This is a genomic window from Bradyrhizobium sp. UFLA05-89, from assembly GCF_059803475.1.
The window spans coordinates 1-43,466 of the sequence record NZ_JBANBA010000082.1; the positions used below are offsets into that span (position 1 = coordinate 1).

The 43,466-nt window shown below is 60.7% G+C and carries 39 protein-coding genes; 31 read left to right on the forward strand and 8 right to left on the reverse strand.

Translation table 11 applies throughout. The annotated features are described in order from the left end of the window. Window positions 1-253 precede the first annotated feature (253 nt). Both SO139_RS31965 and SO139_RS31970 read left to right on the forward strand, forming a co-directional pair. Entirely contained in the window at window positions 254-1,819 is a 1,566-nt protein-coding gene (locus SO139_RS31965) for an amidase (RefSeq protein WP_498541202.1), read from the forward strand. Between the two features lie 114 nt (window positions 1,820-1,933). After that, window positions 1,934-2,665, forward strand: coding sequence for a helix-turn-helix transcriptional regulator (locus SO139_RS31970; protein ID WP_474802285.1), 732 nt, complete (start codon window positions 1,934-1,936; stop codon window positions 2,663-2,665). 437 nt (window positions 2,666-3,102) lie between these two features. On the opposite strand, the gene SO139_RS31975 is transcribed toward SO139_RS31970, so the two are convergent. After that, window positions 3,103-3,369 carry a helix-turn-helix domain-containing protein gene (locus SO139_RS31975; protein ID WP_498541203.1) on the reverse strand — a complete coding sequence of 89 codons (267 nt, stop codon included), beginning with the start codon at window positions 3,367-3,369 and terminating at the stop codon, window positions 3,103-3,105. A 1,199-nt stretch (window positions 3,370-4,568) separates the two neighbouring features. Here SO139_RS31975 and SO139_RS31980 point away from each other — a divergent pair. From SO139_RS31980 to SO139_RS32030, 11 genes are read left to right on the forward strand one after another with little or no spacing between them, the layout of a single operon-like run. Next, on the forward strand, window positions 4,569-5,252 hold the full coding sequence (locus SO139_RS31980; RefSeq protein WP_498541204.1) for an amino acid ABC transporter permease: 684 nt from the start codon (window positions 4,569-4,571) through the stop codon (window positions 5,250-5,252). Window positions 5,253-5,264: 12 nt separating this feature from the next. Beyond that, window positions 5,265-5,912, forward strand: coding sequence for an amino acid ABC transporter permease (locus SO139_RS31985; protein WP_498541205.1), 648 nt, complete (start codon window positions 5,265-5,267; stop codon window positions 5,910-5,912). Then, complete coding sequence (locus SO139_RS31990; RefSeq protein ID WP_498541206.1) at window positions 5,896-6,624, forward strand: amino acid ABC transporter ATP-binding protein; 729 nt, start codon at window positions 5,896-5,898, stop codon at window positions 6,622-6,624. Before SO139_RS31985 ends, SO139_RS31990 begins: the two co-directional genes overlap by 17 nt. A gap of 36 nt (window positions 6,625-6,660) precedes the next feature. Continuing rightward, a complete protein-coding gene (locus tag SO139_RS31995) occupies window positions 6,661-7,467 on the forward strand; it encodes a transporter substrate-binding domain-containing protein (protein ID WP_498541207.1) in 807 nt (268 codons plus the stop codon). A gap of 25 nt (window positions 7,468-7,492) precedes the next feature. After that, window positions 7,493-8,344 (forward strand): NAD-dependent epimerase/dehydratase family protein, encoded by an 852-nt coding sequence (locus SO139_RS32000; RefSeq protein WP_498541208.1) that lies wholly within the window; start codon window positions 7,493-7,495, stop codon window positions 8,342-8,344. A 7-nt stretch (window positions 8,345-8,351) separates the two neighbouring features. Further along, the gene (locus SO139_RS32005) at window positions 8,352-9,440 is read left to right on the forward strand and encodes a mandelate racemase/muconate lactonizing enzyme family protein (RefSeq protein ID WP_498541209.1); all 1,089 of its coding nucleotides are present in this window, start codon (window positions 8,352-8,354) and stop codon (window positions 9,438-9,440) included. After that, on the forward strand, window positions 9,437-10,216 hold the full coding sequence (yjfP, locus tag SO139_RS32010) for an esterase (protein ID WP_498541210.1): 780 nt from the start codon (window positions 9,437-9,439) through the stop codon (window positions 10,214-10,216). Before SO139_RS32005 ends, yjfP begins: the two co-directional genes overlap by 4 nt. Beyond that, window positions 10,213-11,877: an IclR family transcriptional regulator domain-containing protein gene (locus tag SO139_RS32015; protein WP_498541211.1), complete on the forward strand. Its 1,665-nt coding sequence runs from the start codon at window positions 10,213-10,215 to the stop codon at window positions 11,875-11,877. The genes yjfP and SO139_RS32015 overlap by 4 nt, the downstream gene beginning before the upstream one ends. Before the next feature lie 28 nt (window positions 11,878-11,905). Continuing rightward, window positions 11,906-12,643: a ribonuclease activity regulator RraA gene (locus SO139_RS32020; protein WP_498541212.1), complete on the forward strand. Its 738-nt coding sequence runs from the start codon at window positions 11,906-11,908 to the stop codon at window positions 12,641-12,643. Between the two features lie 4 nt (window positions 12,644-12,647). Continuing rightward, window positions 12,648-13,115, forward strand: coding sequence for a nuclear transport factor 2 family protein (locus tag SO139_RS32025; RefSeq protein WP_498541213.1), 468 nt, complete (start codon window positions 12,648-12,650; stop codon window positions 13,113-13,115). A 46-nt stretch (window positions 13,116-13,161) separates the two neighbouring features. After that, window positions 13,162-14,073: a cupin domain-containing protein gene (locus tag SO139_RS32030; protein ID WP_498541214.1), complete on the forward strand. Its 912-nt coding sequence runs from the start codon at window positions 13,162-13,164 to the stop codon at window positions 14,071-14,073. Between the two features lie 89 nt (window positions 14,074-14,162). Here SO139_RS32030 and SO139_RS32035 read toward each other — a convergent pair whose 3' ends face one another. Further along, complete coding sequence (locus SO139_RS32035) at window positions 14,163-15,095, reverse strand: LysR family transcriptional regulator (protein ID WP_498541215.1); 933 nt, start codon at window positions 15,093-15,095, stop codon at window positions 14,163-14,165. Between the two features lie 105 nt (window positions 15,096-15,200). Between SO139_RS32035 and SO139_RS32040 the strand changes: the two genes are divergently transcribed. The 5 genes from SO139_RS32040 (at window position 15,201) to SO139_RS32060 (ending at window position 22,252) form a co-directional block, all read left to right on the forward strand. Next, window positions 15,201-16,712 (forward strand): UxaA family hydrolase, encoded by a 1,512-nt coding sequence (locus SO139_RS32040; RefSeq protein ID WP_498541216.1) that lies wholly within the window; start codon window positions 15,201-15,203, stop codon window positions 16,710-16,712. A gap of 45 nt (window positions 16,713-16,757) precedes the next feature. Further along, the gene (locus tag SO139_RS32045; protein WP_498541217.1) at window positions 16,758-18,290 is read left to right on the forward strand and encodes a UxaA family hydrolase; all 1,533 of its coding nucleotides are present in this window, start codon (window positions 16,758-16,760) and stop codon (window positions 18,288-18,290) included. A gap of 135 nt (window positions 18,291-18,425) precedes the next feature. Next, on the forward strand, window positions 18,426-19,733 hold the full coding sequence (locus SO139_RS32050; protein ID WP_498541218.1) for an MFS transporter: 1,308 nt from the start codon (window positions 18,426-18,428) through the stop codon (window positions 19,731-19,733). Window positions 19,734-19,758: 25 nt separating this feature from the next. Next, entirely contained in the window at window positions 19,759-20,838 is a 1,080-nt protein-coding gene (locus tag SO139_RS32055; protein ID WP_498541219.1) for an Ldh family oxidoreductase, read from the forward strand. 100 nt (window positions 20,839-20,938) lie between these two features. After that, the gene (locus SO139_RS32060) at window positions 20,939-22,252 is read left to right on the forward strand and encodes an FAD-binding oxidoreductase (protein WP_498541220.1); all 1,314 of its coding nucleotides are present in this window, start codon (window positions 20,939-20,941) and stop codon (window positions 22,250-22,252) included. A gap of 66 nt (window positions 22,253-22,318) precedes the next feature. Here SO139_RS32060 and SO139_RS32065 read toward each other — a convergent pair whose 3' ends face one another. The 3 genes from SO139_RS32065 to SO139_RS32075 all read right to left on the reverse strand — a co-directional run bounded on the left by SO139_RS32065 (window position 22,319) and on the right by SO139_RS32075 (window position 25,579). Next, window positions 22,319-23,641 (reverse strand): MFS transporter, encoded by a 1,323-nt coding sequence (locus tag SO139_RS32065; RefSeq protein ID WP_498541221.1) that lies wholly within the window; start codon window positions 23,639-23,641, stop codon window positions 22,319-22,321. Window positions 23,642-23,708: 67 nt separating this feature from the next. Next, window positions 23,709-24,767 (reverse strand): Ldh family oxidoreductase, encoded by a 1,059-nt coding sequence (locus SO139_RS32070; protein WP_498541222.1) that lies wholly within the window; start codon window positions 24,765-24,767, stop codon window positions 23,709-23,711. Next, a complete protein-coding gene (locus SO139_RS32075) occupies window positions 24,767-25,579 on the reverse strand; it encodes a GntR family transcriptional regulator (RefSeq protein ID WP_498541223.1) in 813 nt (270 codons plus the stop codon). Before SO139_RS32075 ends, SO139_RS32070 begins: the two co-directional genes overlap by 1 nt. On the opposite strand from SO139_RS32075, the gene SO139_RS32080 reads away from it, so the two are divergent. Both SO139_RS32080 and SO139_RS32085 read left to right on the forward strand, forming a co-directional pair. After that, entirely contained in the window at window positions 25,566-26,669 is a 1,104-nt protein-coding gene (locus SO139_RS32080; protein ID WP_498541224.1) for a mandelate racemase/muconate lactonizing enzyme family protein, read from the forward strand. The genes SO139_RS32075 and SO139_RS32080 overlap by 14 nt on opposite strands. Before the next feature lie 388 nt (window positions 26,670-27,057). After that, window positions 27,058-29,151 carry a methyl-accepting chemotaxis protein gene (locus SO139_RS32085; RefSeq protein WP_498541225.1) on the forward strand — a complete coding sequence of 698 codons (2,094 nt, stop codon included), beginning with the start codon at window positions 27,058-27,060 and terminating at the stop codon, window positions 29,149-29,151. A 147-nt stretch (window positions 29,152-29,298) separates the two neighbouring features. On the opposite strand, the gene SO139_RS32090 is transcribed toward SO139_RS32085, so the two are convergent. Together SO139_RS32090 and SO139_RS32095 are read right to left on the reverse strand one after the other, a co-directional pair. Further along, entirely contained in the window at window positions 29,299-30,624 is a 1,326-nt protein-coding gene (locus SO139_RS32090; protein ID WP_498541226.1) for an MFS transporter, read from the reverse strand. Window positions 30,625-30,718: 94 nt separating this feature from the next. Then, the gene (locus tag SO139_RS32095; RefSeq protein WP_498541227.1) at window positions 30,719-31,831 is read right to left on the reverse strand and encodes an L-talarate/galactarate dehydratase; all 1,113 of its coding nucleotides are present in this window, start codon (window positions 31,829-31,831) and stop codon (window positions 30,719-30,721) included. Window positions 31,832-31,868: 37 nt separating this feature from the next. Between SO139_RS32095 and SO139_RS32100 the strand changes: the two genes are divergently transcribed. Together SO139_RS32100 and SO139_RS32105 are read left to right on the forward strand one after the other, a co-directional pair. Continuing rightward, a complete protein-coding gene (locus SO139_RS32100; protein WP_498541228.1) occupies window positions 31,869-32,102 on the forward strand; it encodes a hypothetical protein in 234 nt (77 codons plus the stop codon). 86 nt (window positions 32,103-32,188) lie between these two features. After that, on the forward strand, window positions 32,189-32,893 hold the full coding sequence (locus tag SO139_RS32105) for a GntR family transcriptional regulator (RefSeq protein WP_498541229.1): 705 nt from the start codon (window positions 32,189-32,191) through the stop codon (window positions 32,891-32,893). Window positions 32,894-32,974: 81 nt separating this feature from the next. On the opposite strand, the gene SO139_RS32110 is transcribed toward SO139_RS32105, so the two are convergent. Next, window positions 32,975-34,009, reverse strand: a complete 1,035-nt coding sequence (locus tag SO139_RS32110) for a LacI family DNA-binding transcriptional regulator (protein ID WP_498541230.1) — start codon at window positions 34,007-34,009, stop codon at window positions 32,975-32,977. A 160-nt stretch (window positions 34,010-34,169) separates the two neighbouring features. Here SO139_RS32110 and SO139_RS32115 point away from each other — a divergent pair, with 160 nt between their 5' ends. The 9 genes from SO139_RS32115 (at window position 34,170) to SO139_RS32155 (ending at window position 43,336) form a co-directional block, all read left to right on the forward strand. Further along, window positions 34,170-35,144 (forward strand): sugar ABC transporter substrate-binding protein, encoded by a 975-nt coding sequence (locus tag SO139_RS32115; RefSeq protein WP_498541231.1) that lies wholly within the window; start codon window positions 34,170-34,172, stop codon window positions 35,142-35,144. A 129-nt stretch (window positions 35,145-35,273) separates the two neighbouring features. After that, window positions 35,274-36,323: an ABC transporter permease gene (locus SO139_RS32120; protein ID WP_498541232.1), complete on the forward strand. Its 1,050-nt coding sequence runs from the start codon at window positions 35,274-35,276 to the stop codon at window positions 36,321-36,323. Window positions 36,324-36,333: 10 nt separating this feature from the next. Next, on the forward strand, window positions 36,334-37,353 hold the full coding sequence (locus SO139_RS32125; protein ID WP_498541233.1) for an ABC transporter permease: 1,020 nt from the start codon (window positions 36,334-36,336) through the stop codon (window positions 37,351-37,353). Beyond that, complete coding sequence (locus tag SO139_RS32130) at window positions 37,350-38,165, forward strand: ATP-binding cassette domain-containing protein (RefSeq protein ID WP_498541234.1); 816 nt, start codon at window positions 37,350-37,352, stop codon at window positions 38,163-38,165. The genes SO139_RS32125 and SO139_RS32130 overlap by 4 nt, the downstream gene beginning before the upstream one ends. 72 nt (window positions 38,166-38,237) lie before the next feature. Next, window positions 38,238-39,143, forward strand: coding sequence for a sugar phosphate isomerase/epimerase family protein (locus tag SO139_RS32135; RefSeq protein ID WP_498541235.1), 906 nt, complete (start codon window positions 38,238-38,240; stop codon window positions 39,141-39,143). Then, window positions 39,140-40,165 (forward strand): Gfo/Idh/MocA family oxidoreductase, encoded by a 1,026-nt coding sequence (locus SO139_RS32140; protein WP_498541236.1) that lies wholly within the window; start codon window positions 39,140-39,142, stop codon window positions 40,163-40,165. The genes SO139_RS32135 and SO139_RS32140 overlap by 4 nt, the downstream gene beginning before the upstream one ends. A 23-nt stretch (window positions 40,166-40,188) precedes the next feature. Beyond that, complete coding sequence (locus tag SO139_RS32145) at window positions 40,189-41,361, forward strand: Gfo/Idh/MocA family protein (RefSeq protein WP_498541237.1); 1,173 nt, start codon at window positions 40,189-40,191, stop codon at window positions 41,359-41,361. 63 nt (window positions 41,362-41,424) lie between these two features. Beyond that, complete coding sequence (locus tag SO139_RS32150) at window positions 41,425-42,366, forward strand: sugar phosphate isomerase/epimerase family protein (protein WP_498541238.1); 942 nt, start codon at window positions 41,425-41,427, stop codon at window positions 42,364-42,366. 40 nt (window positions 42,367-42,406) lie between these two features. After that, window positions 42,407-43,336, forward strand: coding sequence for a TIM barrel protein (locus SO139_RS32155; RefSeq protein WP_498541239.1), 930 nt, complete (start codon window positions 42,407-42,409; stop codon window positions 43,334-43,336). Window positions 43,337-43,466 lie beyond the last annotated feature (130 nt).

Sequence of the window (43,466 nt, forward strand, 5' to 3'; positions counted from 1 at the left end):
CGAGGGCATTTGGCTCGTCAGCTTCATGCACTATGATCTCGGATATTTCGACCTGGAGCAGAGAACCTTGCAACCCCAAATCCCCGCCCGCGTAACGCAGCTTCGATGCTTTCTGTGACGGCGCAGCACTATTTCCGTCTCGTTCTCATCTGGATTCACCCTTTCGGGGAATTGCGACTTGGAATCGCGCGGCGTCGAATTGGCGCAAGCTGTCCGATCGCTCACCAGCTCCACCAACGGGAGACGAGACATCATGAGCCAAGCCCCCTACGAGAGTTTTGAAGGCCAGCCGAACCTGGAGCGCCGCCGTCTCCTGGGCATCGCCCTCGCAGGCGTCGCCGGGGCGGTCCTGCCGGCAGCGTCGAGCGCGGCCGTCGCTGGGCCGTCCGAAAAGGTCGATGTCGACGACATTGCCTACCTGACGGCCGGTGAGGTGCTCGCGAGATTCAAGGCCAAGACGCTATCGCCGGTCGAACTGTTGCGGGCGCAGATCAAACAGGTCGAAGCGTGGGAGCCGACGCTCAAGGCAACGACGTACACCTATTTCGACGAGGCGCTGGAGCAGGCACGGATTGCGGAGCGCAAGTACGGGCGCGGTGAACCGGTCCGCCCGCTGGAAGGCATCACGCTTGCCATCAAGGACTATCACTCTGTCAAGGGCAAGATCACCACCTACGGCTCGCGGCTCTACAAGGATTTCGTTCCGGACCAATCCGCGCCGACTGTGGAGCGCCTTCTCGACGCCGGGGCGATCTTGCACTGCCGCACGACGACACCGGAGTTCGCGCATTCAGGTGTGACGGCATCCTTGCTTTGGGGCGTCACGCACAACCCGTGGAATCCTGCCTATACCCCTGGCGGCTCGACGGGCGGAGGCGGCGCGGCCCTGGCCGCCGGCTACACGACCTTGTCGGACGGCACGGATGGTGGCGGGTCTATTCGCATCCCGGCTGCGATGAACGGCGTGTTCGGCTACAAGCCGCCATGGGGACGCAACCCCGACGACCGCGAGCACCCGAATGAATGGCTGATCCACTATGGCGAACTGGCCCGCAGCGTCGGCGATTGCGCTCTGATGCAGAACGTCACGTCCGGCCAGCATCCGGCCGACATGTCGTCCCTGCGGGACAAGGTGGTCATTCCGCCGACCTTCGACGGCATCGCCGGCATGAAGATCGCGCTGTCGATGGACCTGGGCTATTTCGCGGTCGATCCCGAGGTCGAGAAGAACACACGCAATGCCGTGTCGGTTTTGCGTTCGCTCGGCGCCGTGGTCGATGAAGTCGACATCGGCTGGACCAAGGAAATCGAAGAGACATGGAACACCCGGTGGCAAGGCGTGTTCTACGCGCTGGCGGGCAGTCTTCTGACCAAGTCCAGCAACGACGTGGACCCGTACGTCATCAGGATTCTCGAAGAGGGCAAGAAGCTCGACGTCACGAAGTTCTACAACCTGAATACCGTGCGGCAGAAGATGTACGCATCGATGACGAAGATCTTCGAGACCCACGACGCGCTGATCTGCCCGACGACGGCAACGACGAAGATCGTCGCAGGGCGAAGCAGCGAAGAGCCGCTCACTATCAACGGGAAGTCGGTGAACCCCTTTATCGGCTGGTTCATGACGTATCCCTTCAATCTGGTCGGGACCCTTCCCGTGATGTCGGTGCCCACCGGTTTCGATGCTGAAACACGTGTGCCCACCGGGATGCAGATTGTCGGTCCAGCCTATGACGACCTGAGGGTGTTCCGCATCGCGTCCGCGTTCGAAGGCGCGACGCACCCCTGGCAGCGTCGGCGACCGAAACTGGCCGCCTAGCGTGGCTTGACACCTGCGGGCCGCAGGAGGACCATTATGGGCCATGATGAGAGATGGACCTTGATGTCTCTCCCAGCAGCTCACACATTTCCCACCGCCGACCGCGAAGCTCTGATGGGACGCTTCGCGGCCGACCTCGAACAAGCGGGTGACCTCGAGTCCGCCTTGGATGCGTTGCACCAAACTCTGTCGGGCCTTGGTTTTTCCTCCTTCGCCTATGGCATGGCCAGCACGCCCAGAGCGAAAGACGGCACCTTCGCGTCACCCGTCGTGAAGACGCGAGCCTTTCCAAATCGATGGGACCGGCACTGGAGCCACCTTTGCGACCCCTACTACCGGTTTTGCTTCACGACGACCTTGCCCCTGAGGTGGGTCGACGTTCAAGCCCACGAGCGCCTGAGCGCTGGCGAGCGGGCGTGCGTGGACCACCTGAACGACAAGAGCCTGCACTACGGCATCACGGTGCCGATGCACATGCCGAACGGATCATTTGCGTTCGTCAGCGCGATTTCGGAAAGCGCGACCAAATACGAGACCGGTACTTCACCGACGGTCGTCAATGCGCTGTTCGCTTTGTGTCATCAATTCCAGAACACCGCTCTTCGGCGATGGTTGTGGAACCAAGCCGCCGATCCCAAGACTTGGCTCAGCGCGCGCGAGAAGGAGTGCCTGTCCCTCGCCGCGCAAGGGAAGACCTCGGACGACATCGCCCTGATCCTCGGCTTGTCCTGCGAGACGGTACGTTCGCACATGAAGCGTGCGATCCTGCACCTCAACGCATCGAACAGGCCGCACGCGATAGCGAAGGCGATCCAGCTTCGGCTCATCGACATGCCGTTCGCCTAGAACGACTTGTTCAACCTACGGCGCACTCCACGCGCAAGAGTGCAGTCGCCGCTCGCGCGCGCTGCTTTGCAATGTCTTGCCATGGAGCAAGGCGAAGGCTGGACGCGAACCAGGCTGGTGACGCTGCTCGGCACAATGAGGCGGGGCGCTTCTGGTGCGATGGCCAACTGCCTGTGAAATGAAAATCCGCTAAGTGTTTGATTTGCTAGTGGGCCCGGCAGCCGCCATACGAAGCTCCTTTTCTTGAGAAATTTCATGGTTTATCAAGATTTAGATTTAGCGAGTACCAACAAAAATACCAACAAAGTTGTCAAGGGGAATAAGATCAGTCCGGCGCCCCTACGCGCAGTTGCCAGTCGCGCTCTGGTCGTCCATCGCGTCCTATCGAACTATGAAGGTAGGTCGATCGCTACGGTTCAAAGTGATCGGAATTTGCTCTAGCGAGGGCCGTGATCAACCGGGCCCGGATCCGATCCGCTCAGGTGCCTGAGCCGTGCCAGAAACGCGGCGAGGTCGGTAGCGTAAAACAATGTCTTCTTGCCGAACTTGACTCGTTTGAGGTCACCTCGTTTGACCGCGGCGTACAGCGCAGTGCGGCCGATACTGAGCAACTCAAGTGTCTCGTCGACCGCGTACGCCACTTTCGTAAAACCGAGGGCCGAGGGATCGATCGGATCAACTCCAGCGCTCTTATCGTCGTCCACTCTCGACATCGCCTTTTTCGTCGAAACGTAGTCATGGGATTTGCGAGGGTGATGGGCGGCATGGGACGCTCCTCCCGAACCGGTCATGGACTCCCATGACCGGAGCCCGCACTTCGCAAGCGCGAGCTTTGTTTGGGCTGACGCTTTGGGCGCGGCTGCGTCGGCGGCATAAGTCAATTTCCCGATATCTGGGCGTGGTGCTATCGAATTGGCAATTCGCCTGTCGCTTTCCCGATATGTGGAATGAGGCCTTCTGGATCGTTGTACCCGCCATCGGCGTCACGGGGTTAATGGCCTCAATAGTGCTGCTGCTTGGAAGATAAGGAGAACCGCCGTCCAGGCGCGATGCGGCGCCAGCTCGTGGCGCTCCGCTTGCAGAAATTATATAGGTATTTCAATCATATATGAGTTCGTGGTTTTGTTCTGAATGGCGCGCCAGCAATCTCAGGCACTTAGGTTGCCATCAACCGCGTTCGTTGAATAATCGTTGAATAAGACGCTGGTGAACAGCGGCGAACGTTTCCGGAATTTGTTCCCGATATTGACAGACCAGCCTCGGCGCGACGCCTCACTCTAGCTGGCGCATTCGCGAAAAATTTCCGCGTCGCCCTTGGTGTCCGGAAATATTCAAACTGCCGCTAACATGTGGTGGCGTCGGCATACGGCAGTGAGAACGCAATCAGCTTCTTGTGCTCGTCGGAAGCTGCCGTGATCGCGCGTTCGAGTTGAGGCAGGCCTATTGCAAGTGTCGATCTTTTGACGCCGCTTGGACGGACCTCGAAGCACTCACTTGTCAGCACCCAAGCGGCACCGGTAGCCGGCGCTCTATACTGTGACGCCCGATTTAACCAGCTTCCGATCTCAGTCGCGAGACGCGGACGGTTTCGCGGTTCATCCGCTAATGATTCCCACAATATGGGTCACGGGGGGTTGAATCCCATGAGTTTTTGGTCTGGCGAGTCAACGAACGACATGAAATAAAGAACAAAATCAGTATGATGGTGCGCATCAATCCTGAGATGTGGAGCAGAGACCGCTTCCTTCTTTCGGTCTGCGCATTTCGCTCTTGACGCTTTTCCCATATTATGGGAAGAAACCGACAAAAGGGGAGGAGCAACGGTGGCGTATATGCCGCAGGCAGAGATTGCGTATTGCGTGGCCGCAACCCGGCACGCGACGGCCCCTGTGGGGCATTCGCGATGAGCTACACCTTCGATTTTTCGTCGGTCCTGACGTACTGGCCTCTGCTTTTGCGAGGCGCTTGGGCGACGCTTGTTTTGACCTTCTGGGCCACCATCGCCGGGTTCCTGGTCGGCACCCTCTGCGCAGTTGCCAGAACGAGCGGACCGCAGTGGCTGAAGGCAATCGTCGGTGGCTACGTCGAAGTGATCCGCAACACGCCGCTGCTGATTCAGAGCTACTTTCTGATTTTCGGACTTGCGAGTGCAGGCCTGAAACTTCCGATCATGGTGGGAGCAGTGGTCGCGCTCGTCGTTAACGTCGGCGCCTACACGACCGAAGTCATGCGGGCGGGCATTGAATCCATCAAGCCAGGTCAGATCGAAGCTGCCGAGTGTATCGGCTTGTCACGCTCCCAGATATTTTTGCACGTCATTCTCCGTCCGGCGATGGAGCGGGTCTATCCTAGTCTCACGAGCCTCTACGTGCTGCTCATGCTCGGTTCTAGCGTTCTGTCGGCGGTAGGTGTCGAAGAGCTCTTCGGTATCTCCAACCGGGTCCAGAGCGAAACCTACCGAAATTTCGAAGTCTTCGTCGTACTCGGGGCCCTTTATTTGGCGCTCACCGGCCTGCTGCGACTCGGTTTTCACGTGCTCGGTCTGGCGATCTTCACCCGTCGCCGCAAACTGGGCACGCCTTTGTAAGGGGATCGGCAAATGAACACTCAGTTTCTGATCTTTCTGGCGAAAGGCCTTCTCGGGACCGTCATCCTGAGCGCTCTGACGTTTCTGTTCGGCGGAATCGTTGGCTTCATCTTGAGCTTGGCGCGAATTTCACCGGTACGAACGATCTCAACGCTGGCTGGCGTCTACACGCAGTCCGTGCAGGGCATTCCGTTGCTGGTGTTGATGGGCTTCTGCTACTTCGGCCCGAACCTGCTGGGTTTTGACTCAGCGCCCCCCTTGGTCGCTGCGACACTCGCAATGACCATCTTCGCGAGCTCGTATCTCGGCGAGATCTGGTACGGCTGCCTGCTGTCTGTTCCGAAGGCTCAGTGGGAGGCCGCCGAATGCATTGGCCTGACGCGCTGGCAGCGGATGAGCCGCGTCATCCTGCCCCAAGCCGTGAGAATAGCGACGCCGCCGACCGTGGGCTTTCTCGTCATCATCGTCAAGAACACCTCGGTGTCCTCGCTGGTCGTCGGCTACGCGGAACTCTCCTACAACGCCAAGGTCATCAACAATTCGGTGTTCGAGCCGTTCTTGTACTTCGGGCTCGCCGGGCTTCTGTATTTTCTCATCTGCTATCCGCTGTCTCTGAAATCACGTGCCTTGGAGAAGAGACTCAATGTCGCCAATCGTTGAACTCAGGAATGTCGAGAAATCGTTCGGCGGGCTTCAGGTCCTGAAGGGTGTGACCTTCGGGGTGGAGCGGGGCGAAGTCGTCGCCGTCATTGGGCAGTCGGGGTCTGGAAAATCGACCGCGCTGCGTTGTATGAACCGCCTGGAAAAGATCAACGGCGGCGAGTTGATCGTCTGCGGACATGCCTTGCAGGATCCCGCCGTCGATCTCGGTCAGCTCCGGCGCGACGTCGGGATCGTATTCCAGAGCTACAACCTGTTTCCCCACCTGACGGTGGAGGAAAACGTCACCCTGGGACCGCGCCTCGTCAAACGCCTTTCGAAAAGCGAGGCGAAGGAAATTGCGGCCTCGGTCATCGCGAAAGTCGGTCTGTCCGAGAAACTCGGCTCTTATCCGGAGCAGCTCTCCGGTGGCCAGCAACAGCGCGTGGCTATCGCACGCAGCCTCGCCATGCAGCCGAAGCTCATGCTGTTCGACGAAGTGACATCGGCCCTCGATCCGAAGCTCACCGGCGAAGTCCTTCGTGTCATGGAAAGTCTTGCACGTGAAGGCATGACAATGGTTCTCGTCACTCACGAGATGCAATTCGCGCGCAACGTGGCGAACAAGGTGGTCTACATGCGCGACGGGCGTGTCCACGAGATGGGCGGTCCAGACATACTGAAACAGCCGGCCACGTCCGAACTTGCGGAATTCATCGATCACGATCTCTGAGGGAACTTTGTTCGCCATTTAAAAAGGGAGGAAAAATTGAAAATCAGCAGACGTCTTGTTACCGCAGCCTTCTTCGTGCTTCCGCTTTTGGCTAGCGTCGATGTTGCAAAGGCCGACGCGCTCGAGAGAATAAAAGCCGCAGGCAAGATTCGAGTCGCGATCGATCCGGGGCTGCCGCCGTGGTCCTACAAGGACAGCAATCTCCAGCTTACCGGCTCGGAATATGAAACGGCCAAGCTGCTTGCAAAGGATCTCGGGGTCCAGATGGAGGTGGTGGAGACTAACGGTGCGAATCGCATCCCGCTGTTGCTGACGGGCAAGGCGGACATCGTCGTGGCTGCAATGACGATCACCGAGGAGCGCCAGAAGGTCATCGATTTCTCGCTGCCCTATTCGGGGACGTCGACCGCCGTGTCTGCCCCGGCCAGCATGAACATTTCCAAGATCGAAGATCTGATCGGGAAGAAGGTGGCGGTCGCTCGAGGAACGATCATGGACACCGATCTCTCGAAAGTCGCGCCCGCAGGCGTGGAAATCGTCCGCTTCGATGATGAAGCAACGACCGTCACTGCAATTCTGAGCGGACAGCTGGACATTGTCGCACAATCGGTGAGTCTCAACGAGACGATCAGGAAGCGCAATCCGTCCAGGGTCCTCGAGCCAAAGATCTCACTGCGTACGAACCTGGCCGGCATCGGGATGAAGAAGGGCGAGGATGCGCTTCGCAACTGGATCGACGCGTGGATCAAGAAGAGCATGCAGGATGGCGTCCTCACCGAGGTCTACCAGAAATACCAGGGCATCGAATTGCCGGCGGGAGTCAAGGAAGCGGCCCTGAAGTGATCGAAATCGCGAGCCCGAATGACGGGTGTTCGGCCTCGCGATCATTGCATCTCAGCATTGGCAGTCGAGCAAAATGAAGATTTTGATCATTGGTGCGGCGGGTGAAGTCGGCACGGGCATCAGGCGGGAATTGGCGGGCCATTTCGACTTTCGCCTGCTGGACCTGAGGACGGATGGCTTCTCCGAGGCCGACGATGCGGTGCAAGGCAGCATCGGCGATTTCGAGCTCTTGAAAACCGCCATGTCCGGCGTCGACGGCGTCCTGCATCTCGCGGGCTGCACGAGGGACGCAGCGATCGACCAGCAGATCGAAGGCAATATCCGCGGAGCTTTCAACGTTTTCGAGGCGGCGCGGCAGGTCGGCGTGAAGAGGGTCGTCTTCGCAAGTTCGCATCACGTGGTCGGCTACTACCCGCGCAACCGGCGCATCGGTAGCGATGCGATTCTCCGTCCCGACAGTCGTTACGGTCTCACCAAGGCGTTCGGGGAGCAGGTCGGGGCGCTTTACGCCGACAAATATGGCCTCGAAGTCCTGTGCATCCGCATTGGACGTGCTCATGACAAGCCGGAGGACCGCCGGCGGATGTCCATTTGGGTAAGCTGGAGGGATCTCGCGCAGCTGGTACGCATTGGCTTCGAGCATCCCAGCCTTCACTTCTCGGTCGTCTATGGTGTGTCGAACAACGAACGGACGTTCTTCGACAACAGTGCGGCGTTCCGCCTGGGCTATGAACCGCAGGATAATGCCGAAGCTTTTGCCGAGGAGGTTCTCGCGCAACCGTCTGAAAATCCCGAACTCGTCGGCAGCCACGTCATCGGCGGTCATTTCGCCAACAACGAGTTCGTCGGCCCGATCGGCCGCGTCTTCAAATCGTAGGACAAGGATGAAGATCACTTCGATCGAACCGATCATCGCACGTATCCCGTTCCGCGACGGTGGAACAGGCGTCGGGATCACGCCTCAAAGCTGGAATACGCTCGACATCGTCCTGGTGAAGGTCGAGACCGATATCGGCCTCACCGGGTGGGGAGAGGCTTTCAGCTATTTCTGCTACCGCCCGGTCGCCTATGCCGTGCGCGACATGATCGCTCCGATCCTGGTCGGTCGGACGATCGATGATCCTGCCGCACTCAATCTCGAAATACAGCGCAAGCTTGCGCTGTTCGGCCGCTATGGCATCACCATTTTCGCTCTGTCCGGTGTCGATATCGCCTTGTGGGACTTGAAGGCCAAGGCGGAAGGCATTTCGCTTGCCGCGCTTTTGTCTGACCGCCCGAAGCTGACGATCGATGCCTATGCCAGCCTCGTCCGCTACGGCGACAGCGCGTTGGTCTCCCGCTTCTCTGAAAAAGCCTGTAAGGAAGGGTACGGGACACTCAAGCTTCATGAAGTGACCATTTCGGAGATAGGGGCCGCCCGCGCGGCGATCGATCCGGCCATGCGCTTGACGGTCGACGTCAACTGCACGTGGACGACCGATCAGGCCAATGAATACCTGCCCGAGTTGAAATCCCTCGACACGCTCTGGCTGGAGGAGCCGATCTTCCCGCCGGAAGACTATGCGACGATGAAGTCGCTGCAATCGCACGGCGTCGGCCTCTCGGCCGGCGAAAATGCCTGCACGGCCGTCGAGTTTTCGCGCCTGATCGAAGTCGTCGATTACCCGCAACCGAGCGTGACGAAAGTAGGCGGCGTCAGTGAGTTCAGGAAGGTCGCCGATGCGGCGGCGATCCGCCGAAAAACGATCATGCCGCACTCACCCTATTTCGGACCGGGATATCACGCCACAATCCAGCTCACAGCAGCAACGGCCAATGCCGGCCTGTTTGAGTTTCTCTACGTCGAGCCTGAGGCCTGGATCGGCAAGGAGACGCCGTTGCCCGAGCGGGGAAAGATCGTCGTGCCGGAGGTCGTCGGGATAGGCTTCTCGCCCGATCTCGATGTATTGGAGAAGTACCGGGTCGCGCTATGATCGTCATGTTCGAAGACAGGATTGGCGACATTCCGGCGATCCATGCTGCCCCGCAGGCTGCTGTCGATCGCCCTCTGCCGACGGTCTTCTTCTTTCACGGATACCGGAATTCAAAGGAGACGATCGCCTTCTTCGCCTACATGCTGGCAATGAAGGGGATGAGGGCGATTCTGCCGGAAGCGGATCTCCATGGAGCTCGTTTCGATGGTGACGACACGTTCCGGCTGACGCAGTTCTGGGAGCTTCTCAAGCGGAATATCGACGAACTCGATGTTTATCGCCGGCATTACGCTGATCGGGGATTGATCGCCGAAGATCGCGTCGGCGTGGCGGGGACTTCCATGGGTGGGTTCGTTACTCTGGGAGCCTTGGTACGCTACGATTGGATCAAGGCCGCCGCGAACTTCATGGGGGCGGGCTATTTCCTCGACGCGTCGCGAACCATCTTTCCGCCGCTGGGGAAATACGAAGCTTCGACACACGTTGGCCATGACGAGCGGATGGAGCCGCTGAAACGTTATCAGGTTACGTCCGAGTCAGTTGGGAGGCTTGCGCGAGTCCCTGTTTTCACCTGGCACGGGATGCGCGATGAGATCGTTCCGTGGGGCGAGAGCGTGCGGCTTCAATCGGACCTGTTGGCCGCGGGCGCCGCTGATAAATTCGAGCTTGTGATCGATCCATTCGGAACGCATCGTGTGTCCGCCGATGGTGCGGTCCGGGGAGTCGACTTCCTCGCTAAGCACCTGCGGGCCAGTGAGGCGAGAGCAGATCGATGATTGCTACAAACAAGCCTGATCAGGACGAATTGAACAACGAGACTGGGGGAAGCGTTCCCGGTACCGGCCTGCTCAACAAGTCTCTCGACATTCTTCAATATGTCGGCGAGACAAATCGGCGCCTCAAGGTCAAGGACTTGGCCGCAAAGACAGGGTTTTCGAAGAGTACGCTCTATCGAATACTGGCGGCGCTGAGTACGCGCGGTTTCTTGGCAATGGACCGCCGCGACCAATCCTACATTCTTGGTCCCAAGTTCACATCGCTCGCCAGCAGCGTCAGTCGCAGTTCGGAGTTGATTGCCGTCAGCTCCGCGATCCTGAAAAGCATCGCAGACGCCTACGGTGAGAACGTCAATCTGGCCGTCATGAATGGTGATATACAGCAGGCCATCGCTCGATGGGAGGGGCGCGGCGCGCGCGCGTTTGCTGCGGCGCTGGGAGAGCGGAAGCCGCTCTACTGCACGGGCCTTGGAAAATCTCTGCTTGCGTTCCAGGAGGAGGCGGCCCGCGAAAGGCTGATCTCGCAAATCGAATTCACCCGCTACACTCAAAACACGATTATGTCGGCTGAGGAACTCAGGGCCGAAATCAATTTGATTCGTGTGCGAGGCTTTGCGGTCGACAACAACGAGATCATCGACGGCGTACGATGCGCTTCTGTTCCGATCTTCGATCCAACCGGCTCGGCTATCGCCTCAATCAGCGTAACAGGCCCGTCCTATCGCATGTCGGATGACAGGCTTGGTGAGCTGGCGTCGATTATTCGGAAGGCATCTCAACAAATATCGCGAGCCCTGCTCGCGAGCCGGGCAGGTCCAGCGACAGTCGCGACGGGCAGTTTCTTCGGCAAACCGCTCCGCGTCCATGACGTGCAGTCTTTCAGCATTCAAGCCATGGTGTTTGATCCGGACAGAAGGATTCTATATTGGGCTGACGGCCCGGGCGCGTGCATTTGCCGCCTGACCGAGGGGCGCCGCGAGGTGGTTGCCTGGTTCGACAGCCCGGTCGTAGGTCTCGCGCTGGGCTCTGGCGGCAAAGTTCTCTTCACCATTACTGAGAGTGCGATCTGGCGCATCGATGCCGATGGCACGGATACGGTCGCGACCAAGCTCGTTGAAGGCGATATTCTCGAGCGGGCCCGCAATCTCACCGTGACGGCCGCCGGCAAGATCGCCGTCGCATTAGCGGCCGATGATGGACGAGGCTCGCTGGCTATCTTCGATGGAGGTGGCGAGTTGAGGCAGCTCGAAGTGATATTGGTAGCAACTATCGGTGTGTTCAAGGGACTGGGTCCAGAGACGGTGCATATGGTGTGCCCCGATTCGGGTCGGATAGGCTCCATTGACCTGTCTCGGTCTAGTCTGATCCCAACCTACCGCAATCACGTCGTCGCCGATGTGCACTCCATCAGCAATGTGACCATGGACGCTGAGGGCGACATCTGGGTGAACCGCGCTGACCAATGGTGCATCAGCTGCCACGATTCCGATGGTGCCGCAAAGTTCACGGCGCCTTTGCCGGTCCCAACGCCCACTGCATCCGCGTACGATTCCCAGACTCGATCGATGTTCATCGGCTCCGACAGAATCGGCTGTACGCCGAACTTGCTGGAGCTTGCCCCACTCGCCGGCGGGATCGTCGAAATGATCAAGCCCGTCTGACCAAGCCGAAAAACAGGAGTTATCCATCGTGACGAACAAGATTGAATTGCAGCCCGACACGCTCGACAAGCTGAAGGCGTGCAGCGTTGCGACCCTCACCACCCAATTGTTTCGGCGCAATTTCCGCCAGCAGTTCCTGGTCGGCCTTGCTCCGCTCAGCAAGGAGGTCGAGCCGTTTGCTGGCGAGGCCTTCACATTGCGCTTTATTCCGTCGCGCGAGGACAAGGACTGGGATCTCGGCGATCTGAAGAAGCGTGGTGAAGACAACATGCAGTGGGAGGCGGTCGAGGCGATCGAAGCCGGGCAGGTGCTGGTCATCGACAGCCGTGGCGACACCCGAGCGGCGTCGGCCGGAAACATGTTGATCCTCCGTATGAAGCGCAAAGGTGTTGCTGCAGCCATTACCGATGGCGCCTTCCGCGATGGCACGGAAATCTCCAAAATGGACTTCCCCGCCTATTGCGCCGGAAATACCGCGTCGACAAGGCCGGCCTATCTCCGCGCCGTCGACATGCAGCTGCCGATCGGCTGCGCCGGCGTTGCGGTCTATCCTGGCGACATCATCGTTGGCGATAGCGACGGCGTCGTGGTCATTCCCCGGCAACACGCCGATGCGATCGCGAAGGATTCCTTCGAGCAAGAACAGCGTGAGCAATTCCTCTTCACGAAGATCGACGCCGGTGCGTCACTTTGGGGCACGTACCCACCGAACGAGGAGACGCTGAAGGAATACGCCGAATGGCGTGCCAATCGGGCGAAGGGATGACTTGATGTCTGAGCTCGCACAAAAAGCCGAAGCCCTTATCCGTCGGTATTTTCAGGCCTGCAACGACGCAGACCATCAGGGTCTGGTCGATTGTTTCACCAACGATGCGGTTCACTATTTTCCGCCTGGTCTTCCTGGGGCGCCCTGGCGCGGCGCGGGCGTAATCGCCGACGGCTGGGTCTGGTGCGTCAAGACGCTGGGATCGCGCTGGACGATCGAAAAGATTCTGGCCGCGCAGGATGGCCGCGAGGCCGTAATCGAATGGACGCATTGGAAGACGGCAATCGGCGAAGTGCTTCGTGGAGATGAGTGGTACGTCTTCAACGACGACGTCACCCGTATCCGCGAGATCCGCGCCTACTATGCCTCGCCGGTCAACAAGGCGGAACGCGTGAACAAGCTTCACGAGTTCGACTACGAAGCGCGGGGATACGCCCTGCAGGCGCCGTCTCCGGCGCCGAAGATCGCCTGAGGAGCCGCTTGCACACTCGCGTGAAATTGCATCAGAGGATACGACAATGACGTTGCCTGACTACAAGAGAACGGCGTACGCGCGACACTATGAGGAAGCTGCCCAGGTCCGGGAGGCCGACGGTTCCAGCACGTGGATTACGCGCGGCGCAAATTTCGTGATCGCCGTGACCGAGGGGAAGCAAGGCACGACGCTCGTCCGGGAGGAGAACCCGGACGAGTATATGCTCATTCTCCCGGCGGGGACGCGCGCGACATTGTCTGCGGGGGAGCAGACGGTGGAGGTGGGGGGAGACACACTGTCCATCCTTCCTCCGGGCAAGAGTGCAATAGCGCTTCTTGATTCAGGCAATATCGTACGCATTTTTTCCAGCAGGGCAGAAGATCTCGCAAATGCTGCGGTTAATGCACGTTCATACGACCGGCCGCTCGAGGGTCTGGCGCCGCTCAAGGACTGGCCAGCGCCGGTGGGTGGTTTCAAGATCCGCAATTACGATCTTTCGGCGCATGTCGACGCAAATGGGCCGCTGATTCAACCTCGGATATTCCGTTCGACGAATCTCATGGTCAATATTTTCGCGCCGTTTCATTCTGCGCGCGATGTGAAGAAGCTTGGCCCTCATCATCATGATGATTTCGAACAAGCCTCCATTGGGTTGGCCGGACAATTTGTTCATCACATCCGTTATCCCTGGAATAGCGACCTTGGAGAATGGCACGCGGACGAGCACACCGAAATCGCCAGTCCGTCGGTGGCGATCATCCCGCCGCCGCTGCTCCATACGACTCGAAATGTCAGCGCCGACGGGGCTCGTCTGATCGATGTTTTTGCGCCGCCGCGAGCCGATTTCTCATTGAACCCTGGCTTTGTGCTGAACGCTGACGAATATCCGATCCCGCCGGAGATACAGTCGCAAAAGGTCACGACCGCAGCCAACGTTTCGAGTTGGCGAAAGTAGCGCGATTTGTCATCTGCCGCTTGAAACGTAGCGCTCGTTTCGAGGGAATCGAGCGCTACCTCGAACTCATGCAGCGTTATCCTCGGCGCTCATGCGGTCGTGAGAACCGGTGAGCGCTCCGCCGGGCGATGGGTTGCATGCCGTCCTAAATCGATCAGCAAACTTCTCACGACAGGTGCGATATCATTCTGATCTTCTGTTCGCCAAATGACGTGCAGGTCGGCTGTCTGGCCGTTCCCAAGTTCGATAGGACGGAAAGTAACGTTGTCGAAACACGCGTTGCGGGCCTGCTCCGGCACGATGGCTATGCCTAGGCCGACGCTGACGAGCGACAAAATCGCCTGCGCATGACTCAATTGCTGCACGATGCGCGGACGAACGTGAGCAGCTGCGAACGCTGTTGTGAAGATGTCACGCACATATTGCCCCTCAACTGAGTACATGATGAAAGATTCGCCGTCGATGTGCGACAACTTCGGTCGCCGAAGGCGCGCCAGAGGATGATTGACCGGCAGAGCCAACGAAAACTTCTCGCGATAGACGCAAGCAGACCGCAATCCTTTTTGCATCGGGAGAGGTCGTGCGAGGCCAAGATCCAAACGGCCGCGCTCTAACGCTTCCAGCTGGCTCAGTGTCGTGCCCTCATGGAAGTTGACCGTGACGTCCGGCAGCTCCGACTGAACCCTTGCGGCCAGACGCGGCAAAAAACCGTATGAGCTCGCTCCAATAAAGCCAATTGCGATCGTGCCGACATGTCCATGAACAGCCCGTCGGGCGGTTTGGGTTGCGCTCTCGGCTCTCTGCAGCAATTCAATGGCTTTCGGCAGAAAGGCGCGACCTGCGGGCGCCAAGTGCACGGTTCGATTGGTCCGCGTGAGCAACGGAGCCCCAAGTTCTTCTTCGAGTGATTGAATCTGCCGACTGAGCGGCGGTTGTGTCATGTGCAGGCGCCGCGCGGCCCTGCCGAAATGTAGTTCCTCCGCGACAACCACAAACGCTCGCACCTGGGCAAGGTTTAGCATTGATGCAAATCCGGTATCATTTTCATACGAAAATAGGTTTAGACGAGCATCAATTTCACGTCTACCAGCAATTCAAACAAGATTTTGCAGGGGTGGACGCGGGACATGACAGTTTCCCACACGAACGGCGCCTTCCGAGGAGAAGCTGCTGACAATGTTGCGGTGGCGTTACCCGCAGCCGAGACCGGCAACGGTGCGCGTCGATCCAATCCACACGGCTTCAAGATTGCCACGAATGAAATTCGGCAAGGCGAGCCCGTGATCAAGGGCGGCAGCGTGATCGGCTATGCCAGCGCCGACATCGCCGCTGGCAGTCGTATCGACGGTGCAAACGTCCGCGATCGGCTCGACGATGAACGTCCAATCCTCCGCTCGCGCCCGCAATCGTTGCCAATCCTCCCGAAGGAGGAGCGAGCTACTTTTCAGGGTTTCGTGCGGGAAGATGGCCGCGTCGGCACGCGAAACACAATCGGGGTGTTCATCGTCGGCAATTGCGGTGCGACGGCTGCGCGCAAGGCGGCTGATTGGTTTGACGCCGACCGTTTGGTTGATTTTCCCAACGTCGATGCTGTGGTCCCATACATCCATGAACTCGGTTGCGGCATGGAAATGTCCGGCGAGCCGATGGATCTGCTGCGCCGGACTATCTCTGGATACATTCGTCATCCGAATACGGCTGCGGCGGTCGTCGTGGCGCTGGGCTGCGAACGCAACAATCTGAAGGTCTTCCTGGAAAAGGAACGTCTGGCCGTCGGTGACAGGTTGCAAACGGTCACGATCCAGGAGGTCGGCGGCATTCAGGCCGCCGTGGATACCGCCAAGGCGATGATCACGAAGATGCTGCCGATCGCCAACCGATCTAAACGACAGACGGTGGGAGTAGAACACCTTGTGGTGGGACTAAAATCTGAATCGCCGGACGGCTATGTCGGGCTTTCGGCAAACCCCGCGCTTGGTGTAGCCGTGGACCTGCTGATCCGCAACGGCGGCGCCGCGATCCTGTCGGAGACCCCCGACATGGAGCGCGTTGCCGATGATCTTGTCGCGCGTGCCTCGATGCCGTCCGTCGCGGAAAAGCTGACTGAGCGCTTCGACTGGTGGCGCGAGCACAGCCGCAATCGCGACACGCATCTGAGCGGCCAGATCGACAAGACGAACAGCGATGCCGGTGTCGCTACCTTGCTGGAGAAATCGCTCGACAGTCTGAAGAAGGCGGGAGGCGCTCCGATCGCGGATGTTTATCGATATGCCGAGCGGGTTCATGCAACCGGCCTCGTCTTCATGGACACCCCCAGCTACGAACCGGTCTCAGTCACCGGGCAAATCGCCGGAGGCGCGAATCTCATCGCGCTCACAACGGGCCTGGGGTCCGTTTTCGGTTCTCTCCCAGCCCCGACCGTCAAGCTGGCATCGAACAGCGAAACGTTTGCTCGGATGGCTGAAGATACCGACCTGGATTGCGGTCCTGTGCTCGACGGTGAGTTGTCGGTCGAAGCAATGGGCCGACAGATTTTCGAGGCCCTGCTTCGATACGCCTCCGGCGAGAAAACGAAGGCCGAGATCGACAGCGTTGGAGAGAACGAATTCGTGCCCTGGCCGATCGGAGTTCTTGCTTAACACTCGTTCCTATCAGATTGCAGAACAAGGTCGGAGTCATTGAAAATGAGCGATGCTGCTCCTAATCCCTTCATAAGGCTTGATCCCCGCGACAACGTGGTCGTCGCGCGAATGCCCGTCAATGAAGGCACAGCAGTACCGAGCGAGGCCGTCGTCACGCAACAAGCCGTGCCTGCCGGTCACAAGATCACGACGCGCCCGGTGCGGGCAGGCGAAGCTATCCTGAAATACAACACCGTGATTGGCTATGCGGCCAGTGACATTCCTGCCGGCACACATGTTCATAGCCACAATATTCGTTTTGACGACGTTGAGAAGGACTATGCGTTTTCGCGCGACTACCGTCCGACAGAGTACGTCCCGAAAGCAGAGCGCGCGACTTTTCAGGGCATCGTGCGCGGCGATGGACAAGTTGCCACCCGCAACTTCGTCGGCGTATTCACCGTCAGCAATGCCGGCGGCTCAGTTGCGCGCAAGATTGCGAACTGGTTTACACTCGACCGCACGAGCAGCTTTCCCAATATCGATGGCGTGGTTCCGTTCGTGCACGAGCTCGGCGACGGCATGGAGCGGAGCGGCGAGCCAATGGACCTGCTGCGACGGACGCTCGGGGGCTATCTCGCCCATCCTAATATCGGCGCTGCGCTGCTGATCGCGCAAGGCGGCGAAGCCAACGACATCGAATCCCTGCTCGCCAGCCAGGGGCTCGTCGAAGGGCCGCGTCTGCGTACCTTGGTGATACGGGACGCTGGCGGGCTGCGACGGGCCGTCGAGGAGGGCAAGCGGCTCGTTGAGGCGATGTTGCCGCTGGCCGACGATGCGCGTCGGCAGCCGGTGTCCGCCGAGCACTTGAAGATCGGCATGCAGTGCGGCGGCTCCGACGGCTTTTCGGGGCTTTCCGCCAATCCGGCGCTCGGTGCTGCCATGGACATCCTGGTCCGCCACGGCGGCACGGCAATCCTGTCCGAAACGACCGAGATCTACGGCGTGGAGCATACGCTCACGGCGCGCGCGGTGACGCCGGCCGTGGGACAGAAGCTGGTCGACCGGATGAACTGGTGGCTCAAATACAATGAAGGCCGCGACTGCCAGATCAATGGACGGGTCAGTCCGGGCAACAATGCCGGCGGTCTCGCCAACGTGCTGGAGAAGTCGCTCGGCGGCGCCAAGAAGGGCGGCAACTCCCCCCTGATGGAAGTGTATCGCTACGCCGAGCCGGTCCAGCAACACGGCCTCGTGTTCATGGATACGCCCGGTTACGATCCCGCCGCTGCTACGGGGCAGATCGCGGGCGGCGCCAACATGATCATGTTCACGACCGGCCGGGGCTCATGCTTCGGCTCGGTGCCGGCGCCGACGATCAAGCTGGCTTCGAATACGCCGATGTACGAGCGCATGATCAGCGACATGGACGTCAATTGCGGAGTCGTGATCGACGGCATGGCTACTCTGCCGGAGATGGGTGAACGCATCTTTCGACAGCTCCTGCGCCATGCTTCGGGCGAAAAGACCAAGAGCGAACTTTCCGGCATGGGAGAAAACGAATTCATGCCGTGGCCGATCGGCGTGACGGTCTAGGCGCTCGCGCGTCTGAAAATTGGCTCTGTCTGGTCTACGAGCCGATCGCCGGCATTCCAAGTGATGCAGTCGGGCAATCTGCCCGGCTTGAGACAAGCAACGAAAAAAAACAGTCGATAATTGTGGAGGATGGACGTGTCGAGCATTTCTCTATCTCCAGTGGCCAATGTCGAAGCTGGAGTGATTGGTCGATCGCGATGGGTCAATGTCCTGCCGATCGCCTTTGTCATGTACACCATTGCCTATTTCGACCGGGCAAATATCGGTCTCGCACTGCCATACATTACGGCGGATCTGAAATTGACGCCGACCCAGGCGGGGATTGTTGGCGGCGCGTTCGCATGGGGATATGCCGTCACCCAACTGGCCGCGGGGTGGATCGTTCTAAGAATCGGGTCGCGAAACGTCATCGGATGGGCGCTCATTCTCTGGGGAATCGGTGCCGTCGGCACAGGGCTCGCCAGAGACTTCTGGGAGCTCGCCATGATGCGAATCATCCTCGGCCTGTTCGAAGGCCCTGTCTTCGCAGCGACCTCGGTCCTGCTGTCACAGTGGTTCATGAAGCCCGAGCGTGGTCGGGCTTTTGGAATCTGGAACCTGAGCTCGGCTTGCGGGGCTTTCCTGGCTGGGCCGATCTCGGGCCTGTTGCTGGCGAGTTATGATTGGCGGGCGATGATGATCGTCGAAGGACTTCCCGCATGGATTTGGGCCGTTCTTTGGTGGTGGCGAATTCCGTCCTCGCTAGCGAAAGCAAAATGGCTTCCCGAGGTCGAACGTGTTCAGGTTGAGAACGCGATCGCGGCTGAACAGGCTGCTTTGACGCCGGAAAAGGAGACGCCCTGGTGGACGCTTATGGGTGAACCCGCGGTGTGGTTCACACTTGTCGGATTTGGCTTGACCAATTTTCTGATTTCCGGCTTCCAGGTTTGGTTGCCGACGGTTCTGAAGCAAAATGGCAATCTTGACCCCGTCGCTCTCGGCATCATCAGCGGTCTGCCCTTTCTCGTGGGCATTGCCGGAGTGTTCTTGAATAGCTGGCATTCAGACCGCAACGGCCAGGAGCGGCGTCTCCATGCGGCCATTCCGGAGATGATCACAGGAATCCTGCTGATCATTGCTGCACTGATGCCGGTCTCCTTGTTCTGGATTCAGGTGGTACTTTTCGTGGCGCTCGGCTTCACCATGAAGATGTATCTGCCGATGGTCTTCTCTAATCTCACGGAAATCTATCCCAAGACAAAGGCAGTAGCCGCGATTGCCTTCATTAGCGGCCTTGGCAATTTGTTCGGGGGATTCGTCGGACCGGTTCTCATTGGATATCTGCGTCAAGTCACGAGCGACTTCGTGGTGCCGTTTGTCGTGCTCGGGGCGGCCGGCCTGGTCGGAGGAATCTGTCTGGCGCTCGTGCGGGCGCCGGCTCGTTCCGTCCGCGATGCGGTCTGAGCATTTGTAGGGAGACAGCGCGATCATGTCATCGTCGGAACGAGACACAGGATGCGAGGCCAAACGCTTTGACGCCGCAGCACTGCTGCGCTTTGCTATCGATCTCTTTGGCGCAGCGGGCGTCGACGCGGAAAAGGCGACGACGATGGCCGAGATTTTGCTCGAGGCCGATCTTCTTGGACATACAACGCACGGGTTGGCGCTGGTTCCACGCTACATGCAGGAGATCGAATCCGGATCGATGACCTTGACCGGAGAGCCCGAGGTCGTCTCGGATCGAGGCGCTTGCGTGGCTTGGGATGGGCGGCGGTTGCCGGGAACATGGCTGACCGCCAGAGCCATTGATCTGGCACTGGCGCGCATCGGCAATTACGGGATGGTCAGCGTCGCGATCGGCAACAGCCATCACCAGGGCTGTCTCGCCGCCTATCTGCAGCGCGCGACCAGACACGGGTATGTGTTGCTGATCGCAAGTTCTGGTCCAGGCGTCAGCACGGTTGTCCCGCATGGAGGCGCGAGAGCGGCGCTGTCTCCCGCTCCGATAGCAGCGGGCCTGCCAACGTCGGGCGATCCGCTGATGATCGACGTCAGCGCTTCGATCACGACAAACAACATGGCTTACCAGTTGGCCGACGCTGGAACGCGTTTCCCGCAACCGTGGCTGCTTGACGCAGACGGCCGCCCCACGGACGACCCTGGTGTGTTGCGGCAGGGAGGCGCCATTCTGCCTGCCGGCGGCTTGGATCATGGTCAGAAGGGCTATGCTTGGGGATTGATCACCGAGACGCTGAGCCAGGGGCTATCTGGACACGGCCGAGCTGATCAGCCGAAAGGCATGATCAACGAGGCGTTCATTCAGCTCATCGACCCGAATGCATTCGCGGGCGCTCGTGCATTCGTTCGCCAATCTGATGCAATCGTGGGATCGTGCCGAGCCAGTACTCCAAGGCCTGGCTTTGATGCTGTCCGGATGCCCGGGCAAAGCGCGCTCGATCGGAAACGCAGCAGTAAACACGGCGGACTGGCGCTCAGCCAGACACTCGTCTCGGCTCTGAGGCATTGGGCCGAGAAATACGATATATCAATTCCGAGAAGTATCGGATGAGCGGTCAAAGAGCGTTCTTAGCCAGTCTTCGCTCAGCCCTCGGCGATCATCCCGGCTCGCTCCTGACGGAGCCGGCAGATTTCGCGGGCTATGACCGCGATTGGCTGCGCCGCCGGGAAGGCCGCCCCCTGGCTGTGGCTCGACCGGCGAATACGGGGGAGGTTGCGGAAACAGTTCGCCTCTGCCGCAGCCACGGGATTGGCATCGTGCCGCAAGGCGGGCCACTGGCCATGTCGGCGGCGCAACGCCGGACGCGAGCGGCCAACAACTCGTTCTCAGCCTCGGCCGAATGAACCGGGTCCGGTCAGTCGATCCGATAGGCGATATCGTTGTCGCCGAAGCCGGTTGCTCGATCGCGATGGTCAAGGAGGCGTGTGCGAAAGCCGGACGCGCATTGCCGTTTGGCATCGGCTCGGACGGCTCTGCCCAGGTAGGCGGCATTCTATCGACCAACGCGGGCGGTCATATGGCGCTCCGTCATGGCGTTGCTCGAGACCTCGTGCTCGGGCTCGAGGCCGTTCTGTCTGATGGCTCCGTTCTCGAAGGGCCGAAGGAGCTGCGCAAAGACAATACCGGATTTGATGTTGCGAGAATGCTGATCGGCGCGGAGGGAAGCCTCGGTCTGATAACGTGTGCGGCCCTTCGTCTCGTTCCGTCTCCCAAGGAATCGTTCACAACACTCGTGGGCCTATCGAGCGTCGAAGCGATGATGGATTTGCTCGTGCGTTTGCGTGAACGAACCGGCCCACGGCTCGCGGCTTTCGAATTAATGATGCCGGCCGCGATGCAGATGGCTTTGAAGGATGCGGGAAGTTCCCGCGTTGCCATCGGCGCGGCCCACAATTGCTACGCGCTGGTCGAGCTCGACGATGTCGTCCCAGGCAATGGCCTGCGCGCCTTGGGAGAAGAGGTCTTCCACGAAGCATTGGAATGTGGGCTCGTCGAGGATTGCGTTCTGGCCGAGAGCCTTTCGCAGCGACAAGCGTTGTGGTCGCTCCGCGAGGCTCTGCCGGCGCTTCAATCGCGCATAGGCGTCAGCTTCAAGCACGATCTGGCCGTTCCGCTGCCAAAGCTCGCCACGTTCCTGAGCCGATCTCACGAGGCGATCATCGATCGTTTTCCTGAACTGACGCCGATCATCTTCGGTCACGCCGGCGATGGAAATCTGCATTGGAACGTTCAGGCGTCTACCCCGACCATCCCACAGCAGGAACGCATCGCTTCCGAGTTGCGGACAATATTGTTTGATCTCGTCGACGCGGTGGGCGGCTCGTTTAGCGCAGAGCATGGCGTTGGCCGCATGTATCGTGATCAGCTCGCGTCGCGGGGTGGACGAGGGCGGCTCGCTGCGATGCGCACCGTCAAGTCCGCACTCGATGCAGACGGTCTTATGAATCCCGGTGCCGTCTTGTAAAGACGCGCCTCATTGCAACCATAACCTTCTAGAGAGGCCCATGTCCGAGCGTCCAGGGAGCTCGGTTCAGTCGTGTCTGCTGACGACATCCCGACGCAGGATCGTCACGGAGATGACCGTCAGTAGGCAGCAGGCCATCAGGTACAGAGCCACCAGCGTCGGTGTCCCGTTCGAAGCGGCTACCAACGCCGCGGCTATGAAAGGCGTCGGACCCGCAATGAGCATGCCATTCAATTCACGTGCAAAGGCGATCCCCGAAAAGCGGTAGCGCGTGGGAAACAGGTTGGCCAGGAATGCGCCTTGCGGACCAGCCATGCCGCCAAAGCCGAATCCATAGCCGACGCTCATGGCCAAGGCTGCGAGCGTGACGCTCTTGCTGTCGAGCAGATAGAACAGGGGGAATGCGAAAACAATCATGACGAGCGCGCCCGTCGCATAGACCTTCGCATAGCCGATGCGATCCGAGAGTGCGCCGAAACAAGGCGTGAGAATGATCCCGACCAGGGTTGCTATGATCACCACCGTAAGCGCATCCGTTCGCGGCATATGCAGCGTGTTGATCATATAGCTCAGGCAAAACGCGCTGAGGATATATGCGTTCGCGTTGTGGCCGGTCACTGCCAGAAAGCCGAACAGCACCTGTCTGGGGCTGTTGCGAAGAAGCTCACCCACGGGAACGCGTTCTCGCTCGACCTCCGCATGTTCCATTGCCGCCACATATTCCGGCGTTTCGTCGAGGCTGTTTCGGATGTACAGCGCAACGAAAAAAAGAATGGCCGAGGCGAGGAACGGAAGCCTCCAACCCCAGCTCAACAGAGTTTCCTCGGGCATGTAGGACATCAAGAGGAAGGACAGCGTTGCAAACATGACGCCCACGACGGTGGCCGATTGAAGGAATGCGGTAAAATAACCGCGCTTCTCCGGCGGGACATATTCGGAAACCAGCGTGACGGCACCGGCATATTCGGCGCCGGCACCAAACCCCTGAAGGAGCCGGAAGGCAACAAGCAGCACGGGTGCCCAGATTCCGATCTGGTTGACGTCCGGTAGCAGCCCCATGCCGACCGTCGACAAGCCCATCAGCGCAATTGTGAAGATGAGCGCCGGCTTGCGCCCGAAACGGTCGCCGATATGCGAGATTAGCAGTCCACCCAGGGGCCGGGCGAAAAAACCGACGGCGAAGGTAGCGAATGAGGCAAGCACTCCACCCACGCCGGAGAGTTGGGGGAAGAAGAGCTTGTTGATGATGAGGCCGGCCGCAGCGCCGTAGAGAGCGTAGTCATACCATTCGATGATCGTGCCGATCGTCGCGGCCGTCACTGCGCGTCGGATGTTGGCAGGATTGCCCGTGGAGGCGCTCTGCACGTCGTGGACGATGGCTTCTGACATCGCATGTGACATTGTTTTCTCCCCATGCCGCCGTTCTTTGTCGGTGGCTTGCTTTTGATGTGAGGGTCTAAAGCGTCGCAGGCAGTTCGATCTCGAATTTCTCCATCCATGGCGCAAGCGCCTCAAGGATCTCGCGGCTTACAGTCAAGCCGTCACGCAAAGCTGCGGTCCGGCGCTCACTGCCTGCTTCTCCGGGCAACCGAATCCGGTCGAATGGCCGGCGCGGGGTTGCCTGCCGGCAGGCGTCGACCAGCCAGTTGACCTGTTTGCGATAGGCATCGATCGAGCCGAACGCCTCCGGCTTGATCGCCATCACGAAAACGGATGCACTCCACCCCGCATGGGGCTCGGCGCGACCGTAGCCCGATAGGCACGCGGAGAGGACTTCGATCATCATGCCGAGGCCGTAGCCCTTATGGCCGGCCTCGAGGCCACCAATCGGCAGCACGGTGCCGGGCGGCGTATCGAAGATCACGCCGGGATCTCGCGAGGGTTCTCCACCGGCCGTTAAAAGCCAGGGCTCATCGAGCATGCGTCCTTCACGCTTCATCTTGGCGATCATGCCATTGGTGAGCAGTGAGGTGGAAACATCGACCAGAATCGGTGTTGGGTCTGCCGGTGCACCGAATGCAAACGGGTTGGAGGTCAAGACCGGTGTCGAGCCGCCGAATGGCGCCACACTGGAGAATCCGGGATCAGTCAGGGTGATGAAGGCTAGGTAGCCTTTGTCCGTCGCAGCGGTGAGATAGCCACCAAGTGACGCGGCATGGTGGCTGCGCTGGATGGTGACTGCTCCCATGCCAAGCCTGGCCGCACGCGAAATGGCTTCGTCGAGCGCCCGCGAGACCAGCCAGGGGCCGGGCAGCTTGCGGCCATCCCAGGCGAGGCAGGCGCCAAAGTCGGACAGGACCTCAGGCTTGCCGGCCGCCGTCATGCCGCCGGACTCGATCTCTCCGAGATAGGGCGCAAGCAGCGCAAGCCCGTGGGTCACACGTCCGCGGAGTTCACCGTCGACCAGGATGCGGGAGACCGCGCGGGCCTTCTCGCTCTCAAGCCCGGCCGTTTCAAGGAGCGCTGCGGCAAACGCTTCGAGATCGCGAGGGGCGTATGTCGCTTGCCGTGCCATCACCGACGCAGCGTTGCCTGAACTTTTTCCAAGAGGCTGTCGCGACTGCGGAGGAGGTGCTTCCTCAAGGCATCCTTGGTCTGGCCGGCGGACCCGGCGGCCATGCCGTCGAGGATGTCACGATGCTCGGCCACGACCGTGCTGGTGTCGCTCTGAACATAGACGTAGGCGGTATGCGTCTGGGTAAGGATGCGCTGATGCCATGCGGCAATCACCGCATTGTCGCGCGCCAGGATCAGCCGATGATGGAATGTGCGGTCGAAGGCGAGAGCCGTGGTGAGGTCGGCGAGGGTCTTGCGCTTTAGATGTCGCGCATGTTGCGCGAGATTTTCCTCCAGTTCGTCGAGCAGTTCGGTCGTGACGCACCCGCGCGCAAAGGCGGCGTCGATCGCTTCCAGTTCGATCAGGATCCGGGCCTCGTAGAGATCCTCGACATCCTTGAGCGTGAACAGCCGCACGACCGTGCCGCGACGCATCTCGGTCACGACCAGACCATCCGCCTCAAGCTTGAGAAGCGCCTCTTTGATCGGCGTCTGGCTGATCGCGAGATCCGCCGCGAGCTCCTCGGGAAGCAGGCGCTGTCCGCTCGGCAACCGCCCGGTCAGGATACGGCTGCGCAGCTCGTTGTGGACCTGGTCGGCGAGGGTGGTGCGGACGAGTTTTCCATTCATGACCGCATGCTTGCCGCAAAGGGCTGAAAATGCAATATTTAAAATAGAAAATTTTTTATTTGACAGGGCGTCAATTTCGTCCGAAATCGGCCGCGGCCCGCAAGTCAGGCGCTGGGAGAGGTTCGGGATGGCGAAGATCACCGCAGTCGAGACGCTACAAGTCGATCTCAAGCCCAAGGTGAAGCGGACCGACGCCATCCAGAGCTTCGAGGCGCAGGAAACCCCGATCGTCAAAATTCGTGACGCGGACGGCGTCGAGGGCGTCGGTTATTCCTACACGATCGGAACCGGCGGCTCTTCGGTCATGAAGCTGCTCGACGATCATTTGGTGCCGCTGCTCATCGGACGTGATGCCGACGAGATCGAGAAGATCTGGCGCGATCTGTTCTTTCGTGTTCATGCCACCACGGTCGGCGCGCTCACCTCGATCGCCTTGGCCGCGATCGACACGGCCTTGTGGGACCTCCGATCGAAGCGTGCGAAGCTGCCGCTTCACAAAGCGGCAGGGGGCGCCAAGGACCGCATCAAGCTTTACTATACCGAGGGCGGTTGGCTTCACATCGATGAAGGCGAATTGGTCGACGAGGCGGAGAAGACGAAGGCGCGGGGCTTCGGCGGGACCAAGATCAAGGTCGGCCGGGCGCATGTCGCGGAAGATGTTCGCCGTCTGCGTGCCGTGCGTAAAGCCGTCGGCGACGACTTCGACATCATGACAGACGCCAATCAGGGATTCATGGTCGACGAAGCCATCCGCCGCGCCCGCCATTACGAGGAATGCGACATCGCTTGGTTCGAGGAGCCGATCCATGCCGATGACGTCATGGCCCACAAACGCCTATGCGAAACGACGCAGATCCCGATTGCCGTGGGCGAGTCCATGTACTCCTTGTCGCAGTTCAAGGACTATCTGCAGAATGGCGCGTGCTCGATCGTCCAGGTCGATGTTGGCCGTATCGGCGGCATCACGCCGTGGCTGAAGGTTGCGCATCTGGCGGAAGCTTTCAACGTTCCGGTTTGCCCTCACTTCCTGATGGAGCTCCATCTTCCGCTTTGTTGTGCTGTGCCCAACAGCCGATGGCTGGAATACATTCCGCAACTCGATCTTGTGACGAAGACCAGCATGCAAGTCGAGAACGGCTACGGCATTCCCTCGAATGAACCGGGCCTCGGCATTGACTGGGATTGGAGCGCGCTCGAACAGCTGGTCGTGCACCGCAAGAAGCACGGCTGACGCGGATCGAGAGAGTATCGAAACCGAGCTGGCGGTCTTTGCAGGGTTACGAGAGACCTCGCATTCCCTCGGTGCCCTGGTTGATCGTTGCCTGAGCGCTGCGGCGCGGCAAATTCCAGGCCTTGCGAACGCCGCTGCAAGTGCCAACCGCATCACGCTCGGGGGTGATGCATAAATTGCATCGCATTTTCAATGCCCTGATTGCTCTAACCCATTGTACTTCCGCAATTTTACGGCGGGATAATGCCTAATTTTTACCTTTCTCGAGCAAAATGCACATGAGCGCTTGTCGACGGCACGCGCGGCTATGTCGGTAATTTGGTGTTTCGGGGTTTGCGGAGCTGCCGCTCGTGACTGCAAATTTCGAAAGCGCTTGCTTGGGTGTCCGATGCTCAATCGTTTGACCGCATCTGCGTTGCTGAAGACGGTGATCCTGTTCACGGCGCTCGTCGTCGTCGCGGAATTCTCGCTCAATGCCTGGAATTCCTGGACCCGGCTGCAAACGGCTAACCGGATCGCCGCCGTCTCCGCGACCTCGGCCGAGGTGTTCAAGGCGATGGCGAACATCCGGACCGACCGCTCGAACACCAGTCGCCAGCTCTCCTCCGACGTGGCGATGGGCAGTGACGTCGACAAATACATTCGCGAGATTCGCGGTGCCCTGATGCCCGCGCTGGCCCGCACTCTCGAGCTGATACCCTCCACCTATCTCGCGCAGGGCGACATGTTTGTCGCGGATCTCGGTACGCTGAACAAGACGCTGTTGGCACAACAAGCCGAGTTCTGGACTGAGATGGCCAAACCGAAAGCCGAGCGCCGTGCGGGACTTACCAAAGAATATGTTGCGACCGAGGATTCGCTGATGGCGCAGCTCGAGAAGCTCGCCAGCGCACTGGCCGCGAGCGTCAATCATCAGGATGCGACGATCGATCAGCTTCTGTCGATCAAGCAAATGGCCTGGCTGCTTCGCAATACTGCCGGCGAATCCTCGCAGATCGTAGGCAATGCGCTCAACAGCGGAAAGGTCGCTCCCGACATGCAGCTTGCCTACACCAAGTTGCTCGGCGGCCTCGACATCGCCTGGACCGCGATCGAACTCGCTGCGTCGGGCATGCAGTTGCCGCCGGCGCTGGCGGCCGCTCTCACAGAGACCAAGTCGGTCTATTTCGATCCGCAATATGGCGCCACGCGCGATGGCCTCCTTGCGTCCATCGCCAAGGGCGAGAAGCCGTCGATGACCGCCAAGGAATGGACCCCCTACGCGGTCCCCCGCATGATGACCGCGGTGAAGCTCGCTGACGCCGCCCTGCAGGCCGCCAACGATCACTCCGTGGACCAGCGCGCCAGCGCGGTGCAATCGCTGATCGTCAATTTGGCCCTCCTCATCGCGGCGATTGCGTCGACAGGCGCCGCGATGCTCGCGGTCAGCCGTCGTGTGATCACGCCGCTGCACCGGATCCGCGACGCCATGCTGAAGGTTGCCGGCGGCGACCTTGACGTCGACAGCGGCTATCTTCACCGCCATGACGAGATCGGCGCGCTCGCCGGAGCACTCGAAATATTCAAGCGCCAGGCGACCGACAAGCTCAAGATCGAGGCCCAGGAGCGCGAGCGCAACGCCTGTGCTGTGGCACGCCAGCGCGCGATCGATGGGTATATCGGCGAGTTCGAGAGCGTGGTGCGTACATCGCTGGGCGAGTTGAGCGAGGCTTCAGGCGAGATGCGTAAGACCTCGGGCGAGCTCTCTACCGTCTCGCGTCAGACCAATGATCGTGCCGAGGTCGCCGGAAAGGCCTCGAACGATGCCTCGATGAGCGTCGACAGCGTGGCTGCGGCGGCCGAAGAGCTGAGTGCCTGCATCAACGACATTAGCCAGCAGGCAGCCCATGCCACCGGCATCGCCAGCCGGGCCGTGAGCCAGGCCCGGGAAACCGACAGCACAGTACAGGGCCTTGCGAGGTCCGCCGGACGCATAGGTGAGGTCGTCGACCTCATCAACGGCATCGCAGCACAGACCAATCTCCTCGCTCTCAATGCGACCATCGAGGCGGCGCGTGCGGGTGAAGCCGGCCGCGGCTTTGCAGTGGTTGCCTCCGAAGTAAAGTCGCTCGCGAGCCAAACGGCCAAGGCCACCGAGGAGATTTCCGGGCAGATTGCCGATATCCAAAAGGTGGCAGGCGATGCGGTCAATGCGATCCAGGCGATCGGCGGCATCATCGGGGAGGTCAACGAGGTCGCCACCGCGATTGCAGCCGCTGTGCAAGAGCAGGGCGCCGCAACTCAGGAGATTACCCGCAGCACGCAATATGCAGCGCAAGGCACCAAAAATGTTTCCGAGAACATCACGGGTGTGAAGGCCGACGCCGACACGGCGGCAGGGGCGGCCGAGAATGTCAAGCAGGCTTCGGAGATGTTGGAGAGCCAGAGCCGGCAGCTCGGTCAGCAGGTCAGCGATTTCCTCGGCAAGATCCGCGCGGCATAAGAAGGTCGTTTCATCCGGTCGGAAGCAAAGGGATAGCGCTCCGACAGCAGTTTGACGAAATCCGCAAGCGCGGGTGGGACTTTCCTGATGCGCGCTGACGTTTGGTGTTTCGCTGCCGAAGGCGATTTGAATCGGTGTGCGGGCACCTCAGGTCTGTGTTTCGAGGCGGGAGATCTTACCGACGATCACGAGGTAGCTGAGGACAGCGACAAGCGCGTTCGTACCGACGAAGACCAGGGCCCCGTTAAAGCTGCCAGTGGTGTCGATGATGTAGCCGACGACGATTGGCGTCACGATTCCAGCGGTATTGCCGAACATGTTGAACACGCCTCCGGAGAAACCGATCAGGCGGCGCGGCGCGATGTCGGAGATGACGGCCCAGCCCAGCGCACCGACACCCTTGCCGAAGAAGGCCAGCGCCATGAAAGTCACGACCAGCCAGTCCGCCTGCACGTAGTTGCAGCAGACCATGCTGGTCGACAGCAAGAGCCCGGCGACGATTGGAATCTTTCGTGCAGCCGTGAGTGAGAACCCGGAACGCAGCAATCGATCCGAAATAAGGCCCCCGAGAATTCCGCCGGCAAAACCGCAGATCGCGGGAAGCGAAGCCACGAAGCCTGCCTGCAAGATCGTCATGCCGCGCTGCTGGACGAGATAGACTGGAAACCAAGTCAGGAAGAAGTAGGTCAGCACGTTGATGCAGTATTGCGCGATGTACACCCCCAGGAAGGTGCGCGTGGTCAGCACGGCGCGTCGTTGGCCGTCGCTCGCACCAACCGAAGATTGAGGGGACTCACCGGCGGTCCGGTCGCCATCGCGGATCAGCTGCAGTTCAGCGGCATTAACCGCGGACACTTCGCCTGGCTGCCTGGCAAAGACATACCAAACGGCCGCCACGACAAAGCCGAGCAATCCCATCCAGACATAGACATGATGCCAGCTAAAGGCGTGGACCATCCAGGCCATCAGGGGAGTGAACACGACCGGTGCAAAGTATTGCGCGGAATTGTAGAAGGCCGAGGCCGTGCCGCGCTCGGCTGCGGGAAACCAGCTCGTCGCCATCTTCGCATTCGCTGGAAAGGCTGGCGCTTCCGCTAGGCCGACGCAAAAGCGCAGAAAAAACAGCATCACGACAGCGCTACCCATCGTTGCGAACAGACCCAACATGCTCTGCAGGAGGGTAAACAATGACCAGAGCAGAATGCTCGCGGTATAGACCAGGCGTGGTCCAAAGCGATCGAGCAGGATGCCGCCGGGCACTTGTGCCAGCACATAGGCCCAGCTGAATGCGGAGAAGGCGTAGCCCATCTGGATCGCGCTGAGGCCGAACTCCGCCCGCATCGCCTGCGCGGTGATCGAGAGCGTCGCGCGATCCGCGTAGTTCACCGTGGTGACGACGAAAATCAGAGCGATGATGAAGTAGCGGACCCGGCTTGCATGGGCCCGGTTCAGCACGCCTGCGGTTGTTTCCACTACGACTTCCTCCCCTGATCGGAACCAGAGCTGTGCCTTGCGTTGCTCCGGCTCCGAGTGCGTTTCTTCTTGTCCGTTGTGATGGCGGGAGACGCTAGATCCGCGCCGCTGCCACTTGGCAGGCGCGTCCATGCTCGGACAGCGTGAAGCCCAACCCGGGGCGATCGGGCAGGAACATGCGTCCTTCCTGGATTTCCAGTCGCTCTTCGAAGGCTGGCTCCAGCCATTCGATGTGCTCGACCCAGCTCTCATGCGGATAAGCGCAAGCGAGATGGATATGAATCTCCATGACGAAATGCGGCGCCAACTTCAGACCCGCGAGATCAGCCACGGCCGCGATCTTGAGGAATGGCGTGATTCCGCCGATGCGAGGTGCATCCGGCTGCAGGAAGGTGACGGAATTCTGCTTCACGAGCTCCGCACACTCAGCGACGCTGCTGAGCATTTCGCCCGTTGCGATTGGCGTGTCGAGCTTGTCGGTCAGGCGGGCATGGCCGGCATAGTCATAGGCCGAGAGCGGCTCCTCGAGCCAGGTCAGGTTGTACTGATCGAGCATCCGTCCTGCCCGAAGCGCGCTGGTGTAGTCCCATTGCTGGTTGGCATCGACCATGATGGGTACGCCGTCACCGACGTGGCGGCGCACCAACTCCACACGTTCGATGTCGCGCGAGAGCTGAAGCTGGCCGACTTTCAGCTTGATGCCGCCGATACCGCGGCGAAGTGAGGCATCGACGTTGGCGATGACCTCTTCCTTGGTCGCGTTCAGGTAGCCGCCCGACGTGTTGTAGGTCGGCACGGAATTGCGGTAGGCGCCGATGAACTTGCCCAGCGGCAACCCGGCCTTCTTCGCCTTCATGTCCCATAGCGCGAGATCGAACGCGGCGATGGCCTGGACTGTCACGCCTGTTCGGGCAACGGAGGCGCCCGCCCAGGCCAGCTTTTCCCATAGCCGACCGATGTCGTCCGGGTCCTCGCCGACCAGATCCGGCGCCAGATCTCTGGCATGGGCGAAAAGGGCGTTGCCGCCCGCCCGCAAGGAATAACTGAAGCCAAAGCCGCGCGCGCCGCTCTTCGTTTCCAGCGTTACGCAGAGCAGGTCGACGTGGGCAAGCGGGCGCTGCCGGCCCGTCAGCACCTTGGCATCGCTGAGTGCCGCCTTCAACGGCACCTGGTTGAGCGTGACCTCGATCGATTGAATGGGGTCCATGAGACGAACCTTGGTTTTGAGGAGGGAGAATTTTCGAATGAGCCTGGATCAACACGACAGATCGGAAATGACCTGGCGTCACCCCGCCAGCATGCGCGGCCCGGCAATGACTGCGGCGCTTTCGCCATCGGCACATAGCGATACGAACGCCCAATCCGGTCGGTCGGACATCTCGGTCGTCTCCTGCGTGATTTCGTTTCTTGGGCTGGTGTCGCCAGCCACGATCGTTTGTCTCGCTCATCTTGATCGTGGAGTCAACGATCGTGCATGATCGATGATGCCTGATGCATGAGTCCCGGGCTATGCTAGGATGGCGATCGAGTCGGCGGGCGCCGGCCCGCGCGAATGGAGGCTTCCATGACTCCGAGGGACGGCACGATCGGCCTTCGCCTCGTCAAGACACCCCTGTCGGAACAGGCTTATTCGGCGCTGAAGCGTCAGATACTCGATCAGGAGCTGCAGCCGGGCGAGCGGCTGAACATCGATGCTCTGTCCCGGCGACTGGGCGTGAGCAGTTCACCTCTCCGGGAAGCATTGGTTCGTCTCGAGGCCGAAGGGTTGGTGGTATTTGCCGCCAATTCCGGATTTTCCGTCGCGCCCTTGCCGGACGCAGATCAGATGCGTCAGCTTTTCGAGTTTCGGTTGCTAATTGAAGTGCACTGCGCTCGCATCGGTGCCGCCCGTGGAGATGTGGGCGACGTGGCAGCTCTGACCCAGGCGACAGATGCCATGGCCAAGATGCGCAAGGCCGGCGTCGGCTACGAAGGTTATGAAGCCTATTTCGGCCTCGAGCAAACCTTCCACCAACGCATCGTAGACAGCGCACGAAACGGTCCGATGGCCGCGGCCTATCGAGGGCTCGACGTCGTCCTCTACGTCGCTCGCCGCTCAATCGTGCGCGAGAGCGGCCGTATCGGTTCGGACGACGCGGTTCGCGAGCACCGTGCGATTGTCAAGGCCTACGCTGCCGCTGATCCGGATGCGGCCGAAGCTGCGATGCGCCGACACCTTGCAGGGGCGCAGGCCCGGATGACGAGCTCCACCGGCGCGATGCGCCGATGAGAGTTTCGCGAAAAGCACGGTTTCCCAGCGCACACTGCGGCCAGCCCGCAAGGGCGGGGGGCAGCGTGAGTGTCGCTCGTCTCAAACATTCTCCGGCGTCACGATCTCGAACGGGATGGTCCGCTGAAGCGTGGCGGTCGGGGTGTCCTGCTTTGTGACGTCGATCATCGTCTGGACGAGCAGATCCGAGGTTGCCTCGAGTGGGTGGCAGAGCGCGGCCGTGATGAGTCCTTCAGAGAGGCCCTTCCGCGTCTCGGGTCCGATGTCGCGGCAGATGATCTTGATGCCCTTTCGCCTGTCTTCCGGCGCTTCCCTGATCGCCCGAAGCACACCGGAAATGCCGCCTCCGACGATCAGGATGCCAACCAGATCGTCCGTTGCTTGCAGCAGTTCTTTGACAAGCCGGTATGCTTCGTTCGGCTCTTCGTGTGTCGGTCGGCTTTCCTCGATGATCAGCCCTGGCGCATGCTCCCGCATGTAGGACCGAAAGCTCGCGTCAGCAACGTCCTGGCACTGGTAGCGGTGATTGCCGATGAAAACCGCAATGCGCCCGCTGCTCAGCGTCATTTGGGCAATGAGGAACGCTGCCGTACGTCCGAGTTTCCAGTTGTCGGTGCCCACATAGGCCGCCCTATCCGGTGCGGACTGATCGGTGATGTAACAGACGACCGGCTTGCCTGCTTCGCGCAACGATAGGATCGTTTGGCCAATGATCGGATGATCGGCTGCGATCACAGCGACGGCATCGCATTCAATTGAGAGCGCTTGGAGCCGATCTGCAATGTTGTCGGGCGAGAGAAGGTCGACGAACTCGACAAGTGGCTCGACGACTTCGTCGCGACGCCCACGACAAGCTGCGACGATCTTCCGGCTGAAGAGCTGATAAAGTTCACGGTGAGACTGCTGCAGCAGGAAGCCGAAGCGATAGTTCGGCGCTGACTTGCGGATCCGGTCGTCGATCGCACCGATGCCGTAGAACCCGATCCGATCGGCCGCGCTCTGGACGCGCTGCATGGTGGTGCCTCGCACGGAAGCGGAGCCAGCCAAAATCCTGTTGACGGTTGCGACTGACACGCCGGCAGCCTTCGCCAGGTCGGGAATGGTTGGTCGTTTCACGCTCAAACTCCCGAAAGTTTCGTATCATCCTGATTGATATGAAATGATATTTTCTTCTCATTCGCATGCTAGCGCATATTTGCAGGTTTTCAACCTTGCGCTATGAGTCACGGCACAATCAGAGAGCTCGTTTGTGAGACGAGACTTGGGAGGAATAGATATGTTTAAGCGCAATCGCATTGCGATGATGATGTCTGTGGCCGTGATTTTGGGTCTCACGGCGACCTCTGCCATGGCAGCCAAGATCTTTGTCATTGGTGGCAAACCCGACGATCCGTTCTGGTCGATCGTGAAGCGCGGCGCCGAAGATGCCGGTATCGTGTCAAAGGCTCAGGGTGGGTCCGTGACCTGGCTTGGTCCTCAGAACTACGACAACCTTGGTGTCGATGCCGCGGAGCTGATCCGTCAGGCGATTGCCCAAGGTGCCGACGGGATCGTCGGCCCCGATTGGGTCCCCGAGGCGATGGATCCCGCCTTCAAGGCCGTGGTCGACGCCAAGATTCCACTGGTGATCTACAACGCCGGCGGCATCGCCGCGGCCGATCGCCTCCACGCGATGAACTATGTTGGCAGCGACGACTATAAGGCCGGCGTCGCCGCAGGCGAGTATTTCGCCAAGAACGGGCTGAAGACGCTCGTCTGCATCAACACTCTGCCGGGTGCAGCGAACATCGAGGCCCATTGCCGGGGCATGACCGATGGCGTCAAGGCGAACGGTGGAACCGGCGCGGCCCTTCCGCTGCCGGCGACCTCGTTTGGCAATGCGACGGCGGTCGCCCAGGCGGTGAAGGCCTATCTTCTGCAACACCCTGAGGTGAACGGTGTCTACACGATCGGCAACGTTGATGCGAATTCGGCGATCAACGGCATCACGCAGGCTGGTAAAGCCGCGCAGGTCAAGGTCGGCGGCGTCAACATGGACGAGACCATCCTGAAGAACATCAAGTCTGGCACGCAGATGTTCGCGATCGACCAGCAGGGGTACCTGCAAGGCTATCTCGCCGTATCGATCCTGAATGGTCATGTGAACTTCGGCCTGAGCGTGCCGACGCGGGAAATCCTGACCGGACCCGGGATCGTCGACGCTTCGAATGTCGATCCGGCACTGAAGGGCGTGAAGCAGGGCACTCGCTGAGGGTCCCTCGATTGAGGTGGCGGAGTTTGCTGTCCCGTTCGGGCAGCGGATTCATCGACTGGCACGGCCGGAGCAGAGAGAGCCGAAACGGGCACTTCGCTTCGATCCCACGGAACGAGGAGCAGGTCCATGGTCTCAGTCACGCAAGTCCAATTTGCCGCGCCTGCGGCGCGTCGGTCCCTCTTTCCGGCGACTCTCGGGCGACTGTTGCGGCGTCCCGAAGCGGGCTCGTTGGCCGGATTGATCGCGGTCTTCATCTTCTTCGCGATCTTCGGCGGCCGTGTCTTCGTTTCGCCGGCGGGTTTCGCGGGTTGGCTCAACGTGGCCGCAGAGGTCGGGATCGTCGCGCTTCCGGTAGGGCTACTGATGATCGCCGGCGAACTCGACCTGTCGATCGGTGCCGTCATTCCGGCGTCGTCGGTGACCGTGGCCGTGATCTCCGGCCACTACGGGGCGCCAGAACCCGTCGGTATCCTCGCAGCACTCGCCGTAGGCCTCGCGGTGGGCTTCGTCAACGGCGTGCTCACGATCCGCACTGAAATGCCCTCGCTGATCGTGACGATCGGCACGATGTTCGCCGTCATGGGATTGACGCTCGGCTTCGCGGTGCTCCTCACGGGAAGCACGAGCACCGCGATCGTTCCGAGCGAGACTGCGAAGTTCTTCCTCGGGCAGTTCGTGGGCGGAATGTTCCAGGTGACCATCTTCTGGTGGGTCCTGATCGCCCTGGTCCTGGCCTATCTCCTTCACGTATCGCACGTCGGCAATTGGATCTTCGCCCTCGGCGGCGACCGCGTCAGCGCCCGCAACGCCGGCATCCCGACCGAGCGCCTCACCGTGACGCTCTTCATGATCAGCGGCTTCTGTGCGGCCTTCGTCGGCGTGAGCCAGGCCATGGTCTATCAGAGCGCCCAGGTCGCAGGCGGCCAGTCCTTCATTTTCAACTCGATCATGTGCGTCGTGATCGGCGGCGTGCTCCTGACCGGCGGCTTCGGCTCGATCGTCGGCGTCGTGATCGGGACCGTGACCTTCTCCATGGTGAACCAGGGCATCTACTTCACCAGCGTTGATCCCAACCTCGGGAGCGTGATCATCGGCGCATTGCTCCTGCTGGCCGTGATCATGAACGACACGTTCCGGCGGATGGCGCTGGCCTATTCCGGCAAGAAGAAGGGGTGAGGGCTCAGCCATGTATTACATCCTTCTACCATTCGGCAGATTGCTGCGGCGCCCGGAAGCCGGGTCCGTCATCAGCCTTATCGCGGTCGTCCTGTTCTTCGTCATCTTCGGCGGCGTGAATCTTCAAAAGCTGCTCGGCGCGGCGAGTTGGGTGAATTTCGCGGCCAACCTCGGCATCGTTGCGCTACCGCTCGGCCTTCTGATGATCGCGGGCGAACTCGACATCTCGATCGGCGCCATGATTCCGGCCGGCTCGATGAGCATCGCCATCCTGTCCGGTTACTATGGCCTGCCGATCGCCGTCGGCATGCTGGGGTCGATCGGCATCGGCGTGCTCGTGGGGCTGATCAACGGATTTCTGACGGTCCGGACGTCGGTTCCTTCGCTGATCGTCACGCTTGGAACGCTGGTCGCAATGCAGGGCGTGGTGCTTAGCGCCTCGGTGCTACTGACCGGAAGTGCCAGCGTCGCACTGACGGCGCCTAACTGGGCGAAGATGGTCTTCGGCCAGCTTCTCGGCGGCAGCTTCCAGATCATCATCGTCTGGTGGCTTGTCTTGTCGGCGATCTTCTACGTGATCGTGCACCACACCCGTTACGGCAATTGGATCTTCGCCATGGGTGGAGACAGGGAGAGTGCCAGGAACGCGGGCATTCCGACTTCGAAGCTCACCATTGCGCTCTTCGTTCTGTCGGCAACCTCCGCCTCGTTCGTCGGCATGTGCGGCGCCATCCTGTTCAATTCGGCGCAGGTGTCCGGCGGCATGAACTACATCTTCAACGCGGTCGTTTCGGTCGTCGTCGGTGGCGTCCTTCTGACCGGCGGGTTCGGATCGGTGATCGGCATTTTCGTGGGCACTCTGACCTTCGCTGTCGTGAGCCAGGGAATCTACTTCACCTCCATCGACCGGAACTGGTCCAGCCTGATCATCGGCGTGATGCTTCTCGTCGCTGTCCTCATGAACAACAACTTCCGGAAAATCGCGATCTCCTATTCCCTCCGCAAGAAAGCCCGAGGAGCTGAGGCATGACCACTCCGGTTCTCGAACTCAGGAACGTCAACAAATCCTTCGGACCGATCGACGTTCTCCATGACATCTCGCTGAAGGTCCACGCGGGCGAGGTCCTTTGCCTGCTCGGCGACAACGGTGCGGGCAAGTCGACGCTGATCAGGACGCTTGCTGGCGTCCACAAACCGACCTCGGGAGCGATCCTGATGGATGGTGAGGAGGTCACCTTCATTCGGCCCAAGGATGCCGCAGATCGCGGCATTTCGACCGTGCACCAGTTCGGCGGGACGTTTCCGCTCATGAGCATCGGGCGATCGTTTTTCGTCGGAGTTGAACCCACGAAGAAATTCGGTCCCTTCAGCATCTTCGATCGAAAGACGGCGAACGCGGTCGCGGTCAAGGCGGTCCAGGAATTTGGCATCACCCGGATCGACGATGGGGACAGGTTGATCGGCGGTCTTTCGGGTGGTGAGCGCCAGTCGCTTGCCATCGCCCGCGCGGTCCATTTCGGTGCCCGCGTTCTCATCCTCGACGAACCGACCGCAGCGCTCGGTGTCAAGGAGGCCGCGCACGTGCTTCGGATCATCCTCGAAGCGCGCCGACGGGGGCTCGCCGTGATCCTCATCACCCATCAGGTGATGCATGCCATGACGGTCGGAGACCACTTCGCCGTTTTGATCCGGGGTGCGCTCGCAGCCGACTTCCGCAAGGGCGAGAAGACGCGTGAGGAGATCACCGATCTGATGGCCGGCGGAGAAGCCATGGCGGGCCTCGAGGCGGAGATCGAGGGCTACATGCAGACCCATGAGGGTCACCCACCGCCAGTCGCTTAGCCGGTACGCCAGACATCCCACAGAAGGTGAACAGGCCGCTATGACCGCAACAACAACTTCCAGGTGAGTTCTATGAAGATTGCGCTCGACCCCTTCATGCACCGTCATCTCTCGCTCGAGGCGTTGCCGTTCAAAGTCAAGGAACTCGGCTACGATTGGATCGAACTGTCGCCGCGTGGCGACTTCCTCGAATGGTTCAAGGCCCCGCGCGTCTTTCCGGATCGCATCAAGGCCTTCAAGAAGGCGCTGAAGGAGGCCGATGTCCGCATCGCTTCGCTGCTGCCGATGTACCGCTGGGCGTCGAACGACGAGACAGAGCGCCGCGCGGCCGTACGCCACTGGAAGCGCGCGATCGAGATCGCCGTCGAGATGGAAGTCGACACGATGAACTCCGAGTTTGGGCGCGGACCGCATCCGGACAAGGGCTCCTGCTACTGCTGCCACACCGGCTCGATGATCGAAACCTGCGAGGACGCCTGGTGGCGGTCGATGGATGAGCTCGTGCCGATCTTCGAGAAAGAGGGCATCAATCTCCATGTCGAGCCGCACCCCGAGGATTGGTGCGAGACTTTGCAGCCCGCCGTCGACATCATCCGGACCGTGAATTCACCGCGGGTGAAGTTCCTCTACTGCGCGCCGCACACGTTCTATTTCGGCGACGACACCAAGGCGATGCTGCGCGAATGCGCCGATGTGCTGGCGCATGTCCATGTCGGCGACACCTTCAATCACAAGGCCTCGTCGGGCCTGCGCTACATCCTGAATCCACCTGGCACTAACGCCCGCGTGCACCAGCACCTCAACATCGGCCAGGGCGAAGTGCCTTGGGACGACTTCTTCGGCACGCTCGCGGAGATCGGCTTCGACGGGATCATGAGCTCATGCGTCTTCGCGTGGGAGGACCGCGCCGACGAGTCCGGCCGATTCATGCGCACGAAGATGCAGGACTACGTCGAGAAGTACTGGAGAGCGAAATGAGTCTCAAAGTCGGCGTCATCGGGACGGGGATGATCGGTCAGGATCACATCCGTCGACTGACCCAGGTTCTCTCAGGTGTCGAGGTCGTCGCTGTCACCGACATCGACCAAGACCGGGCTCGGGCGGCAGCGCCCCGCGGCGCGTCAGTTTTCGACACGCCGCAAGCCTTGATCTCATCCGATGCGGTTGAGGCGGTCGTCATTTGCTCATGGGGACCGGCTCATGAGGAGCAACTGCTCGCCTGTATCGCAGCGTGCAAGCCAGTGTTTTGCGAGAAGCCGCTCGTAACCTCGGAAGCTGCCGCGCGGCGCGTCATGGAGGAGGAGGTCATCTTCGGGCGCCGACTCGTGCAGGTCGGCTTCATGCGCCGCTTCGACGCCGACTATCGGCGGCTGAAGCGGGTCATCGACAGCGGATCGCTCGGCGCCCCCCTGATGTTCCACTCCGTTCATCGCAACGCGTCGGTGCCGGCTGGGCTCTACACCTCCGACATGCCCTTGAACGACACGTTGGTGCACGACGCGGACATATCGCGCTGGCTGCTTTCCGATGAGATCGCCGGCGTTGAAGTTCGCGTGCCGCGCCGCTCCACCCGCGGCGGCGACCTGCGTGACCCGGTGGTGGTGCTGCTACACATGGCCTCTGGAGTGCTGGTCGACGTCGAGATCTCGGTCAACATTGCGTTCGGTTACGATATCCGGGGCGAGGTGAGCTGTGAGCAGGGGGTCGTGGCGCTCCCGAACCGGCCCGCGACCGTCATTTCTGACCGCCATGGCATTCGTCAGGCCATCCCCGAGGATTGGCGCGAGCGATTCATCGAGGCCTACGACCAGGAATTCCGGGAGTGGATCGTCGCGGCCTCCGAAGGGACGGCCACTGGTCCGTCCACCTGGGACGGCTATGCCGCGACCCTGACCGCGGATGCCGCGTTGCGCGCCGCCTCCAGCGGCGGTCTTGAACGCATCGCGATGATCGACAAGCCCGCACTCTACGATGCTCCGCTCGCGCTCGCGGCCGAGTAGGCGCTCATCCAGGGAGAGTTGTCATGATCAACGGAGAGAAGACGATCAGCAGCCCCTTGCGCTGGGGTATGATCGGCGGCGGCCGCACGGGCCAGGTCGGCTACAAGCACCGCACTGGCGCATTGCGCGATGGCACGTACCGGCTTCTCGCGGGTGCCTTCGACCTCGACGCGGATCGGGGGCGGGACTTCGGCGTGAAGCTCGGCGTGGCCGCCGACCGCTGCTATGCCACCTCTCAGGATCTCATCGCGGGCGAGACTGCGCGCGACGACGGCATCGAGGTCGTGTCGATCGCGACTCCGAACTTCACGCATTACGAGATCGCCAAGGCGTGCCTTCAGGCCGGCCTCCACGTCATCTGCGAAAAGCCGCTCTTTTTTACCCTGGCCGAGTGCGAGGAGATCGCGGCCCTTGCCAAGGAGAAGGGACTGATCGTTGGCGTGACCTACGGCTTCACGGGTCACCCGCTCGTCCATCAGATGGCCGCGATGGTGAAGAAGGGCATGCTCGGCGAGATCCGCATCGTCGACCTCGAATATACCCACGGCTTCAATTCCGGCGATGACATCGGGGCCGGCGAGGCGGTCAAGTGGCGGACGAACCCAAAGACGGCCGGCCCGACTTTCGTCCTTGGCGACATCGGCACCCACCTCTACTACTTCTCGGCGATCGTGCTGCCGCATATCAAGGTCGAGAAGCTGCTTTGTGACCGCAAGGCCTTCATTCCCACTCGCGCGCCGCTGGAGGACCATGCGACGGTCCTGATGCACTACGACAACGGCGCCAGAGGTCGCCTCTGGGTCTCGTCCGTGGACGCCGGCAACATGGGCAGTCAGCGGTATCGCTTCGTCGGTTCGAAGGCTTCGGTGTCCTGGTCCGACAGTCATCCAGATCAGCTCGTCTATGAAGTTCAGGGCGAGCCGGGACGCATCCTTCACCACGGCATGCCCTATCTGGAGACGGAGAGCCTCGCCATCGACCGGATGGGTGCACTCCACACCGAAGGGCTCGGCGACAGCTGGTCCAACATCTATCTCTGGATCGCCGAGGCGATTGACGCGGCGAAGCGCAGCGATCAGGCCTTCCTCAGAACTCACCACTACCCCAGCATCGAAGCCGGGACCGAAGGTGTCCGCTGGCTGGAGAACTGCGTCCGGTCCGCTGACGCAGGCTCGGCCTGGGTCGACTTCCAATAGCGCGCTGACTCCCCAACTGGGCGTGCATCAGCACGCCCTCTCTTTTTTCAGGATGGAACGATCATGAAACTTTCGATCTGCACCGATGTGATGGGCGATCTCTCTTTCACCGACATGCTCGACAAGTGCGTCCGACTTGGTGTCGAGGGCATCGAGATGACGGGGGGCGGCTGGTCGCGTGCGCCGCACTTCCGGGCCGACGAGCTCCTCGCCGACAAGACGCTGCTCAAGACGAAGCTCAAGGAGATCGAGACGCGCGGTCTTCAGATCGCTGCCCTCAATTGCTCGGCGAATCCACTCGATCCCGGCCCAATGGGAAAGCGCCATCGCAAGGAAATGGAAGAGACGATCCGGCTTGCCGGCGAGATCGGTGTCAAGACCATCGTCACCATGTCGGGCCTGCCGGAAGCGGCACCTGGCGACACGGTGCCGAACTGGCTCGTCTACACCAAGAGCTGGCCAGACGAGATGCCCGAGCGCGATCGCTATCAATGGGAGGAGCGGGCGTTCCCGCTGTGGCACGGCCTCGTGAGGCTCGCGAAGGAAGTCGGCGTCGAGAAATATGCGCTGGAGAATTTCTCGGCGATGCTGGTCTGGAACCCCGAGACCTTGTTTCGGCTTCGCAACGCGGTCGGTCCAACGGTCGGAATGAATCTCGATCCTTCGCACCTGATGTGGATGGGCGCGGATCCCATCGCATCGGCCCGCGCGCTCGGCGCGGCCATCCACCATTGCCACGGCAAGGACACGCGGATTGAACGGGGACTGGCTGACGTGAACGGTCTTCTTGAGCTGAAAGAGGTTACGGACGTCGCCAATCGCGCGTGGAATTACGTCGCGGTCGGCGCTGGTCACGACCTTCAGTGGTGGAAGGAGTTCTTCTCGGTCGTCCGGATGTGCGGCTACAACGGCTGGGTCAGCCTCGAAATGGAAGATTTTACCATGTCGACGGACGCCGGCATCCAATCTTCGGTGAGCGCTCTCCAGGCGACGATCAGCCGCTGAACTCGGCGGCCGGACGTCGAGCACTAGCAACGAGCATGGGATGACCAACAGGATCACGATTGCGACTGCGCCTTGCTGCCGGGGGGTCGACGACATCGGTAACCCACATCTGCCAACCTGGGAGAAGGTGCTCGACGAAGCGGCGGCCGCTGGCTTTGGCGGCCTCGAGCTCGGCCCCTACGGCTATCTGCCGCTCGACGTCGCGCGCGTCTCGGAGGCCCTGGCGAAGCGCAACTTGAAGATCGTCGCTGGCACGATCTTTGACGACCTCGTTTCACCGGCGAACCGCGCGAACCTGCTTAAGCAGACCGACGAAATTTGCGCGCTGATCGTCGCCCTACCGAAGCCGCCGACCCACGACGGCCAGCGCTATCCGGCGCCCTATCTGACCGTGATGGACTGGGGCCATGACGAACGCGACTACGCCGCCGGACATTCCGACCGCGCGCCGCGCCTCAATGATGCGGCTTGGGCGGACATGGTCGAGAACATCCGCGTCATCGCGACGCTCGCCCGCGATCGATACGGTGTCCGCGCCGTAATCCACCCGCATGCCGGCGGCTACATCGAATTCGCCGACGAGCTCGCGCGCATCGTCGCCGACATTGATCCCGACGTGGCCGGGCTCTGCCTCGACACGGGCCATCTCGCCTATGCAGAGATGGATCCGGTCGAGACGTTGCGCCGCTACTGGGAGCGCACCGACTACATCCATTTCAAGGACATCGACCCGGCCATCTTTGCGGCCGTGATGGGCGAGCGCATCCGCTTCTTCGACGCCTGCGCCAAAGGCGTCATGTCCCCGATCGGGCACGGCTCGATCGACTATCCGCGCGTCCGGGCGCTGCTCAGCGAGCTTGGCTACGGCGGCTACATCACCATCGAGCAGGAGCGGGACCCCCGCAACACCGGTTCGATCCTTCAGGACCTGGCGGCGAGCCGTGCTTTCCTCGCCGGCGTCGGGCTTTGAACTCACGGAGACCTCAGATGCGGACCCTCGACGTTATCACGATCGGAAGATCTTCGGTCGATCTCTACGGCGCGCAGGTCGGCGGGCGGCTCGAGGACATGGGATCGTTCAACAAGTACATCGGCGGCTC

Coding starts and splice junctions, on each gene's coding strand:
- SO139_RS31965 (WP_498541202.1), top strand. CDS start 254: ATGAGCCAAGCCCCCTACGAGAGTTTTGAAGGCCAGCCGAACCTGGAG.
- SO139_RS31970 (WP_474802285.1), top strand. CDS start 1,934: ATGGGACGCTTCGCGGCCGACCTCGAACAAGCGGGTGACCTCGAGTCC.
- SO139_RS31980 (WP_498541204.1), top strand. CDS start 4,569: ATGAGCTACACCTTCGATTTTTCGTCGGTCCTGACGTACTGGCCTCTG.
- SO139_RS31985 (WP_498541205.1), top strand. CDS start 5,265: ATGAACACTCAGTTTCTGATCTTTCTGGCGAAAGGCCTTCTCGGGACC.
- SO139_RS31990 (WP_498541206.1), top strand. CDS start 5,896: ATGTCGCCAATCGTTGAACTCAGGAATGTCGAGAAATCGTTCGGCGGG.
- SO139_RS32005 (WP_498541209.1), top strand. CDS start 8,352: ATGAAGATCACTTCGATCGAACCGATCATCGCACGTATCCCGTTCCGC.
- yjfP (WP_498541210.1), top strand. CDS start 9,437: ATGATCGTCATGTTCGAAGACAGGATTGGCGACATTCCGGCGATCCAT.
- SO139_RS32015 (WP_498541211.1), top strand. CDS start 10,213: ATGATTGCTACAAACAAGCCTGATCAGGACGAATTGAACAACGAGACT.
- SO139_RS32025 (WP_498541213.1), top strand. CDS start 12,648: ATGTCTGAGCTCGCACAAAAAGCCGAAGCCCTTATCCGTCGGTATTTT.
- SO139_RS32030 (WP_498541214.1), top strand. CDS start 13,162: ATGACGTTGCCTGACTACAAGAGAACGGCGTACGCGCGACACTATGAG.
- SO139_RS32035 (WP_498541215.1), bottom strand. CDS start 15,095: ATGCTAAACCTTGCCCAGGTGCGAGCGTTTGTGGTTGTCGCGGAGGAA.
- SO139_RS32040 (WP_498541216.1), top strand. CDS start 15,201: ATGACAGTTTCCCACACGAACGGCGCCTTCCGAGGAGAAGCTGCTGAC.
- SO139_RS32045 (WP_498541217.1), top strand. CDS start 16,758: ATGAGCGATGCTGCTCCTAATCCCTTCATAAGGCTTGATCCCCGCGAC.
- SO139_RS32055 (WP_498541219.1), top strand. CDS start 19,759: ATGTCATCGTCGGAACGAGACACAGGATGCGAGGCCAAACGCTTTGAC.
- SO139_RS32065 (WP_498541221.1), bottom strand. CDS start 23,641: ATGTCAGAAGCCATCGTCCACGACGTGCAGAGCGCCTCCACGGGCAAT.
- SO139_RS32070 (WP_498541222.1), bottom strand. CDS start 24,767: ATGGCACGGCAAGCGACATACGCCCCTCGCGATCTCGAAGCGTTTGCC.
- SO139_RS32080 (WP_498541224.1), top strand. CDS start 25,566: ATGGCGAAGATCACCGCAGTCGAGACGCTACAAGTCGATCTCAAGCCC.
- SO139_RS32085 (WP_498541225.1), top strand. CDS start 27,058: ATGCTCAATCGTTTGACCGCATCTGCGTTGCTGAAGACGGTGATCCTG.
- SO139_RS32095 (WP_498541227.1), bottom strand. CDS start 31,831: ATGGACCCCATTCAATCGATCGAGGTCACGCTCAACCAGGTGCCGTTG.
- SO139_RS32100 (WP_498541228.1), top strand. CDS start 31,869: ATGAGCCTGGATCAACACGACAGATCGGAAATGACCTGGCGTCACCCC.
- SO139_RS32105 (WP_498541229.1), top strand. CDS start 32,189: ATGACTCCGAGGGACGGCACGATCGGCCTTCGCCTCGTCAAGACACCC.
- SO139_RS32115 (WP_498541231.1), top strand. CDS start 34,170: ATGTTTAAGCGCAATCGCATTGCGATGATGATGTCTGTGGCCGTGATT.
- SO139_RS32120 (WP_498541232.1), top strand. CDS start 35,274: ATGGTCTCAGTCACGCAAGTCCAATTTGCCGCGCCTGCGGCGCGTCGG.
- SO139_RS32125 (WP_498541233.1), top strand. CDS start 36,334: ATGTATTACATCCTTCTACCATTCGGCAGATTGCTGCGGCGCCCGGAA.
- SO139_RS32130 (WP_498541234.1), top strand. CDS start 37,350: ATGACCACTCCGGTTCTCGAACTCAGGAACGTCAACAAATCCTTCGGA.
- SO139_RS32135 (WP_498541235.1), top strand. CDS start 38,238: ATGAAGATTGCGCTCGACCCCTTCATGCACCGTCATCTCTCGCTCGAG.
- SO139_RS32140 (WP_498541236.1), top strand. CDS start 39,140: ATGAGTCTCAAAGTCGGCGTCATCGGGACGGGGATGATCGGTCAGGAT.
- SO139_RS32145 (WP_498541237.1), top strand. CDS start 40,189: ATGATCAACGGAGAGAAGACGATCAGCAGCCCCTTGCGCTGGGGTATG.
- SO139_RS32150 (WP_498541238.1), top strand. CDS start 41,425: ATGAAACTTTCGATCTGCACCGATGTGATGGGCGATCTCTCTTTCACC.
- SO139_RS32155 (WP_498541239.1), top strand. CDS start 42,407: ATGACCAACAGGATCACGATTGCGACTGCGCCTTGCTGCCGGGGGGTC.